This window comes from Phormidium tenue FACHB-1052, assembly GCF_014696675.1.
GTDB classification, from domain to species: Bacteria; Cyanobacteriota; Cyanobacteriia; order Phormidesmidales; family Phormidesmidaceae; genus Nodosilinea; species Nodosilinea tenuis_A.
The window spans coordinates 230,687-283,729 of record NZ_JACJQN010000004.1 but is presented as its reverse complement, the minus strand read 5'-3'; the positions used below and the strand labels follow the sequence as shown (position 1 = coordinate 283,729).

The 53,043-nt window shown below is 56.1% G+C and carries 41 protein-coding genes and 1 other RNA gene (1 of these 42 running past the window's edge); 11 read left to right on the top strand and 31 right to left on the bottom strand.

What is annotated here, in order from left to right:
- The first annotated feature begins 244 nt into the window (after positions 1-244).
- A complete protein-coding gene (locus H6G07_RS08660; RefSeq protein WP_073607764.1) occupies positions 245-634 on the top strand; it encodes a RidA family protein in 390 nt (129 codons plus the stop codon).
- Between the two features lie 51 nt (positions 635-685).
- Here H6G07_RS08660 and H6G07_RS08655 read toward each other — a convergent pair whose 3' ends face one another.
- The 10 genes from H6G07_RS08655 to H6G07_RS08610 form a co-directional block, all read right to left on the bottom strand.
- Positions 686-1,039 (bottom strand): hypothetical protein, encoded by a 354-nt coding sequence (locus H6G07_RS08655; RefSeq protein ID WP_073607765.1) that lies wholly within the window; start codon positions 1,037-1,039, stop codon positions 686-688.
- Complete coding sequence (locus H6G07_RS08650; protein WP_073607766.1) at positions 1,036-2,466, bottom strand: radical SAM protein; 1,431 nt, start codon at positions 2,464-2,466, stop codon at positions 1,036-1,038. The genes H6G07_RS08655 and H6G07_RS08650 overlap by 4 nt, the downstream gene beginning before the upstream one ends.
- Positions 2,467-2,476: 10 nt before the next feature.
- On the bottom strand, positions 2,477-3,259 hold the full coding sequence (locus tag H6G07_RS08645) for a prolipoprotein diacylglyceryl transferase (RefSeq protein WP_242026673.1): 783 nt from the start codon (positions 3,257-3,259) through the stop codon (positions 2,477-2,479).
- A 53-nt stretch (positions 3,260-3,312) separates the two neighbouring features.
- A complete protein-coding gene (locus H6G07_RS08640; RefSeq protein ID WP_073607768.1) occupies positions 3,313-4,515 on the bottom strand; it encodes an argininosuccinate synthase in 1,203 nt (400 codons plus the stop codon).
- A gap of 208 nt (positions 4,516-4,723) precedes the next feature.
- The gene (locus tag H6G07_RS08635; protein WP_073607769.1) at positions 4,724-4,969 is read right to left on the bottom strand and encodes an HNH endonuclease; all 246 of its coding nucleotides are present in this window, start codon (positions 4,967-4,969) and stop codon (positions 4,724-4,726) included.
- The gene (locus H6G07_RS08630; protein WP_073607770.1) at positions 4,966-5,298 is read right to left on the bottom strand and encodes a KGK domain-containing protein; all 333 of its coding nucleotides are present in this window, start codon (positions 5,296-5,298) and stop codon (positions 4,966-4,968) included. The genes H6G07_RS08635 and H6G07_RS08630 overlap by 4 nt, the downstream gene beginning before the upstream one ends.
- Before the next feature lie 22 nt (positions 5,299-5,320).
- Complete coding sequence (locus H6G07_RS08625) at positions 5,321-5,722, bottom strand: KGK domain-containing protein (RefSeq protein WP_073607771.1); 402 nt, start codon at positions 5,720-5,722, stop codon at positions 5,321-5,323.
- Positions 5,723-5,796: 74 nt separating this feature from the next.
- The gene (locus H6G07_RS08620; RefSeq protein WP_073607772.1) at positions 5,797-8,232 is read right to left on the bottom strand and encodes a dynamin family protein; all 2,436 of its coding nucleotides are present in this window, start codon (positions 8,230-8,232) and stop codon (positions 5,797-5,799) included.
- 289 nt (positions 8,233-8,521) lie between these two features.
- Positions 8,522-9,052 (bottom strand): REP-associated tyrosine transposase, encoded by a 531-nt coding sequence (locus H6G07_RS08615; protein ID WP_073607773.1) that lies wholly within the window; start codon positions 9,050-9,052, stop codon positions 8,522-8,524.
- Positions 9,053-9,254: 202 nt separating this feature from the next.
- Complete coding sequence (locus H6G07_RS08610) at positions 9,255-9,539, bottom strand: hypothetical protein (RefSeq protein WP_073607774.1); 285 nt, start codon at positions 9,537-9,539, stop codon at positions 9,255-9,257.
- 844 nt (positions 9,540-10,383) lie between these two features.
- On the opposite strand from H6G07_RS08610, the gene mazG reads away from it, so the two are divergent.
- A complete protein-coding gene (gene mazG / locus H6G07_RS08605) occupies positions 10,384-11,244 on the top strand; it encodes a nucleoside triphosphate pyrophosphohydrolase (protein WP_073607775.1) in 861 nt (286 codons plus the stop codon).
- Between the two features lie 231 nt (positions 11,245-11,475).
- On the opposite strand, the gene nblD is transcribed toward mazG, so the two are convergent.
- From nblD to H6G07_RS08590, 3 genes are all read right to left on the bottom strand, one after another.
- Complete coding sequence (gene nblD / locus H6G07_RS08600) at positions 11,476-11,694, bottom strand: NblD family protein (RefSeq protein WP_073607776.1); 219 nt, start codon at positions 11,692-11,694, stop codon at positions 11,476-11,478.
- 67 nt (positions 11,695-11,761) lie between these two features.
- Complete coding sequence (gene cofG / locus H6G07_RS08595) at positions 11,762-12,709, bottom strand: 7,8-didemethyl-8-hydroxy-5-deazariboflavin synthase subunit CofG (RefSeq protein ID WP_338420686.1); 948 nt, start codon at positions 12,707-12,709, stop codon at positions 11,762-11,764.
- A 102-nt stretch (positions 12,710-12,811) separates the two neighbouring features.
- A complete protein-coding gene (locus tag H6G07_RS08590) occupies positions 12,812-13,189 on the bottom strand; it encodes a rhodanese-like domain-containing protein (RefSeq protein WP_073607778.1) in 378 nt (125 codons plus the stop codon).
- Between the two features lie 371 nt (positions 13,190-13,560).
- Here H6G07_RS08590 and mutL point away from each other — a divergent pair, with 371 nt between their 5' ends.
- Positions 13,561-15,258, top strand: coding sequence for a DNA mismatch repair endonuclease MutL (gene mutL, locus H6G07_RS08585; protein ID WP_139296969.1), 1,698 nt, complete (start codon positions 13,561-13,563; stop codon positions 15,256-15,258).
- Between the two features lie 22 nt (positions 15,259-15,280).
- Here the strand turns inward: mutL and H6G07_RS08580 are convergent, their stop codons facing one another.
- The 13 genes from H6G07_RS08580 to rpsT form a co-directional block, all read right to left on the bottom strand.
- A complete protein-coding gene (locus tag H6G07_RS08580) occupies positions 15,281-16,483 on the bottom strand; it encodes a glutathione S-transferase family protein (protein ID WP_073607779.1) in 1,203 nt (400 codons plus the stop codon).
- A 123-nt stretch (positions 16,484-16,606) separates the two neighbouring features.
- The gene (locus H6G07_RS08575) at positions 16,607-17,251 is read right to left on the bottom strand and encodes a response regulator transcription factor (protein ID WP_073607780.1); all 645 of its coding nucleotides are present in this window, start codon (positions 17,249-17,251) and stop codon (positions 16,607-16,609) included.
- A gap of 396 nt (positions 17,252-17,647) precedes the next feature.
- Positions 17,648-18,397, bottom strand: coding sequence for a fasciclin domain-containing protein (locus H6G07_RS08570; protein WP_139296970.1), 750 nt, complete (start codon positions 18,395-18,397; stop codon positions 17,648-17,650).
- A gap of 562 nt (positions 18,398-18,959) precedes the next feature.
- The gene (gene ccmP / locus H6G07_RS08565) at positions 18,960-19,601 is read right to left on the bottom strand and encodes a beta-carboxysome protein CcmP (RefSeq protein WP_073607982.1); all 642 of its coding nucleotides are present in this window, start codon (positions 19,599-19,601) and stop codon (positions 18,960-18,962) included.
- A 92-nt stretch (positions 19,602-19,693) separates the two neighbouring features.
- Positions 19,694-19,933: a hypothetical protein gene (locus tag H6G07_RS08560; protein WP_073607781.1), complete on the bottom strand. Its 240-nt coding sequence runs from the start codon at positions 19,931-19,933 to the stop codon at positions 19,694-19,696.
- A gap of 404 nt (positions 19,934-20,337) precedes the next feature.
- The gene (locus H6G07_RS08555; RefSeq protein ID WP_073607782.1) at positions 20,338-21,372 is read right to left on the bottom strand and encodes a Gfo/Idh/MocA family protein; all 1,035 of its coding nucleotides are present in this window, start codon (positions 21,370-21,372) and stop codon (positions 20,338-20,340) included.
- Positions 21,347-22,075: a ribonuclease III gene (rnc, locus tag H6G07_RS08550; RefSeq protein WP_073607783.1), complete on the bottom strand. Its 729-nt coding sequence runs from the start codon at positions 22,073-22,075 to the stop codon at positions 21,347-21,349. Before rnc ends, H6G07_RS08555 begins: the two co-directional genes overlap by 26 nt.
- A 30-nt stretch (positions 22,076-22,105) precedes the next feature.
- An RNA gene (rnpB, locus tag H6G07_RS08545) (RNase P RNA component class A) lies at positions 22,106-22,482 on the bottom strand.
- A 173-nt stretch (positions 22,483-22,655) separates the two neighbouring features.
- A complete protein-coding gene (locus H6G07_RS08540; protein WP_073607784.1) occupies positions 22,656-26,636 on the bottom strand; it encodes a DNA-directed RNA polymerase subunit beta' in 3,981 nt (1,326 codons plus the stop codon).
- A 55-nt stretch (positions 26,637-26,691) separates the two neighbouring features.
- A complete protein-coding gene (locus H6G07_RS26665) occupies positions 26,692-28,566 on the bottom strand; it encodes a DNA-directed RNA polymerase subunit gamma (RefSeq protein WP_073607785.1) in 1,875 nt (624 codons plus the stop codon).
- A 102-nt stretch (positions 28,567-28,668) separates the two neighbouring features.
- Positions 28,669-31,977, bottom strand: a complete 3,309-nt coding sequence (gene rpoB, locus H6G07_RS08530; protein ID WP_073607786.1) for a DNA-directed RNA polymerase subunit beta — start codon at positions 31,975-31,977, stop codon at positions 28,669-28,671.
- Positions 31,978-32,083: 106 nt separating this feature from the next.
- Positions 32,084-32,926, bottom strand: coding sequence for a TatD family hydrolase (locus H6G07_RS08525; RefSeq protein ID WP_073607787.1), 843 nt, complete (start codon positions 32,924-32,926; stop codon positions 32,084-32,086).
- A 50-nt stretch (positions 32,927-32,976) separates the two neighbouring features.
- Positions 32,977-33,279, bottom strand: a complete 303-nt coding sequence (rpsT, locus tag H6G07_RS08520) for a 30S ribosomal protein S20 (protein WP_073607788.1) — start codon at positions 33,277-33,279, stop codon at positions 32,977-32,979.
- 227 nt (positions 33,280-33,506) lie between these two features.
- Between rpsT and hisD the strand changes: the two genes are divergently transcribed.
- Both hisD and pyrG read left to right on the top strand, forming a co-directional pair.
- A complete protein-coding gene (gene hisD, locus H6G07_RS08515; RefSeq protein WP_073607789.1) occupies positions 33,507-34,829 on the top strand; it encodes a histidinol dehydrogenase in 1,323 nt (440 codons plus the stop codon).
- 97 nt (positions 34,830-34,926) lie between these two features.
- Positions 34,927-36,573, top strand: a complete 1,647-nt coding sequence (gene pyrG, locus H6G07_RS08510) for a CTP synthase (protein WP_073607790.1) — start codon at positions 34,927-34,929, stop codon at positions 36,571-36,573.
- Positions 36,574-36,723: 150 nt separating this feature from the next.
- Here the strand turns inward: pyrG and H6G07_RS08505 are convergent, their stop codons facing one another.
- The 3 genes from H6G07_RS08505 to argS form a co-directional block, all read right to left on the bottom strand.
- The gene (locus H6G07_RS08505; RefSeq protein ID WP_073607791.1) at positions 36,724-37,908 is read right to left on the bottom strand and encodes an adenylate/guanylate cyclase domain-containing protein; all 1,185 of its coding nucleotides are present in this window, start codon (positions 37,906-37,908) and stop codon (positions 36,724-36,726) included.
- Between the two features lie 8 nt (positions 37,909-37,916).
- A complete protein-coding gene (locus H6G07_RS08500) occupies positions 37,917-41,165 on the bottom strand; it encodes an MHYT domain-containing protein (protein WP_190740702.1) in 3,249 nt (1,082 codons plus the stop codon).
- Between the two features lie 415 nt (positions 41,166-41,580).
- Entirely contained in the window at positions 41,581-43,338 is a 1,758-nt protein-coding gene (gene argS / locus H6G07_RS08495; RefSeq protein WP_073607793.1) for an arginine--tRNA ligase, read from the bottom strand.
- A gap of 54 nt (positions 43,339-43,392) precedes the next feature.
- Here argS and H6G07_RS08490 point away from each other — a divergent pair, with 54 nt between their 5' ends.
- Both H6G07_RS08490 and mnmH read left to right on the top strand, forming a co-directional pair.
- Entirely contained in the window at positions 43,393-43,845 is a 453-nt protein-coding gene (locus tag H6G07_RS08490; protein ID WP_073607794.1) for a cupin domain-containing protein, read from the top strand.
- 352 nt (positions 43,846-44,197) lie between these two features.
- On the top strand, positions 44,198-45,295 hold the full coding sequence (gene mnmH / locus H6G07_RS08485) for a tRNA 2-selenouridine(34) synthase MnmH (protein ID WP_073607795.1): 1,098 nt from the start codon (positions 44,198-44,200) through the stop codon (positions 45,293-45,295).
- A 138-nt stretch (positions 45,296-45,433) separates the two neighbouring features.
- Here mnmH and H6G07_RS08480 read toward each other — a convergent pair whose 3' ends face one another.
- Positions 45,434-45,769 carry a hypothetical protein gene (locus H6G07_RS08480; RefSeq protein WP_073607796.1) on the bottom strand — a complete coding sequence of 112 codons (336 nt, stop codon included), beginning with the start codon at positions 45,767-45,769 and terminating at the stop codon, positions 45,434-45,436.
- A gap of 293 nt (positions 45,770-46,062) precedes the next feature.
- Here H6G07_RS08480 and leuC point away from each other — a divergent pair, with 293 nt between their 5' ends.
- Both leuC and H6G07_RS26875 read left to right on the top strand, forming a co-directional pair.
- The gene (gene leuC / locus H6G07_RS08475) at positions 46,063-47,475 is read left to right on the top strand and encodes a 3-isopropylmalate dehydratase large subunit (protein WP_073607797.1); all 1,413 of its coding nucleotides are present in this window, start codon (positions 46,063-46,065) and stop codon (positions 47,473-47,475) included.
- 321 nt (positions 47,476-47,796) lie between these two features.
- Positions 47,797-48,486 carry a Crp/Fnr family transcriptional regulator gene (locus H6G07_RS26875; protein ID WP_084172993.1) on the top strand — a complete coding sequence of 230 codons (690 nt, stop codon included), beginning with the start codon at positions 47,797-47,799 and terminating at the stop codon, positions 48,484-48,486.
- 39 nt (positions 48,487-48,525) lie between these two features.
- On the opposite strand, the gene purN is transcribed toward H6G07_RS26875, so the two are convergent.
- Positions 48,526-49,170 (bottom strand): phosphoribosylglycinamide formyltransferase, encoded by a 645-nt coding sequence (gene purN, locus H6G07_RS08465; protein WP_139296984.1) that lies wholly within the window; start codon positions 49,168-49,170, stop codon positions 48,526-48,528.
- A 77-nt stretch (positions 49,171-49,247) separates the two neighbouring features.
- Between purN and H6G07_RS08460 the strand changes: the two genes are divergently transcribed.
- Positions 49,248-52,085 (top strand): zinc-dependent metalloprotease, encoded by a 2,838-nt coding sequence (locus H6G07_RS08460; protein ID WP_084172995.1) that lies wholly within the window; start codon positions 49,248-49,250, stop codon positions 52,083-52,085.
- 279 nt (positions 52,086-52,364) lie between these two features.
- A protein-coding gene (locus tag H6G07_RS08455; RefSeq protein WP_073607799.1) for a DUF3370 domain-containing protein crosses the window boundary here: on the top strand, positions 52,365-53,043 show its 5' portion. 959 nt of this gene lie beyond the right edge of the window; 679 of the gene's 1,638 nt are visible here — the first part of the coding sequence; the start codon lies at positions 52,365-52,367; its stop codon lies off the right edge, out of view.

Genomic DNA, 53,043 nt, shown 5'->3' with positions numbered 1-53,043 from the left:
CAACCGGGCGAACCTGGGTATGGAAGTGATGCACGAGCGCAATGCTCACAACTTCCCCCTCGATTTGGCTACGGCTGAGGCACCTGAAATCATTGGCTAGTTCTCATCGACTACCCCATTGATTGATTAGCAAAGGGCGCCCCCCGCATGGGGGGCGCCCTTTGCATAGGAAAGCGTGGAATCGCATACGCTGCGATCGCAGGTTGGTCTAAACTTTAGGGCTGTTGTTATTAAGAACTACCCCATGCTGGAGTTTATGACCCTGCCCAATAACCTACTGCCTCCGGTAGCCCCTTACTCCCATGCGGTGCGGGCGGGAGACTTTTTATTTATTACCGGGCAGCTAGCGGAAGATCCGGCTACAGGCGAAGTTGTCAAAGGCCCGATTGAAGACCAAACTCGGCGGGTAATGGATAATTTGGCCCTGGTGCTCGACCACGCGGGCAGCGGTTTTAACAAGGTGGTCATGGCCAGGGTATTTGTCACCGACTTTCGCTATTACGAAACGGTGAACGCCATCTATCAGTCTTACTTTGGCGATGCTCCCCAGCCCAGCCGCACGACTGTAGGGGTCACGGCTTTGGCAGGTTATGGAGATGTGGAGATTGATCTGATTGCCTATTGTGGGGAGTGAATTAGTGGGTGGATGGGGAGTGGTTCTCTGAAAAATCTCCATCCACAAGTTTCACACAAAGCCAAACATCGAGACAAAGCAAGCCCCGTTAACTAGGGCAGTCAGCACGGCGGTAATGATCACCCCCTTAGCCATGGCGATGTACCCTCGTCGCCGAAGAGTAATCACCAACGGAATTACGTAGAGCAGCTGCCAAAATAAGAACCCCGCCGCCCCGATTACCCAAGGAACGGCAAAGGCATAGTCACCAACGCCAGCTACGGCCACCAACAAACCTAAAAGGAATATCAGTGCCCCTGCTACAGCATGGCAGCCCAGCAGCAGCAGCATGCCTTTAACAATTTCCAGAATTTCGTTTTGAGGCGTGGGGTTGTTTTGGGGGGTGGGATCGGTGGGGTTGGTCATGGGGTTGAGGTAGCAGACTGAACTTCGGCTAGTTTAGCGGCTCCGGCACTGCCCTCCCGGTAAAACAGGTTGTAGGTGTCGAAGGGAATGATGCGGCCATCGGGGTGGACGATGTGAATGCACGATCGCTTCACCGATCGCACATCAAAGTTATAGGCATCGAGAAACTGCACAATCATAATGCGAAAAATATTTTCGTAGCTGATGCCGCTAGGCACGGGCACCTGGGGTAGGCAGCACAGCAATTGCTTCAGCGCATTGGCCGATGACTGTGGGGAATGGCTGGTGGAAAACAGCTCGAAGATTTTTTGTTTGAGCTGGGGGTCTTGCTCGTAGAGCACCGAGTTAGGCATCATTTCCACAAAAGTCGGAGTTGAGAACATGCCCGTCAGCGGAATCACCTGGCCTTTGACCTTGATGGCGTAGGCCATCGCCAGCGAGTCGGGGTGGCAAGGCACCGGCAGAATATCCTGAGGTTTGAAATGGGGGCTTTGGTCGAGAATAGCGCGGCGCACTTCGGTGAGGGTGTAGCGATCGCGCCCCGCCTCAAACCCCTCTAGTCTGCCTGCCGCCTGGATCGGCTGAAACGTCACGCCGCGCACACACCGCTGGGCTAGGGCATAGTCAATGATTTCGCCAATTTCGTGGTCGTTGAGCCCTTTCTTGAGGGTGACCACCAGGGTAGTCGAGAGGTTGAGGGCGTTGAGGCGATCGATCGCCTGCTGCCGGGTAGCGCGCAGGTCAGCCCCTCGCAGTTCGCGCAGGGCTTTTTCTTCAAAGCTGTCGAATTGGAGATAGATTTCGGTGCCGGTTTTGTACTCGGCGAGGCGATCGCAAAACGCCGCATCTTGAGCAATGCGCAACCCGTTGGTGTTGATCATCAAATGCTGAATCGGTCGGGCCTTGACCAGTTCTAGTACCTCAAAAAAGTCGGGATGCAGGGTGGGTTCGCCACCGCTGAGCTGCACCACCTGAGGCGCGCCCTCGTTGGCCACTACCGCATCCAGCATGCGCTTGATCTCGGCTAGGGAGCGGTGGCGGCGGAGCTGACTGGCGGCGTTGTGCTCCTCGGCACCCGAGTCGGCGTAGCAGATGGGGCAGCTCAGGTTGCAGCGATCGGTCAGCTCGATCAGCGTCAGGCAGCTGTGCTGCTCGTGGTCGGGGCAGAGGCCGCAGTCGTAGGGACAGCCGTAGCGAATCGGGGTGTTGAACTTGAGGGGCATATCCCCCGGTTTGATAAACGCCTGGGTTTGCCGGTAGTATTCTTCATCGTCGGCAATCAGCACCTCTTCGCGCCCGTGGGTGGGGCAGTGCTTGATCAGGTAAACGCCCCCCTCTTGGAACACAATTTTGGCCTCGACTTTGCCCAGGCAGCGAGAGCACAGGCTGTTGGTTAAGGCGTAGAAAAGATAGGGGCGGGTAGGCATGGGGACGTTGTTACGAAACTGTGACCTCTCGCCGCAAGAGCTGGCGTAACCCGTAGGCTATTCCCAACAGACAGGCGAGTTGAATAAAGCTTAGCCCCAAGAGCGGCTGAAAGTCGGGTTTAAGAAAATCAACAGCAAAGCGAAAGCCTAGGTAGCCGACCAGATAGAGCTGAAACAGCCTGCCGTTGGGGAGATCACGTTGCCGATACCGGGCCAGAATTAATCCCAAAACCATCAAGAACCCCACCTCGTAGAGCTGGGTAGGATGGCGGGGCAAACCGTCGCCAAAGTCGATGCCCCAGGGCAGATCGGTGACGGTGCCGTAGGTGCGATCGCTCAGCCCAGTCAAAAAGCACCCCACCCGCCCGAGCGCTGTCCCCACCAGCAGCGGAAACACAAAGGCATCGCCGGTCGATCGCGTCAGACCAATCCATTTTTTGGTCAGCTCCACGCCTATCAGCCCACCCAGCAGCGCCCCCACCACCGTTTTGCCCTGCAAGCCCAGCAGCAGCCACGATCGCCAATCGCTCCATAACAAATCCCCATGCTGGAGCAGCACCAAAATTTTGGCCCCCACCAGCGCCCCGATCAGCCCACCTATCACCACCGAGCTGCGCTGACTCAGGGGGATAGCGTCGCGACTGACGTTGCGGCGTAGCAGCCCCATGGCGACCCCGTAGGCCACCACCTCAAACACAAAATGGGGGTGGAGCTTAAACGCCCCCACCCCCAAATAAACCGGAAACACCATAGATTGACGCGAGTAGGTGGGGTGAAACGCAGTGTAACCCAACGGAGTCCACCTGTTAGGTGTCGCTGGCGCTCTACCCAACCTGCCCTTGGTCGCTAACCGCGCATCTTCTCAGACCAGACGCGGGTGGGCAGGCCCCACACATAGATAAAGCCCTCGGCGGCCTTGTGGTCAAAGGCATCGTCGGAGCTGTAGGTAGCTAGGGCATCGCTATAGAGGGCCAGGTTAGACTCGCGGCCCACCACTCGGTTGGTGCCCTTAAACAGCTTCACCCGCACGGTGCCGCTGACGCGTTCCTGGGTTTGCTGAATGAAGGCATCGAGCGCCAGCTTGAGGGGGCTGTACCAGAGGCCGTTGTAGACTAGGCGGCTGTAGGTTTCTTCAATGCCGCGCTTGTACTGGGTGACGTCGGCGGTGAGGGTCAGGCTCTCCAGGTCGCGGTGGGCGTCGATCAGCACCAGTAGGGCGGGGGCTTCGTAGATTTCGCGCGATTTGATGCCTACCAGGCGGTTTTCGATCATGTCGATGCGGCCTACGCCGTGGCGACCGGCGATCGCATTCAGCTGCGTAATCAGCTCTACCGGGCTTAGGGCTTCACCGTTGAGGCTGGTAGGCAAACCCTTGGTAAAGCCGATGTCGATATATTCCGGCTCGTTGGGGGTGTTTTCGATCGCCTCGGTCATCAAAAAGACTTCTTCTAGCGGCTCGGTCATGGGGTTTTCGAGCGGCCCGGCCTCGATGCTGCGGCCCAGCAGGTTGCGATCGATGCTGTAGGGGCTGGATTTCTTCACCGGAAATTCGAGGCCCATTTTTTCGCCGTAGGCAATGGTCTCTTCGCGGCCCATACCCCACTCGCGGGCGGGGGCTAGCACCTTGAGGTTGGGGTTGAGGGCGGCGATCGCCACATCAAAGCGCACTTGGTCATTGCCCTTGCCGGTGCAGCCGTGGGCGACGGCATCGGCCCCGTAGCGATCGGCGGCTTCGACCAAGGCTTTGGCGATTAGCGGGCGTGCCAGGGCGGTAGAGAGGGGGTAGCGGTTTTCGTAGAGGGCGTTGGCCTGAATGGCGGGGAAGGCGTAGTCGGTAATAAATTCTTCGGTCAGGTCAGCGATTAGGGATTCTTTGACCCCGGCATTTAGCGCCTTGAGGCGAATGGGCTCTAGCTCGTCGCCCTGGCCCAGATCTGCCGCCAGGGTAATCACCTCTTTAACGCCCCACTCATTCATCAGGTAGGGAATACAGACGGTGGTATCGACGCCACCGGAATAGGCTAAGACAACTTTCTCTGCGCGACCCATGGGCAATTCCCTACTTTCGTTAGACGATTCGTTGATGCAGCCGTCTTGAGCGGACGACTGGCTGAGCCAAAGATTGGGGTTCTAGATAGAACAGTAACGCTCTGGCCATGGCTATCTTATATGGAGTTGCCCGCTCTGCACTACGACGGTTTAGCAAGATCTGATGACATGTGTGTCAATCCCAACGATAGATGTGCTCTGGGGATAGTTACAGGGTGTAGTCTCGCCGAAAACGATTATCGATCTTGGCACTTTTCTTTTGATTACAGCCTTTGCAAAGGGTTTGTAAGTTGCTGATGTCGTTGACGCCACCTTTCGCAAGAGGGAGAATGTGATCAATTTGCAACTTGACTTCTGAACTCTTTTTGCCGCAAGACTTACATTGATGATTATCCCTATTCAAAACATATTCTCTAACTGATTTTGGTATAGGAATTCGCTTTATCCGAGTCATTTATTTTGCTCATCAAACTTACTAATCTTTGTTCTTAGCTCGTCTAAGGGATTGTCTTCAGGATTCTGTGGATTTCGTTCTTCTTCATCAGGCATGAAAACACACTCAATTCTCATCTTTCCTTTTTGCCAATCTCCTTTGCCTAAACGCATAACCTCTACCTCTACCCAGTCGAAAATTGAAGTTTTTGAACTTCGATGAATGAATCTCGCCTTGAGGTCGTCAATCCTAAAGGTTCTTGGCAAGCTAAAGCTACTTCTGAAATCATTTTCAGTGTTGTTTAGCAGAATTACTTCTTCGTCAGCTAATACAATCCTTTTATTTTCCACAGTTAAGCCTTGCCTACTATTTCTATACAACCTTTCTAAGCTCATCCAGTTCAGACTCGCGATCATTCTCCTGGTAACCAGCATCTTCAGCCTCTTGAGGAGCGTCTGGTATAAAATTTACTTGAATTCGAACCTCTAACTTTCCAAGCTTCCATCCAGGATGCTCAGAGCTTAGCAGTTTGCAAACTATTCCACTGCTGAGGAAGCTATTGTCTTTTAGATCTATTCCATGATTCTGAAGAAGGGAACTATAAACATTACTTGCAATACTTGAGCTTAAATGTTTCAATGCTTTCTCGATTTGGGCAAACCTGTAGATCTTGCCAGTAGACTCAAGCAAGATTTCATCAGAATGGCGCGCTCTCTTTTGTAGAAAGATCTCAAACACATCATCTTCTTCAATGCCAGAGTATTCAATGTCCATTTCTGCCTCGCTACAGTTCTCGGTATTTGATTAGAAACATTTCGTTTGCTTACAAAAAGCCTCTGTCTTTACAGCTAGTTCTTCGGAAGATAGCCTTGTTGTGAATCTGACAGAATAGCTTCCAGATCTCGTTGACTCATATTAGGCAGTTTGTCTCGATCTAATTGTATGCTCTCAAGAAAATCATTGATTCTATTAACGACAGAATTGTAAGTATCGATATCTGCCTCAAGCTCGCGTCTTCTCATTTGGTTAGCCTCTGCTTTCTTGACGGCTTCTTTTTCTAAGGTTTGTGAAAGATATTCGCGGGCGTGATCATATTGCTGCAAGATAGCAGTTCTCTGCTCGTCTGCTATTTTTAGTAAATGAATATTCAATGTTTGGTTAATAGTTTGACGGTATGTTCTGAGTACTGTTTCTCTCACCTTTTGCTCGAAATCCAGCTTGAGAAGTTGTCGAATGGCTGGCTCGGCATCAATCATTGTGTGATAGTCATAACCTTGGCAGGCTTGTTGAAGAGTTTGACAAAGCTGCCAAACTGAAGGAGAACCTTCTTTATAAAATTCAGGGCGTTCTCGAACATAGCGATCGCACTCTGTGTGCGCCTCATTAATGATTGCCTCACAAATCAACTTCTGAGCTTGATTTAGCCTTTCTTCGATTCCTGCATCGTTTCCAAGCAAGTGATAGATGTCGCGATAATAATCTGAATCTCTAATTTGGTTGATAAATCTTTGAAAGTATCTTTGAACAAGGTCTTGGGAGCTATTTACAAGTACTTCCTCTAAGCCATTTGCCAAATAGTAAAATGCCTCAGCCAATATACCCAATAAAGGAACAACTGAGTTTCTTCGATGACTGGCTTGAGCTTTCTGATAAACAGTTTCGACACTAAAGGTATGAATTAGCTCATCTAGCCGAGTCACCATTTGAGCTTTTAGCTTAAGGAAATCACGCTCAAATTCTTCGTTGTAGTTGCTTGCTGCTATTCCATTTATCTCATCCTTGATCGCAGCTTCAAATTGATCTCCAACATCTTTAAGCTCTGCTGCAAGCTGTCTAGTTTTCTGAGATTTTATTTCCTCTGCTGTTTGAGGTTGTTGAACTAAAATTTGGTGCTGATGAAGATAGAACTCTCGAAGTGCTGTACAAACAGGGTACAGATCATTGATAAGCGTACTTATCAGTTGGGGTTTCTTCTCATAAACCAGGTAATTTATGATCGACTCACGAAAGACCTCCAGCCCACTATCCTGAATCATTTTTTGGATGAGGGGCTGGCCGTGTTCACCGAGAACTCGAACATAGTTCTGGTTGGGTGACTCATAGCCTCTAATTTCTGCTTTAAAGGAGCTATCAAACAGATTTCCAGAATTCCCGCAGTAGTTGTTGAATTCAGTTACGAAGAGCGGTGTCTCTTCGTTGTTGCTTAATCCTTGAATCTCTTCAAGAAATAGACTGTCTAGACCAAACCTATCACTTGCGCTAGTTTCTTGAATCAAACGACCGTAAAACCCTAAAAGACCACTCGTTTGAAAAACTCTTGAACTATCCCTGAACTGTGTTTTTATACAGTTTTCTAAGCGCTTGCGGAGCTGTGGATTGTACCATGTTTTATCAACTCGATTAAATATATAAAATACTCTGTCTCGAATGCCAGGATTATTTTGTATTGTTTCCAAAAGTTCCGTTTCTTCAGCGGTAAGCTCGCCAGTTTCAGCGGTTTTTAAAACACAGACAATAGCAGATGTATCTGGATGCTGGATTTTCTTGTAAGTAAGCTCTGCGTCCTTACGCACCGGGGCGTCAATACCAGGGGTGTCAATTAGAATATTGCCATCTTTAAGCAATGGATCACAACAAAAGTATTCTATCCGCTTCAGGACAGCACTATTTGAACCTCGGCGAGCATAATTGGCTGCTTCCTGTAACGTGGAGAAATTAAACTTCTCCATGGAATATGTTGCGTTGTCTTGAGGATTGATAAATTCACGGTTCTTCTCGTAACCCTGAATCAGTAGTGACAAAGCATTTGCTTGCTTTGCCTTTTCTGAGCGATGCTCACCCCTTTCTTCGTCAATAATTTTTTGGCAACTCTGTCTCACAAGCTGACGAGCTGCATTGTCAAAGGTTGAACTTGTAACTTTGATTCCTAACCGACTACTGTTGACGGTTACCTGCTCTACAATTTCTGCTTCACTTAGAAAGGTCAAAACTACTTTTTCTTGACCTGGCTCAGCATAGGCAATTCTACACTCTGTTCCTGTGGCATGTCCTTCTGAACTGTAGAGTAGCTTTCTGCCTAAAAGCGCGTTGATTAGCATTGATTTTCCAGCGCTAAAAGCACCTGAAAAAACAATTTCAAAGGTGGGCGAAACAACTTTTCTTAAAGACTCCTGAATAACTGTGAGGTTGTGTTGATTCCGAAGACTAGGCTCTTTGGAAAACAAGCTGATCAGATTGCCAATATCCTGTTGCAATTCAGGGTATTGAAAAGAATTGTTTTCCATAGTTTGCCACCGATGCACTTACTGTTATTTTTTTAGGCTCACATAAGCATTCCCACATCAGGTTGTTGAACTCTTACATTTATCGTCTATATATCGCCAGTGCGCAGCAGTGAGGAACTGCCGGGTGGGCATAGGGTAGGTTTGACACGACGGGAGTTTGCAGGCAGAGCCACAGCGGGCTATGGTCTATTTTCGTCAAGCAAGTTGCCTCCAAAGGGGACGAGTACCTTCGCCTTTTAGCCAAGATCTCGGTCAAGTTCCAGGCACCCGTCCCCTGACCAAAGCTTCCCTATCCAGGAAACTCCACAAACCGCCGATACGCCTCTGCTGAGCCCATCTGCTTCAACACACTACCCATCTGCGGCAGAGTGCCCCGCCGCAACTCCACATAGTCGCAATAGCTCGAAAACTCCCACTCCTCCGGGCGCTGCACCAAACACGCCCTCACAGGGTTCAGGTGAATATAGCGAGTCAGTTGCAGCAGGTAGGCTTCGCTATCGACATGAATGGTATTGAATCGCCCCTGAAACAATGCCCCACAGCGTTTGTAGCGGAGGTTAATAGCGTTGGTGTACGACATCGTAAATCGCTGCATCGCCTTTGATAGTCCATCTTCGCGCAGATAAACCAGCACATGGTAGTGGTTAGGCATCAGGCAGTAGGCCACAACATGCACTGTTTCGTCTGCGACAAAGTGGCGGAACTGCTTGAGAAAATAGAGATAGTTTTCTCGCTCGAAAAAAATACTCTGGCGATTGTTGCCTCGGTTGTAGAGATGGTAGTGCTCTCCTGGCACCAGGTTGCGCTGCGATCGAGGCATAGCCCTACGGTTTGAATGTCATAACTGTAGAGTTCCCCGCATCAGGGGTCAGGTGCCTTCATCTAAGGGTCTTGGCATCAGGGGTCTTGGCATCAGGGGTCTTTGGCATCAGGGGTCTTTGGCACCAGGGGTCAGGTGCCTTTGATGCTGCGACAGGTAACATCACGGCTTGAAAGGCACCTGACCCCTTAAGTGGCTTGCGTTAACCCACTTGCCGATCGCGCCTCAGCAAGCTAAACACCTCCCCTTGCTCTGGGGTAATCAAAATCCCCGATCGCGGTATCGCAATCAACTGGCTCCAGGTAGCCTGGTCTGCATAGTTCAGCACATGCAGTTGGTTGATGGTGGCTCGCACCCCTTCCGGCGAGCCAATCACCAAATGGCGTAAACGCTCGCGCCCCGGCTGCGCCTCAGGATTCGCCAGCAGCAGCGGATTGGTCGCCTCCCGGTTCTGGGCAGACGACACCAAATATGGCAAACACAACATAGTTGAGGGATTCCTTTTTTGAGGGTAGGTAAGGAATCCCAAAAACTTGGCCGCCCCAGACATGTTGCAGTTCGAGACGGCCAGGTAAAATCACCTTAGCCTCCGAGACAGCTACTCCTGTCGACGAGGTTAGCCGCTGGTTGGTGCTCCAACACCTTCCAGTGGCGCTTGACCAAATTTTTGGGAAGCAAAGCTGCACGCACACAGCCTTAGCTCAGTAAAGTACCCTATTCAAACCTCTAAATCAAGTCAAAATCGCTACCTGCTCAGATAGTTGCCGCTCATATTGTCGTTGTGCAGCGTCTCTCACTGTTACCTAAGTTACCGCCCGCGCCTCTGTTATTGCCGACACCTTGAATGCTGTACCGCAATGCTTTAGTGTTGCGGCTGCATGCTTTAGTGTGAGGCCGCAATGCTTTAGTGCGATCGCTCAACATCTCATTGTGGGGCGGCAACTTGTTAGATTGTGACGCGACAATGCTGCTGCGCTCGCGCAATTGTTTAAGTTGTCAATACACAATGCTTCTGTCATAGAGCAACTTCGAGTAGTCGCCTGCTGCACCCTTACCCGTTCAATACGCCATGCTTCTGTCATAGAGCGACTTCGAATAGTCGGTCGTTACACTCTGATCTGCTTAAGGCACAATGCTTCTGTCATGACAGCACATCAGTCAGTCACGCGCTGCATCACGACTGTTGCGCCAAAACTCGCTTCAACCCACGGCAACATTCATCCAGACCTAGGGGCATACGCAAGAGCGCAGGTGCACAGAAGTAGTAGCTGATATACCCGCCGCTGCAATTTGCTGCCATGCTATGAGGGTTGTCGTCAACGCGGTTTGCTATGGTTTCTGCGCCCTCCTCATCCGGCAATCCCCAGGGCATCTCTGCTACCCCTCGCGTCGCCATTCTCGCCGCTTTGGAACGCCTGATCGACGTGATCGCCCAACTGCGCCATCCCGAAACCGGCTGCCCGTGGGATTTGGCCCAAACCCCCACCAGCCTGATTCCCTACGTGATCGAAGAAGCCTACGAGGTGGTCGATGCCATTCAGGTGGGCGAAAAGGGGGCGATCGCAGAAGAACTTGGCGACCTGCTGCTTCAGGTGGTGCTTCAGGCCCAGGTGGCCAGCGACAACGGCGACTTTGACCTGGGCACCGTCGCCACCGGCATTGCCGACAAGCTAGTGCGCCGCCACCCTCACATTTTTGGAGATGCCTCAGGTGAGACTCCCGAAGAAGTCAGCCAAAACTGGGATCGCATCAAGGCCGAAGAAAAGGGCATTGCCCACGAACCCGACAAGCTCACCCCCAAACTGACCAAATATAGCCGCACCCTGCCGCCGCTGATGGCCGCCAGCAAAATCTCCGCCAAAGCCGCCAAAGCCGGGTTTGAATGGGACGACATTGATAGCGTGTGGGATAAATTTCACGAAGAGCTAAACGAGTTTCACGAGGCCTTAGCGAATGAACCTAAGGAAAATCAGCAGGCGGAGCTGGGCGATCTGTTGTTTACCTTAGTGAATCTGGCCCGCTGGTACGACCTCGACCCTGCCGAGGCATTGCAAGGCACCAACCGCCGGTTTATCAAACGCTTTGAGCTGGTGGAGGCGGTGGCAGAGAAGCCCCTGGCTGACTATTCAATTCAAGAGCTAGAAGCGTTGTGGCAGCGGGCGAAGGCGCGTTTGGCTAGGCCCGAAGGTTAGTGGTGGGCAGTGCCCACCCTACCAGAGCTGCCGTAGTGCCGCTCCATCTCCATACAGACCGATGGAGTTGCTGATCAGCGGTATGATTTAGCCCCCCTAACCCCCCAATTCTGGGGGGAACCGGACAACTTCAAAGTCCCCCAAAGTTGGGGGATTTAAGGGGCCGATGCAGCGACTTACTGCTTTGCAGATTCATGCCTTGATTCAGCAACGCTCAGACCGATCGCGGCTCTATCGTGGCGCGTCAGGTTTGTAGTAATCGTTGGCGTTTGGCGTCTGGCTGCCGCCGTCTTTATTAATGCAGCCAGCCTTATCGACGTAGCGGCAGACCCGGGCGTACAGCCGGGCTCGGTTGCCCGGTGGGCCAGCCGAGAAGAGTACGCGATCGCCCCCCACCATACCCACCATAATTTTGACGCCGCACACAGGACAGGTTTGGGGAGCAGCCATGGGGGAACCTCAATTGAACCTGTGAGGATTTTACCTTGTGGGGGGTGGGGAGTGAGGGGTGATGTGCTTAGAGATAGCTGAGTGAATTGCGCCAGGATTGCACTAGGGATCTCATCGGTTCAGGCAGCCAGCTATCGTATTGAGCATAGACGGGTAGACGGGGCTGGAGTTGCCAGCCAGAGGGGGCGATCGCATCCTCCAGAGATTCTGGCGTGGGGTGCTCATAATCAGGGTTTACCTCATCCACCGGGCTAATGCCGCCCAGATCCCTCGCGCCTGCGGTCAAGCAATCTAGCAGTCCTTGGTGACTGACCAAGTTGGGCGGAATTTGAATCGCGACCTCCGGGGGCAAACATTCCCTCGCCAGATGCACGGCTCTCACCAGCGCGGCTTCATCGAGCGACATCCCCGGCTGAAGCTGCTGTTGCCCAGGGCTGTGGGGCTGCAAAATGACCTCTTGAATGTGGCCGTAGCGAGTTTGAAGGGTGGCGATCGCCCCCAGCGAATCTACCCAGTCAGCCTCACTCTCCCCTAGCCCCAGCAGCAGCCCAGTGGTGAAGGGAATCCCTAGCTCTCCAGCCCAGGCTAGCTGTTGCAGCCGCGCTTCAGGCCGTTTGCTAGGGGCATGGCGGTGAACGGTATCAAGCAACTTCGGCGTGACTTGCTCAACCATGAGGCCCATCGACACATTCACCTGCCGCAGATGCGCCATTTCATCGCGGCTTAGAGGGCCAGCGTTGGTGTGGGGCAGCAGCCCAGCCTCTAGGGCCAGGGCACAAATTTGATAGATGTGGCAAAACCAATCGTCGCGGCGGGGGCTGCTGGGGGCTACCTCACCGCTGAGCACCAATACCTCGCACACCCCCTGACGACGCAGCGTGGGCAACTGTTGAGCCACATGCTCTAGACTCAGCCAGGGTGAGTGACCAGGGTCAACCCGAAAGTTGCAGTAAGTGCAGCGGTTAAAGCATTCGTAGGTGGGCACCAAGGTGTAGGCTCGGCTATAAGTCACCACCCGATGCGACCCATTCTGCGTCAATAAACCGCTGCGCGCATCAACTGCCCTAGCCTGATCCATACCAACGCTATCGCTTTAACCTTGCCAGTTTAGGTGAGTTTAGGCCACTTCGACCGTCACTACTTCCACCGGAAAGCCTGCCGCTTTCCAGGCGGCGACCCCGCCTCGCACGATGGCAACCTTAGAGAAGCCCGCTTCTCGTAGCTGCTCGGCTACAGCGGCGGCTTCGTCATCGGTATTGCTATAGATATAGAGATCGCGGCTGACCTCAAAGCAGCTAGCAGCTGTGGCTAGCAGTGAGTCAGCGGGCATCGAAATTGCGCCAGTGATGTGGCTCTCGTTAAAATCGGCGCGATCGCGGACATCAATAATCGTTAGCGCCGGTTCTCCCCAGTCCAACCGCTCCTTGAGATCGTAGACACGAGACTCAGGCCGCAAAGGCGAAGGCTTAGGCAAGAAGCCAAAAAAGCGTTTCATGGTGAGGAGGATCCTGGGAGAAGGCGTTCTCCTGCAATGTAACAAACCTTAATGGGGGGCGCAAACTTTTATTGAAAATAGTGGACAACTTAACCTATTCTCTTGCCCATATCAATTGAGATTTTCAATGAGCTTCCTTGACCCAGGCCTTCAAACCTGAGTCGAATAGTCCTAACAAAGTCCTCCAAATCGCTAAAAGCTTTGGCATACCGTAGGGTGGACACTGTCCACCAGCATTGAGTCAGCCCCATTCAACCCTGGGCCTAGAACCCTCACTAGATCCTTTGTTCCAGTGCCCACCCTGCGCAGTAGCATGGGATCAGTTGCCTTGGAGCCCCCTCCCTATCCCTGCCGACCACGTTTCTAATCCAGTGCCCCGTCGCATCCAGTTGCTGCCTAGAGATGTCATCCACAGCATCGCCGCCGGAGAGGTCATCGACTCTTTGGCGGCGGTTGTGCGCGAGCTGATTGAAAACGCGCTTGACGCTCAGGCTACGCATATTACCCTCGCCCTCTGGCCTGACCAGGGCCGGGTGCAGGTGGCCGACAACGGCACTGCTATGGCGCTGGAGAATTTACACCAGGCCGCCATCCCCCATAGCACCAGCAAGATCCATACCCAGGCTGATCTGTGGCAAGTGAGTAGTTTAGGCTTTCGCGGCGAAGCTCTGCACAGCCTGGCCCAGGTTGCTCAGTTAGAGATTTGCAGTCGCGCTCCCGGTGCAGAGTCGGGCTGGCGCGTCACCTACTCTGCCCAAGGGGAACCCTTAGAGACAGTCCCAGCCGCCCTCGCCCAGGGCACTGTGGTGACGGTCACCGATCTTTTTGAGGCCTGGCCCGCTCGTCGGGAGCGATTGCCAACGGCAACTCGCCAGCTTAGCCAGGTGCAGCGCGTTATCTACCACTGTGCCCTGGCCCATCCTACAGTGACTTGGGCCGTGCATCTGGGCGATCGCCCCTGGCTGGCCTTCACCCCCAGCCCTACCGCTAAAGGGCTCGTTCCTCAACTGCTGCGGGCCGTCAGCGAAAGCGATTTGCAGGAGGCCTGGCAGGCTGTCCCCTGGGCCGAAGGTGAAGGGAACAGCCTAGAGAATCTTCCTCTAAAAGCGGGAATCTATGGCCTGATTGGTCTGCCCGATCGCTGCCATCGCCCCCGGCCCGACTGGGTTAAAGTTGCAGTTAATGGGCGGATTGTCGCAGTCCCCGAGCTAGAGCAGGCTGTTGTGAATGCCTTTCGCCACACCCTACCTCGCCACCGTTATCCCCTAGCGTTTGCGCACCTCACCGTCCCCCCCAGCGACATCGACTGGAACCGCCGCCCCGACAAATTGACCCTCTACCTGCACCGGCTCGAAGACTGGACGGCACTCTGTCAAAGCCACGTAGCCACACTTTTAGGGCAGCAGGCCGAAACTCTGACCGATGCCAGCCAGCAGCATCGCGTTATCCAACTGCTCAAGACAGCGGAACCCAGCAGCGCCTATGGTGTTGCTGAATTGTCCGATGGGTTGCCCTATCGCGAGCGTCCGGGGAGTTTACGGGCGATCGCTCAAGTCCACAACCGCTACATTTTGGCCGAACAGACCGACGGCCTTTGCCTAATCGAGCAGCACATCGCCCACGAGCGCGTTCTCTACGAGCGTCTGCAAGCCCAGTGGCAGCTAGTGCCGTTAACCACGCCAGTTGTGCTGGAGGGGCTAACGGAAAAGCAGCTAGAACAGCTCCAAAGACTGGGTCTGAACCCTGAGGAATTTGGGCCAAATCGCTGGGCGATGCGAGCTGCGCCAGCCCCGTTGCGCGATCGCGACGACCTCCCCGACGCTCTGCTAGAACTCAGCCTTGGCGGGAATTTGGACACGGCTCAGGTGGCGATCGCCTGCCGCACCGCCATTCGCAACGGCACGCCGCTCGATCTCGCTACCCTGCAAACCCTGCTCGACGACTGGCAGCAGACCCGCAACCCCCGCACCTGCCCCCACGGTAGACCCATTTGCCTGACGCTGAGCGAGACTAGCCTGGCCCGCTTCTTCCGCCGCAGCTGGGTAATCGGCAAAAGCCACGGCATTTAGGGCAAGGTCAGGCACGGCGGGGTCAGGCCGCGAAATTTTTTGGGTCTTGATCGCGGCGGTGGCGAGTTGGTAGCGGTTCGGGCTGAGCCTCCCCAACTAATGCGGCAGTGGCCTCTAGGGCTTCGCGCAGGCGCTTAGCGGCATAGATCGACATATCGCGGGGAACATTGATGCGATCGCGCAGATATCGTAGGCCCAGCTCAGCCCCAGCCGGAGGCTTGCAGGACTCCCCCGTCATCAAATACGTCAACGCACAGCGCAGGGCCAGATCAATCACATCCTTCGCGGCAGGATTGACCTTAATAATGTTGCCTCGATGCTTCACCACGCGAGTTAGGGCCTCAACGCGGGAGGTTTCTGGCTCTGGGTAGGCTACATCGGGCAGGCCAAACCAGGGGCCAAGATCAACCTGGGCCTGGTTGCGCCGGGTCTGAGGCAAATCATTCTCGTAGCAGCCCCCCATCTGCGGCGGCAGATCATGCACGTGGGTGTGAAAGTCGCTCTGGGTACCGCGATAGGTTGAGCGGCTCTCCAACCCATCAAACCAGTCCTTGAGGCGAGGGTTCTCCTCCCGCAGCGAGTAGCCCTTGTAGTAATAGAGGCTGGCATTCATGCGCTCCACATAGGGCACAAACACTACGTCGCCGGTGCTAAATTCTGGCAAAAAGAAGGGGCCAGGAGTAGCAGCCAATGCCTGCTCTACCCGTTGCACCACTCCCCCAAACTGTTCGCCAGCTCGCTGGTCTGCTGCTGGCGATCGCGCTGGCTGACACAGCCACATACACCAGGCCCGAAACAGCAGCCGCTCTAGCTGCCGCAGTGGCACCACCGCTGGATCTTTCATTCCCCATTGCAGCGGCCCAAACGCCTGCTCCAGCGCCAGCAAAATATCATCGCTTTCGGTAATCATCCGCCCGTCTAACTCCAGAGCAGGCAGCATTCCCGACGGTACCTTGCGCTTGTACCAGGTTTCCTTCTCGCCATAGCAAAACATGGTGACCTTTTCGATGCGGTAGGGCACCTGCTTTTCTTCAAGCCACAGCCACACTTTTTGGCAATAGGGGCACCAGGCGTGATTGTCTCTGTAAAGAGTGACCCGCACTGCCGACTCAGGCTGGCCAAACAGGCGTAGCCGAGACTGGGCATTGGTAGGGCCATTCACGTAGTCAACAGAAAAATCGGCCATTTCTTCCAGGGCCGACCAGCTAAGGGGAGCAGTTGTCATAAATCAGGGCATGCGATTAGTTCACTACCCTGATTGTGCCAGGTTCAAAGGAGGGTTTAGGGTTCATGGTTTAAGGTTCAAAGCAAATTCCTTCAACCTCACACCCTGTACCTAAAACCCTTGCTAGGCCTTATTGTTTTCGATGGCCCAGCGGGCTAGCTCTGTGCGGTTGTTTAGGCCAGTCTTGCCCAGCATGTTGCTGACGTGGCTTTCAATGGTGCGCTGGCTGACCTGAAGCTCGTTGGCAATCTCGCGGTTAGCCATGCCTCGGGCGACAAATTGCACTACCCGCAGCTCGGTAGGTGTCAACTCCACATCGAAGGGAACTTGAATCGCTGGGCTGCCGCCACCCTTAATTTGCTGTTTGATCAGCCGAGAAGCCTGTTTGAGGGAAGACTCTACCTGGGCAACTAGCTCCTCAGGCTCGAAGGGCTTGACCATATAGACGTCGGCCCCGGTGTTCAGCCCCTTCACGCGATCCTGACTTTGGCCCTTGGCGGAGAGAAACAAAATCGGAATCCACTCGGTGGAGGGATTGCCTCGCACATGGCGCACAAAGGCGTGGCCATCCATCTCAGGCATCATCACGTCGCAGATGATCATGTCTGGGGTGGTATTTTCCAGCATGTCCAGGGCTTCTCGTCCGTTGCCCGCTGTCTTCACCTCATAGCCACGGAACTCAAGATAGTCCTTGACTAACAAGATCAGGTTTGGGTCATCGTCAATTAGCAGAAGCTGCTTTTGATCGCCTGGGGTTGAATCCTTCATGCTTTGACAGTCACTGCGATTAGCTCATCGTTAAAACTAAGTATGCCCCCAAAAGCCCGGTGCACTTACATTGAATAACGCAGCACCGCGAGCTCTGAGCCTCACCCCCCTAATTGTGGTTAAAGGGCTAGTGCTTATTGCTGATGATACTTCAACAAACTGATATCAGCGTGCGTTGGCCTGGGGCCGGTTCTAGAACCATCGCCTTCCAAGGACCACCGTTGCAGCTCAGGGTTATGGTGAATTTCAGCAATTGCACCTATGGCAAGCGGTCGCCCTAACATTAGGACGACCGCTTGCCGTTGACTAAGCCTCTGTGTTGCAATGCAGCAAACACTGGCTATTGCCACACTGCAACATTTCAACGTGTGCCACAGAAGGCTGCCTCTTGGTCAATTACGGCAACAGCACCGTGTCAATGACGTGGATGACGCCATTGCTGGCCTCAATATCAGCCGTAACCACATTTGCTTCGTTGATGGTGACAGACTCTTCACCCACGGTGACTGTCACGGGAGCACCGGTTAGAGTATCCACCTCGCCAGAGGCCAAGTCTGTGGAGCGAACTTCGCCGTCTACCACGTGATAAGTCAGAAGCTGCGCCAGCTGATCACGGTTTTCGGGCAGTAGCAGCTCATCTAAAGTTCCCTCGGGCAGGGCTTCAAAAGCTTCGTCAGTGGGGGCAAACACGGTGATAGATAGTTCGCTATTGCTCAGGGCTTCAGTGAGACCAGCGGCTTCAATAGCAGCGGTCAGAATTTCAAAGTTTTCGTCACCAGCGGCAATCTCAGCAATGGACTGCTCAGTGCTAGCGGTAGGCTGCTCAGCGTCAGTGGGTTCTTCAGCGGTAGGCTCAGCACCAGTAGGCTCTTCAGCGGTAGGTTGCTCAGCACCAGTGGGCTCTTCAGCAGTAGGCTGCTCAGCACCAGTGGGTCCTTCAGCGGTAGGCTGCTCAGCATCAGCGGGTTTTTCCGCAGCGCTGGGTTGCTCAGTGTCAGTGGGTTCCTCCAGATCTACAGCGGCAGGCTGCTCAGCCTGAGGCTTGTAGGTATCAGAGATAGCCTGCTGAGGAAACGCAGTGATAGCAGCAGGAGCGGCACCAAAAAGCACTAGACCTAAGGCAATGCGAAGAGTGTTCGGAGTCATGGAAAGTTACGTCCTAACAAGTGTTACAAGTGTCTGGCTGACAGCGTTACATAGCTTAACCAGACCTGACGAGTTGTAACACGCTACCAGGAGGCAACTATCCCTCCTCCGATAGAGTTGTTTCGTTCCCCAAAAAGAACAAAAAAATTGGCAATTTCCCGCTTGCTAACCCTCAACGTCTGTTTAGGCTGGCCAACAAAACAGTATTAGGATTGCTAATTTATACATTGGAATGCAGGATATACGCAACGTGCGACCGATGGATCAGAACAATGTCGGCACTGCTTTTTCCTAGTTTAAAAAATTGGGTGAATAACAACAACTGAGTAGAACGCGGGGATGATGCGATCGCGATCGGTCAATTTCTCTCAAGCTCCCATATCGACAGGGAGAAGAATTAAGTGGCTCTATGGCGATGTAGTGGATTTGGCCGAGACACATTGTCGGGCAAATAGCCAAAGACGCGTCGAGATGGTGACCTCTCCAAAGGCATTAACTCAAACAGCAACCAATGATTTTGGCCTATCCCAGCCTGGATTAGCTCTATCCAAATCTATGAGATTTATTCGTGACGCTGGCTACTGCTTTGGACTCGCCCAGGCACAGCCTCCATAGCGGCCATGACGGCTCTTTGGGCAGCTAGAATATCGCGTTCTTCACCACCTAGGTAGAGACGACCAAAGCTACCTACCGAGCTAATCTGGAGAATGTTGATCATGGCCGCTTTTTCGGCCTCGTTGGCGGCTAGAGAGGCGTAGGCCGCAGGTTCTACCTCAAACACGTAGAGCGTTTGACCTGCCACAATCATATTGCCCCGGCGGCTGCGGTTAATCAGCTGAACGTGGTGAGGGTCAAGGTTGCGAATCACCTGGCTAGAGATAATTCGGGGTTTAAGCCGCTCTCGGTAGGTGAGCCCTAGGGCATCAAGCATAGCCCCGCCGGCGGCATGCACTTCGCCCTGGTTGCTAGCGTGGATCTCAAGCAGGCCGTAGAGGCGTTCTACGATCAGGGTGCCAGGACGCACCACGGCTGCTTTGAGACCAATGTCGAGAATGCGGTTGATTTCAATGCCGGGAGAGATTTCTATCCACAGCGAGGCATCGCCGGGCAGCGGCAAGAACCCCAGCGAAACCGTACCCATGTAGGCTGCATGCTGGGGTTGAAGATTGTCAATATAAACGTAGCTACGAAGATCGACGCCCAAGGCCCGGTGTTCCAATTTCTTTCCTTGGTAGTATACCGGGCTGGGGAGACAAGTCAGGCTCTTGCCCGGGCATAAGCTGCCTTGGGCGCAAACTAAAACTTAGAGCCAAAGCCGACGGAGGTTGTACCCATGGCATCGTAAACGGTGAGACCTAGGGGTAGATTTACCTCTCCAGATTCGTCTACCAGGTCATTGAGTATAGGTAAGTTTAAAGACTCAGCTAGATCAGTGATACCACTGCTTTCTTGGCGACCTACTCGCTGGTCCAATTCACTAGCTACGCGGTTGAGGCTGTCTTGATCACGCTGTTCGACAGCAAGGGCGTCAGCCATAGTTTGAGGTGTTGTTTCTAGGTCTTGGGGGGATGCCAAAGCTTGTCCTGGAAGAGTGCAAAGGCCTAGAACGGCTGCTGCTGTAAGCCAGTATGAGTAGTACATAGGTTTGGTGTGTGAGGGTTTATTAAAGGCTGACGAGCAGGAACTCAAACCCTTGGCCCTGACCAGAAAGGCAACGAGTTTGTTTATGTATAGCCCGCCGAACTAGATTGTCAAAGCAAACTTATTCTGAGTTCATAAAGCTGCGATGTTATGAAGCAGCTGAAACAAATCTCTCAAAACACGGAAGGAGTAGGCATCAGCCTACGGGGGTAGCTTGCCCATCCAGCAGCAAAAAACACCGCATCTCCACTAAATGAAATAGTTCTTGGGGTGAGAGTAAGGGTTGAGTTTTGGAATTTTTAGAGGTGGACTTGCTGACCGGTTTCAGCGGCCCGGGCGATCGCTTCCATCACCTTAACTAAGTCGGTGGCCATCGACCCTGCTGATATGGGCGAGGGGACATCGTTAGCGATGCAGTTTAGAAAATGGGTGCACATCTGTTGCAGCGGCTCTAGGGGAGCGATCGCCACCGATTCAACCGCGAGACTACTGGGTACAAAAGAGGACTCCTGGGGCTGAAAGTGCCCAGAGTGTAGGGTAAGGGGCTGAGCTTGGGGGCTTTCGTCAAAGACCAGGGTGCCGCGATCGCCTACCAAAGCCAGCCGCCGCTGTCGGTCGGGGTTGGCCCAGCTCACGTGCACCATCACCTCTAGCGGGGCGTTGCCAACCGGGTTGGGGTAGATCAGCCGTAGCCAACCCGTATCTCGCAATTTGGTCGCCGCCTCGGTTTGCAGCCACACTGACCCCCAAGCGGCAACGGCTAAGGGGCCTTGCCCCAGCCAGTAATTCAAGATGGAAACGTCGTGGATGGCTAGATCCCAGAACACATCGGCATCGGAGCGTACTGGCCCTAGATTAGTGCGGGCGGCATAGCCATAGCGCAGGGGCCCAATTTGACGGCACAACTCGTGACCCCGCTGCACAGCCGGGTGAAACAGGTAGGTGTGATCGACTATGAGCTGCCGCTGCTGGGTAGTGGCTAGCTGGCAAAGCGCAGCGCTGCTATCGCTGTCTAGGGTGAGGGGCTTTTCGCTCAGCACGTGCAAGCCGGCTTTTAGGGCTGCCTGAATCATGGGGTAGTGGGTGCTGGCTGGAGTAGCAATTACCACGGCCTCTAGGCCTGGATGGGCCATGGCCTGGGGCCAGTCGTCGTGGCAGGCTACGGTGTCGCCTAGGGCGAAGCGATCGCGCAACTCGTCTAACCGCTGTCGGTCAGGATCGACGATTGCCACCACTCGCGCTGCGGGCAGAGCCAAAAAGTTTCGCAATAGGTGGCTGCCCCAGCGGCCCAGACCAAAGATAGCGAGGTTAAGGGGCCGAGGAGGAGGACTCATGGGTAAGGGTTTGGCGAAGGCGATCGTAGGCGGCGGCGGCGGCGGCCTGCTCAGCCTGTTTTTTGGTGGGGCCGTAACCGCTTCCCCAACAGGTTTCCCGAAACCATACGGTGGATGCATAGCGCTGGGGGTCGCCATCCACCGGCTGCTGTTCTACGGTGCGGTATTGGGGTAGGGTTTTGCTGTGAGCCTGGGTGAGTTCTTGCAGGGCTACCTTGTAGTTTTGTCGGGTTGGGTCTTGGCGCACAACAGCCGTCAGCCGCAGCAGCGAGTTGTCTAGCCAGGCGCGCACTGGCCCTAGGGCATGGGTTTCTAAATAGAGCACGGCCACTACCGCCTCTAGGGCGTCGGCTAGGTGGGTGGGGCCAACCGTCATCCCACGGGCAATGGTGAGATAGGGGGCTAGATCTAGCTCTTGGGCTAGCTGAGCGAGGGTGCGATCGCTAATCAGCACCGATCGCACCGCCGACAGTTCCCCCACCGAAGCGCTGGGAAAATTTTCTTGCAGACATTCTGTCGCCGCCAGTCGCAGCACTGCATCGCCCAGCAGCTCAAGCTGTTCGTAGTTATCGGCTGCGTCTACTGACTTGTGGGTCAAAGCCTGGTTGAGTCGCACCCAGTTGAGCGTGCCAGCGGCGGGTAGCGCAGACTTTTGCACCCACTGCTCCAACTGGCGCTGCCGAGATGGGGGGAGATCGGTCACAGTCAACAAATCATCAGTAGGGAGATGGAGGGAGGGAGGTAGACATAAGCCGGGTTCTGTTCCCCTGTTGCCAGGGGGGCGGTTATCTATCTGGGACGCCTGTTGCCAAACGCCTCTTGCGGTACGTAACAGCGGGGCTGGAAAAAGACCAACCTTGCCCCTCGACCTTGCACCCGACCGGGGTTTACCGAGCCAGCACCTCTCGATGCTGCTGGTGCGCTCTTACCGCACCCTTGCACCCTTACCTGTGCTCCTGAAAAAAATCCCGAAGCCATCGGCGGTATGTTTCTGTGGCACTCTCCTCACGGTTGCCCGCACTGGGCGTTACCCAGCAAGTCTGGTCTTTCGGGAGCCCGGACTTTCCTCAGACTGGCGATCGCCAATCCGCAACCACCTGCGCTACCTCCCTCCCGTTAATAGTTTAAGCCCCAGGGTAGACACGCTGCGCTAAAACGAGCAGGGTTTGAGGAAGCTGAGAAAACTGGCAGTGGATGGAGGCGATCGCTATTTGCCTACAACCCAACCCATACAAAACACCCCGGCTAACCTAAGCTAGCCGGGGTGTTTAAGGTTAATCGTTCTAGAGGGCTTCGGTTTGGTCGTCAATCAAGAGATCGTCATCGACATCAATGCCGTTTCCCAATCCAGGGAAGTCACCGTTGCCGCGCGGCGTGCCATCTTCCAACGACATGCCGCCGATCATCTCATCGTCGTTGAGCATGCTGAGGTTGCCCTCAAGGTCATAGCTCCGAGCGGTGAAATCGTCCAGCACCACGTCCTGAAGCACTAGGTCGTCGTCTAAAATAGCCGACTCATAGGCTTGGTCAAGCTCTGGTGCTGGGGACTCCTCATAGGCGTTATAGCCCGTCCCAGCCGGAATCAAACGACCGATGATGACGTTCTCCTTCAGACCGCGCAGCCAGTCCGATTTGCCTTCGATCGCCGCCTCCGTCAGCACCCGGGTGGTTTCCTGGAAGCTAGCGGCAGAGATGAAGCTATCGGTGTTCAGCGACGCTTTCGTGATCCCCAGCAGCACCGGCGTGTATTCCGCCGGAGCACCACCCGTGATCGCCATCGCCTCGTTCACTTGCTCCACCTGGTAAATTTCCACTAGCTCACCGGGCAGCATAGTGGTATCACCGCCGTCGTCAATGCGGCACTTCGACGACATCTGCCGCACGATCACCTCAGTGTGCTTGTCAGAAATGTCGATGCCCTGGGACTGGTACACCGACTGCACCTCGTTCACCAAGAACGACTGCACCTCCTGTAAGGCCCCCAGCGCTGCATCATGGATGCCCATACCCAAGCTGAGGTTGTACTTAAAGAACACCTCGAGAATCTGGTGGGGGTTGGCGGGGCCGTCGGTGAGGTGCTCAGCGGTGTTCACCCGCTGGCCATCGGAGACAATCACATTCTGGCCGGGGCTAATCGGATATTCCGTCACCACGCCATCGTCTTCGATGATTTTGACCTCCACAGTCTCGTCATCGCTATACACCACCTGGGCATTGCCGGGGCGCTCAGACAGCACACAGGCCTCCTTAGGTTTGCGAGCCTCCAGCAGCTCCTCAATCCGGGGTAGACCCTGGATGATGTCGCCAGTTTTAGCCCGCTCAAACACCAGTAGCACCAGGTTGTCACCCCGCTGCACCAGGTCACCGTCTTCAATGTGCAGCACGGCCCCGGTAGATACCCGGTAGGGACGAGCCAGCCGCAGAGCAATTTGGCCACCGTCAATGGCGGTTACTTGGCCAGACTCTATGTGGGTCAGGCCCGGAGCCAGTTCAGTATCGGCTACTACCAGATCACCCACCTTCACCGTCGGTTCCTTGCCCTGAAGATCGACCTGCATGCGGTCAGACTCGCGCACGACCAGCACCCGGCGAACAGCCTCTTGCCCTTCGCGAATACCGCGCACCTCACCCGCCTCTTTACAGCGAATCTCGGTGCGGGCGACTACGGCCCCTGGCTCAATCTGCTGGCCATCTTCCACTAGCAGTCGGGTGACGGTGCTGCCCTGGGTTTGGTCAGCTACCACATCACGGCGAATCACCTGGGTTTCGAGCACCACCATCTGCAGCCGCATTAGGTCGGCATCCTGGTCGTCGGGTACCAGCTCAATATCGGCCACCACGTGGGGTGACTCGTCTTCGATGTCGAGCACCAGCTGAGTGCGCAGCAGCTCAACTCCAACCACTGACTTCACCCGTTCCCCATCTTTAAAGGGAATTCGCTGGATGGCGCGCAGTTTGATCGAACCGGTGGCATCGGCGGCACTGTCCTGGCTGGGTACCGCAGGCTCGTTGGGCACCACGTATTCTTCCACCGGGCGCAGCAGCAGGGCGGGGCCATCGGGGGTTTCGACGTACTCAACGTAGCGCAGGGCATCGGCTACCAGACCCGGCATCACCTCTTCCCCAGCGTTGACCAAAGTGCCATCGCGATCCATTACATCCTCGGGGGCATCCACCATGTGAATGTCGCCGGGTTTGACCAAGATTTCGCGCAGAATGTCATTCTTTTGGGTAACTTCGACCACACCGCTGTTTTGGCAAAAGATGTCTTTAACGACCTCGGTGCCTGCTTCCAGGTACTGGCCGTCTTCTACCATCAGCAGAGAAATGTCTTTGTTGACCTCGTGGGCCTCCTCAGGAATCCACAGCAGGGTACCACCCTGAACGACTTCGTAGCCCTGCTTGCCCTTACCTTTTTTGGCCACATCGACCCCGGCAAACTTCACGATACCGCCAGTTTGGGTGTGGAAGCGATCGTCTTCGAGTTCAGCAATCACCTGGCCGCTGGTGACCTTGGCCCCCGGCGTGGCGATCAGAGAGAACCGCTGACCGTGGGCGGTCTCAATGAAGTAGTGCTCCCGACCCTGACCCTGCTCCTTACGGACGTGGGCTTGGTCAAGCATGACGGAGGCGGTGATGATTTCGACCTCGCGAGTGCCTTTTTCATCGTCGGCTTCGGGCAAACGCACTAAACCACCCCGTTCGGTGGTGAGTTTGGTTTCGGCTAGGGTGTCATCGGCATTGACGTAGTCACCGTTGCGCACCACCGGCTCGGCACTGGGAGGCAGGTTGTAGACGTCACCGGCTAGCACCCACAGCAGGCCGCCCCGCTGGGCTAAGCGGGTGGTGTTGCCCTGACGGTCAGTTTTTTCTTCCTGCACTAGGCCGGCAAATTTCACTTCCCCAGCTAGGTCAGAGGTCACGTCTTTGGTAGCCTTCTCGGTCACCTTGCGCGTGCGCCCCGCTGAGGGAAGCTCAGCCAGGAGCTGATCCTTTTGTACGGTCTCACCGTCATCGACAAACAGAATCGTGCCCTGGGGCAGCGATTCAGATTTATTCTTGCCGCTGCCCTCGATCACCACGTCGGCGTTCGACTCGATCATCAACGCATCTTCGCCGTAGCGGGTGCGGAAGGCCCGGGTCTTCAGGTTTTTAGGCAGCTTCACAGTGCCATCCTTGCTGGCCCGGATGCGGGGCGCTACTTCGCCAGTAAAGGTACCGCCAGTGTGGAAGGTACGCATGGTCATCTGGGTGCCAGGTTCACCGATGGACTGGGCGGCAATGATGCCCACAGCTTCGCCCAGGTCAACCATTTCAGAGTGGGCCAAGCTCCAGCCGTAGCAAAGGCGGCACACGGAGCGGGTGGCTTCGCAGGTGAGGGGCGATCGCACCACTACGCCTTCAACCCCAGCCTCAGCCAGCATTTCCGCTGTCTCTGGAGACACGGGATGGTCTTTCTCCAACAGCACCTCGCCGGTTTTGGGATGTGGCACATCTTCGGCGACAACCCGGCCCAGCAAACGATTCTCTAAAGGAATCAGGATCCGCTCACCGTCAGTCATGCTGCGCAGGGGAATGCCGCGGGTCGTCCCACAGTCGTGTTCCCGGATGATCACATCCTGGGAAACGTCCACTAGACGGCGGGTGAGATAGCCCGAGTCAGCGGTTCGCAGCGCCGTGTCAACCAGACCCTTGCGGGCCCCGTAGGAGGAGATCACGTACTCGGTAACGGTCAGGCCCTCGCGAAAGTTGGTTTTAATGGGCAGGTCAATAATTTCCCCTTGGGGATTTGCCATCAGACCGCGCATACCCACTAGCTGGCGTACCTGGGAGATGTTCCCCCGGGCCCCCGAGAAGGCCATCATGTACACCGAGTTGAGGGGGTTGTTTTCCTTAAAGTTCTTCACCACCTGGTCTTTCAGCTCTTCGCTGGTGTCGTTCCAGGTGTCGATCACCTTAGTGAGACGCTCTACTTCGGTGATTTCACCCCGAGTGTAGCGCTCTTCGGTAATGCGAATGTCTTCTTCAGCCGCAGCCAGCATGGCCTTCTTCTCTTGAGGCACCTGGAGGTCTTCCACGCTAATGGAAACTCCAGCCCGGGTAGCGTACTTAAAGCCCAAGTCTTTGATGCGATCGGCCATCTGCGACGTGCGGGCGGTGCCGTAGTGGGTAAACGACCAGGAAATCAGCTTTTTGAGCTGCTTCTTATCGATAATCCGGTTCCGAAAGGTCAGAGAGGTTTGAGGTGCCCCTTGCTCAGCCATAGTTTCGCCCTTGTGTAGTGATGTTCGTGCTGTGTCGAGTGTTGTGGAGTGGTCCCTAGCCTGCGATCGCGTCGAGCACCGCCTTGTTGTAGATAATGCGGCCCGCCGTGGTCTTGATGTACTGGGAGATCAACCTACCTTCGCTGTCTAGCCGCACCCGGCGATCGGGGTAAATTTCGGTGATGCTGCCATCCTCAGACTCCATCCGCTCTGGGGACATGTTCTTAGGCTGGTCAGACTCCACTTCGCCGTCAAACCGCAGCCAGACCTTAGAGTGAAGATCGACCACGCCCTGCTCAAAGGCCATAATGGCGTCTTCCATACTGCCAAAGTAGTGGCCCTCGCCCTTGACGGCGTCAGGGTTTTCCGCTGTCAGATAGTAGCAGCCCAGCACCATATCCTGTGACGGGGTAATAATGGGCTGACCCGTAGCAGGCGACAGCACGTTGTTCGAAGCCAGCATCAGCAGTCGTGCCTCCGACTGGGCCTCAAGGGACAATGGCACGTGAACTGCCATCTGGTCACCGTCAAAGTCAGCGTTAAAGGCCGGACACACCAGCGGGTGCAGCTGAATCGCTCGCCCTTCCACTAGGATGGGTTCAAAGGCCTGAATCCCCAAACGGTGCAGGGTTGGAGCCCGGTTGAGCATGACCGGGTGGCTCTCAATCACCTCTTCCAGCACGTCCCACACGCTAGGGTCGTTGTGCTGAATCAGCTTCTTCGCCGCCTTGATGTTGTTGACCAGCCCCTGGCGAATCAGCCTGTGGATCACAAAGGGCTGAAACAGTTCGATCGCCATCTCTCGAGGCAAACCGCACTGGTGAATTTGCAGCTTAGGCCCGACCACAATTACAGAACGGCCAGAGTAATCAACCCGCTTACCCAAAAGGTTCTGGCGGAAGCGCCCCTGCTTACCTTCGATAATGTCGGAGAGCGACTTCAGCGGGCGATTGTTAGCCCCCACTACGGTTCGACCCCGGCGACCGTTGTCAATCAGCGCATCCACTGCCTCTTGCAACATCCGCTTTTCATTACGGACGATAATTTCAGGAGCCAGAATCTCCTGAAGGCGAGCCAGTCGGTTGTTGCGGTTAATCACCCGACGGTACAGGTCGTTCAGGTCAGAGGTCGCAAAACGGCCACCGTCCAGTTGCACCATAGGCCGTAGATCCGGTGGGATCACCGGAATTACATCCAGCACCATCCACTCGGTCTTAGAACCCGTGGCGATGAAGTTGTCGATCACCCGCAGGCGCTTGATCAACTTAGCCCGCTTCTGGCCCTTAGAATTGGCGATGTCTTCCCGCAGCTTCTCTGCCGTGGCTTCTAGCTCCAGATCCTCTAGCAGCCGCTGGAGAGCTTCAGCACCAATGCCGACCTCTACCCCAGCTAGCTCAGTCTCTTCGTCGTAGAGCTGGTCTTCAATTTCAATCCACTGATCTTCAGTCAGCAGCTGCTTATAGCTAAGATTCTCGGCATTACCCGCATCCAGCACCACATAGGCGTTGAAGTAGACAATCTGCTCTACGTCCCGCAGGGGCATGTCGAGCAAAATGGCGATGTAGCTAGGAATGCCCTTCAGGTACCACACGTGGGCCACCGGAGCGGCCAGCTTGATATAGCCCATGCGGTGACGACGCACCCGCGATTCAGTCACCTCTACACCGCAGCGCTCACACACAATGCCGCGATGGCGCACCCGCTTGTACTTGCCACAGTGGCATTCCCAGTCCTTGGCGGGGCCAAAGATGCGCTCACAGAACAGCCCGTCCATTTCGGGCTTAAGCGTGCGGTAGTTGATGGTTTCAGGCTTGGTTACCTCACCCACAATTTGCCCATTGGGCAGGGTGCGTTCCCCCCACTGGCGAATGCGTTCTGGGGAGGCGAGTCCGATTTTGACGTAGTCAAACCGTTGTTCTAGCTTGGCCATGCTGGGTATTTTCCTTGTAAGCGCGCTCGGTCTGATCAATGCAGGTTAGGCCGACCTCCGGAACTGGGTCAGATACAATCCCGGGGTCGGATCAGGGATAGGCTAGTCTTCTACTTCCTCTAGCTCTTCATCCCGGGCGATGGACTCATAGGTGGGGCGAGAAGGGGTACGGCGACTGTTGACGTCGGCCATGAGATCCACCTCGGTATCGCGGCTGGTGCCGTCTTCGCGGGTTTCTACCTTATGCACCGCAATGTCTAAGCAGAGAGACTGTAGCTCTCGCATCAGTACCTTAAAGGACTCAGGAGTACCAGGACGTGGAATCGACTTGCCCTTGACGATCGCATTGAGCGCCTCATTGCGCCCCTGCATATCGTCGGACTTGACCGTCAGCAACTCCTGGAGGGTGTAGGCTGCCCCAAAGGCTTCCAGAGCCCAAACTTCCATTTCTCCAAAGCGCTGACCACCCTGCTGGGCCTTACCACCCAGAGGCTGCTGAGTCACCAGAGAGTAGGGGCCTGTAGAACGGGCGTGGATCTTGTCGTCGACTAGGTGCACCAGCTTCAGCATGTAGGCTCTACCGACGGTAATTGCCTTGTCAAAAGCTTCACCGGTACGACCGTCCCGCAGCACAATTTTGCCGGGGTCGTCAGGATTGAAGATCCAGTCTTTGCCGCTGGTTTCTCGCGCTTCCATCAGCTTGCCGTGGGTAGAGTTTCGAGAGGCCTCCTCTCCGTACATCTCGTCAAAGGGAATCACCTTGAAGCGACAATCAAGGTTGTCGGCAGCCCAGCCCAGCAGGCACTCAAACACCTGCCCCACATTCATGCGGGAAGGTACCCCAAGCGGGTTGAGAGCAATGTCAATGGGAGTGCCATCGGGCAGGTAGGGCATATCTTCAATGGGCAAAATGCGGGAAATAATTCCCTTGTTGCCGTGGCGACCAGCCATCTTGTCGCCCACCTGAATCTTGCGCTTCTGGGCCACATAGACCCGCACCACCATGTTGGCACCGGGGGGAAGCTCATCGCCCTGCTCTCGGGTAAACACCCGCACATCGACGACCCGGCCTTTCTCCCCGTTGGGCACCCGCAGGGAGTTATCGCGCACATCTCGAGCTTTTTCACCAAAGATGGCCCGTAACAGCTTTTCCTCGGGGGGCTGGTCAGACTCGCCCTTAGGCGTGACCTTGCCCACCAGGATGTCGCCCGACTCTACCCAGGCTCCGATGCGAATGATCCCAGTTTCGTCAAGCTGACGTAGGGCATCTTCGCCAACGTTGGGAATTTCCCGAGTAATTTCCTCGGGGCCAAGCTTGGTCTGGCGGGCCTCGATCTCAAACTTCTCCACGTGAATGGAGGTGTAGACATCGTCGTATACCAGACGCTCGCTGAGCAGGATAGCGTCCTCGTAGTTGTAGCCCTCCCAGGGCATGTATGCGACCAGAACATTTTGCCCCAGGGCCAGCTCACCGCCTTCAGTAGCAGAGCCATCCGCTAGCACCTGACCCGACTGCACTTTTTCTCCAGGGAATACGATGGGGCGCTGATTGAGACAGGTGTCTTGGTTGGAGCGCTGGTACTTCTGCAGCTCATACTCGTGGACGTTGCCTTCAGGATCGCGAACTTTGATCAGATCGGCATCCAGGTAGACAATTTCCCCGTCGGTGCGGCTGATGATCACCATGCCCGAGTCACGGGCGGCCTGGGCTTCTAGACCAGTACCCACCAAGGGGCGCTCAGGCTGAAGCAGAGGCACGGCTTGACGCTGCATGTTAGAACCCATCAGCGCCCGGTTGGCGTCGTCGTGCTCCAGAAATGGGATCAGCGAGGTAGCCACAGAGATAATCTGCACCGGCGACACCGCAACGTAGTCCACCTCCGTGGAGTCGGTGGTGGTGAAATCTTGGCGATAGCGCACCGGAATTGTGCTGCCAATGATGTAGCCGTTTTCGTCGGTGGCAATGTCACCAGGGGCGACCCGCAGATCGTCTTCCTCATCGGCGGTCATGTAGATGGGCTCAACGTCCTTGAAGACCCGCCCGTTCTCAGCCTTGAAGAAGGGGGTTTCAATGAATCCGAACTCATTGACGCGGGCGTGGGTAGCTAGAGAGCCAATCAGGCCCGCGTTGGGACCTTCCGGAGTCTCAATGGGGCAGATACGCCCGTAGTGAGAGGGGTGAATATCTCGCACGGCAAAACCAGCTCGCTCCCGGGTGAGACCGCCTGGGCCGAGAGCGCTAATGCGTCGCTTGTGGGTCAACTCCGCCAGAGGGTTGGTTTGGTCCATGAACTGGGAGAGCTGGCTAGAGCCAAAGAACTCTTTGATAGCGGCTACCAGAGGCTTGGGGTTGACCAGAGATGCTGGGGTGAGTGAGTCTGAGTCAGAAACGGTCATGCGTTCCCGAATGATGCGCTCTAGGCGGTTAAGACCTACCCGCACCTGGTTTTGCAGCAGCTCACCCACGGAGCGCACCCGGCGGTTGCCGAGGTGGTCGATGTCGTCGATAGAACCAATATCAAATTCGAGGTTGATCAGGTAGTCAATCGCCGACAGAATGTCGGTGGGAGTCAGCACCCGAGTGGCGTCGGGCACGTTGAGGCGCAGCTTGCGGTTGAGCTTATAACGACCCACCCGACCCAAGTCGTAGCGCTTAGGATCAGAGAATCGCGAGTGTAGCAGCTGCTCACCGCCCGCCACGGTGGGCGGTTCGCCGGGACGCAGCTTGCGATACAGCTCTAGCAGAGCCTCTTCTTCGCTGAACTGGCCCTCTTTCTCAATGGTTTTTTGGAAGTAGTCGGGGTGACGCAGAGAGTCGAAGATCTCGTTGTCGGTTAGCCCCAACGCTTTGAGCAGCACCTGAGCCGATAGCTTGCGGGTTTTGTCAATGCGAACCCAAACCAGGTCGTTTTTGTCGGTCTCAAACTTGAGCCAGGCCCCCCGGTTGGGGATCAGGTTGGCGTTGTAGGTGCGGCGACCGTTTTTGTCGGTCTCAGCCTTGTAGTAGACCCCAGGGCTACGCACAATCTGGTTAACGATGACTCGCTCGGCACCGTTGATGATGAAGGTGCCGCGATCGGTCATTAAAGGCAGATCGCCAATGAAGACTTCCTGCTCCTTGATCTCCCCGGTCTCTTTGTTGATTAGCCGGGTAGGCACATACATCTGCACGGCGTAGGTAGCATCCCGCCGCTTGGCTTCATCAACGTCATACTTGGGGCTTTTGAGCTTGTACTGTTTGCCGAGGAAGTGCAGCTCAAGTTTGCCGGTATAGTCGGTAATAGGAGAAAAGCTTTCCAGCTCTTCGATCAACCCTTCTTCTAGGAACCAGCGAAAGCTAGACCGCTGGATTTCTACCAGGTCGGGCAGGACAAAGTTGGGGGGAGCTTGGTAAACGGTGGTTTCAGTCATGGGTCTCCTAGTGCAGGTTGGCCAGGTGCAGTTGGCCAAGATCAACGACGCGTCTTGAACAGCAGACAACAGCGAACGGATCGCCTCGCCTGATTAAGCTAACGGCCTAACCGCCCGCTGGGGTCGGAAGACAAAATGTATCGGCATCAGCAGAGGGAAATACAAGGGACTTGGGTAGGTTAAACAACGTCACAGCGTTATGAGTAGTGGTCTGGGCTAAAGCCTCGAATTCAACCTGGCGTAGCTCGGCTAGGTGAGTCGCCACATGATAGACAAAGGCTGGCTGGTTGCGTCGCTCCTTGCGGTGGGGCTCAGGGGTGAGAAAGGGGCAGTCGGTTTCGACTAATAGTCGATCGCTGGGTACCATCTGGGCTGAAGCCTTTACCTGATGGGCATTCTTAAAGGTAACGATGCCACTAAAGCTGACATAGAAGCCTAAGTCTAAAAACATTTGGGTCTCGTCTGGGGTGCCCGCCCAGCAGTGCATTACACCAGTCACAGGCCCAATGGTGAGCTGAAACTCTCGAATTACTTCGGCAGTGGCCGAGGCTGCATCTCGACAGTGAACGATAACCGGTAGACCTTGGCGATGGGCAATGGTCAACTGTTGCCAAAAGGCTTCGCGCTGTATGGCTTCATTGTCGGCCTTGTAAAAATCGAGGCCGGTTTCACCAATGGCGACGACTCGACCGTCAGAGGCCGCTAGCTGAGCGATCTGATCTGCCGTAGCAATGCTCCACTTATCCATATCGAGGGGATGGAGTCCCACAGCCAGAAACAGCTCTGGGATGCGATCGGCAATGCGCTGCATTGCCAAAAAATCTCCCGGCTCTACGCAGGAATGCACCAAAGCCGAAACCCCGGCCTGTCGCCAGGCCTGGGTTAGTTCGTCGAGATCCCCAGCGAACGTTTCAAAGTTGAGATGTACGTGGGTATCAACCAGAGGCATAGGGAATGCAGCGACAAAACGGTAGGCAGCGTAGGTCAACCCAAAGGTACCTAAGACGCAGCCCCTGCCGCTTCCTGAGCCTTGAGTGCCCGCGCTATGCGTGACTTCTTACGTGCCCCTGTGTTGGGGTGAAGTACACCACGCTTAACGGCCTTGTCGATCTTGCTGTAGGCCGCAGCCATAGTCGATTCGACCTGCTTGAGGGAGTCGGGGCTAGGGTCAGCCTGATGAGCCTCGATCGCAGCGAGGTAGGTTTTGGTTAAAGTTTTAACCGCCGATTTATAGGATCGGTTATGGAGCCGATTGCGCTCGGCAACTTCAATTCGTTTCAGTGCAGACTTAATGTTTGCCACAGTTCGCCCTAGCTTAACAAGATTATATTGACTGGATAAAACATGTTAGCACCTAACAGTGCTATCGGTGTAATTTAATGCACTGGTTTTCTGCCAAATTAGTCTTTAGATCGACTAGGATGTTAGAACGCTGGCGTTGACTGCCTTTCAGGGATATTCTACCTCTTCCCTTTGAGGGCCAACCCAGCCAACTGCACCTTGCTAGCTTATCGGGATTCCTAGCTGTAATGCTCCGCATCACTCATCAGCTAACTGAGGCAAGAACAGAGCTGCAACGCATCTGTGCCCGCACCCACGACGACCAGGTCGTTCACAAGGAAGCAACAGTTCGAGAGATTTTGCATGCGGTTCGTCGCCAGGGAGACCAGGCGCTGTTGCAGTACACAGCGGATTTTGACGGTGTTATCCTGGCAGCCGAGGGTTTGCGCTTTTCGGGAGCGGAACTGGATACGGCCTATCAACAGGTCAGCAAGGGCCTGCTGGATGCGATTCGTCTGGCCTGTAAAAATGTAGAGTCATTTCATCGTCAGCGAGTGCCCCAAAGCTGGGTGCGGTTTGAGGACAATGGGGTAGTACTCGGTAAGCGCTATACCCCTGTCGATCGAGCCGGGCTCTACGTGCCTGGTGGGCGCGCTTCCTATCCGAGCACCGTGATTATGAATGCCATTCCGGCTCGGGTGGCTGGGGTACCCAAAATAGTTATGGTGACTCCGCCCAGTAAGACTGGCACGGTCAACCCAGCTGTGTTGGTTGCGGCCCAGGAGGCTGGGATCACGGAGATCTATCGGGTTGGAGGAGCTCAGGCGATCGCAGCTCTAGCCTATGGTACCGAAACGATTCCGGCGGTGGATGTGATTACCGGCCCCGGCAATATCTATGTGACGCTGGCTAAAAAGCTGGTGTTTGGGACGGTGGGCATCGATTCCCTAGCAGGGCCTTCGGAAGTGTTGGTCATTGCTGACCATACCGCCAACCCAGCCCATGTGGCAGCCGATCTGCTGGCGCAGGCTGAACATGACCCGATCGCGGCAGCGATTTTGATTACTACCAGTGCCGCTCTAGCTGAAGCGGTGGCAGCTGAGGTCGATCGACAGCTCCTGGGCCATCCGCGCCAGACGTTGACGGAAAAGGCGATCGCAAACTATGGTCTGGCAGTTGTTGTCGATAGCCTGGAGCTAGCCGCCGACCTTTCCAATGGCTTTGCGCCCGAGCACCTTCAGCTGGAGGTCGCCGAACCCTGGGATTTGCTGGAGCATGTTCGCCACGCTGGAGCAATCTTTTTGGGGCACTCGACCCCGGAAGCGGTGGGTGATTATTTGGCTGGACCCAACCACACCTTGCCCACCTCTGGGGCTGCCCGCTACGCTTCACCCCTGTCCACTGAAACGTTCATGAAGCACTCTAGCCTGATGCAGTATTCGCCAGAGGCACTTCGGGGAGTGGCAGAGGCGATCGCTGTACTGACTGAAACTGAAGGGCTGCCCTCCCACGGCGACTCAGTGCAGCGGCGAGTGCAGCCTGATAGCAGCGACGGTGCCCCTAGCCTATAACAACGCACCCGAACCCAATGGTTAAAGATAGGCGGGGTGCCTGGTGCCTGTGGCACAATTAACGGGTTCACGCTTCTGGGGTCTGGGTTGAGCTGCTATGACGAAGTTTGTATTTGTAACCGGCGGCGTGGTGTCGAGCATCGGCAAAGGCATTGTGGCATCAAGCCTGGGGCGGTTGCTCAAGTCGCGCGACTATTCTGTTTCCATTCTGAAGCTCGATCCCTATATCAATGTTGACCCCGGCACCATGAGTCCCTTTCAGCATGGGGAGGTATTTGTTACCGAAGACGGGGCTGAGACCGATCTCGACCTGGGCCACTACGAACGCTTTACCGACACCGCCATGTCGAGACTGAACAGCGTCACCACCGGGTCGATTTACCAGGCGGTGATCAACCGAGAGCGGCGGGGTGACTACCAGGGGGGCACGGTGCAGGTAATTCCCCACATCACCAATGAGATTAAAGAGCGGATTCACCGGGTGGCGCGCAATACCAACCCCGATGTGGTGATTACTGAGATCGGCGGCACCGTGGGCGACATTGAGTCACTGCCTTTTTTAGAGGCGATTCGCCAGTTTCGTAAAGACGTGGGGCGTCAAGATGTGCTCTACATGCACGTCACCCTGGTGCCCTGGATCGCCTCGGCGGGAGAGCTTAAGACCAAGCCCACCCAGCACTCGGTGAAGGAGCTGCGTTCCATCGGCATCCAGCCTGATATTTTGGTGTGCCGCTGCGAGTGCGCCTTGCCCCAGCCGATGAAGGAAAAAATCGCTGAGTTCTGTGACGTGCCCGCCGAGGCGGTGATCACCTGTCAAGATGCCAGCAGCATCTATGAGGTGCCCCTCAAGTTAGAGCACGAGGGGTTGGCCCATCAGGCTATCAAGATTCTTGCCCTCGATCAGCGTCAGCCCCACCTGGGTCAGTGGGAAACCCTAGTAGAAGGGCTCTACAGCTCCAGTCGTCCAGTCGATATTGCCATTGTCGGTAAGTACGTCAGCCTCAACGATGCCTATTTGTCGGTGGTGGAGGCCCTGCGCCACGCGGCGATCGCCCATCGGGCTGCCCTCAACGTCCGCTGGATCAACTCCGAAGACATTGAAGTTAACGGCCCCGATGCTCACTTGAGCGGCATTAACGGCATTTTGGTGCCGGGGGGGTTTGGCTCTCGAGGTATTGACGGCAAGGTGCAGGCTATTCGGTATGCCCGAGAGCGAGGTATTCCCTTTTTGGGGCTGTGCCTGGGCATGCAGTGCTCGGTGGTGGAGTGGGCCTGCAATGTTGCTCACCTAGAAGGGGCCGATAGCTCAGAATTCTCCCCGGAGACTCCTAACCCGGTGATTAGCCTGCTGCCTGAGCAACAGGACGTGGTTGACTTGGGCGGCACCATGCGCCTGGGGCTATATCCCTGCCGTCTTGCCCCCGACACCTTGGCCAGCCGTCTCTATGGCGAGGAGGTGGTCTACGAGCGCCATCGCCACCGCTACGAGTTTAACAACGCCTACCGCAACCTATTTCTAGAATCGGGGTATCAGGTCAGCGGCACTTCCCCTGACGGTCGTCTAGTGGAAATTATTGAGCTGCCTAGCCATCCATTCTTTATTGCTAGCCAGTTTCACCCTGAGTTTCAGTCACGCCCCAGTGCCCCTCACCCGCTGTTTTTAGGCTTGGTTGATGCTGCCCTAGGAACTACGGTGTCACATACCCCAGTGCCGCTGGAAGTTGGGGCAACTGTAGAGGGTTAAATCGGTTCGCTGTCCTTGGGCGATCAGCCCAGCGCTAGTCAGGGCTGTTGACCAGCGCAACAGCGTCGGGTCTTTGTGCCGGTTCTGTCGCGATGGTGAAGAGCGGCGCTGGGTGGTTAGGGGCACCCAGCGTGCAGAACCGGGCAGCCTTTAGCCGCAGCAGAGTGCTGAACTGGTGGGATACTCTAGGGTGACCAGCGGGGGGCAGCAAGAGCTGTCTTGGTCTTGTTTGATCAGCCAGTAGGTAGTCATGCTATCGCCACTCTTGAGGCAAATGGGGCCTCGGGGCTCTAGGGTGAAGTGGTCTTTAAGGTGGGCATAGGTCAGCTCTGACACCTGAATTTTGCCTGCTTCGCCCGTGGTTTCCATAAAACTGGCAATATTGACGGTGTCGCCCCAGAGGTCATAGATAAACTTGCGAATGCCGATCACTCCGGCCACTACGCTGCCCGAGTTGATGCCAATGCGTAGCTCAAAAGGCCGACCATCGGGCCGACGAAAGTCGCGGATGGTCGTCTGCATATCGAGAGCCATGCGAGCGATCGCCTGGGCATGGTCAGGGCGCGGTGTAGGTACCCCCGCCGCCACCATGTAGGCATCGCCGATGGTTTTGATTTTTTCGAGCTTGTAGAGGGAGGCCAGCTCGTCAAACCGAGAAAACATGCGGTTGAGCAACTGCACCAGCTCGCAGGGGGTGAGTTTGGCGGCCACAGTGCTAAAGTCCACAATGTCGGCAAACAGAATAGTGACACCGTCGAAGTGATCGGCGATCGCCTGCTCCCGTTCCTTCAATCGCTGGGCAATTTGAAAGGGCAGCACATTGGTCAGCAGCTCTTCGGAGCGCTGGCGCTGGCGACGCAGTTCTGCTTCGGCTAGCTGGCGCTCTTTAATTTCGGCCTGGAGCTGCTGATTTTGAGCTTCAAGCATTAGCTGCTGCCGCCGCAGGGCTAGCTGGTGCTTGACCCGCAGCAGTACCTCATAGGCCATAAACGGCTTGACGATATAATCTGCCGCCCCCAGTTGAAAGGCCTGCTCTTTTTCAGCTTCCGCATCACGAGCCGTGAGAAAAATCACCGGAATGCTTTGGGTGGTGGGGTTGGCTTTGAGTTGGCGACACACGGCAAAGCCATCCATGGTGGGCATGGTGATGTCGAGCAAAATCAGATCGGGCGGGGCGAGGGCAATGGCGTTGAGTGCCAAAGCCCCGCTGATGGCCTTGCGACAGCGATAGCCTTCGATTTCAAGAATGGTGGACAACACCCGCAGATTGTCGGGGATATCGTCTACTAGCAGAATATCTACATCCTGGTTAGTGTGGGGTTCGGCGGTAATCATAGGTGGATCTACAGGGAAACGGGTGCGGTAGGAACAGCCGTCAGGTCGATAATGACATCGAGGCGAAAATCGTTTACTAGGCGGTCTAGCCGCTGGGCCAGAACCTTCTGCTCGGCGGGAAGTTGAGCAATTAGCTGGCGAACCTGACGATCGTTGGCGGCTTGAGCTGCCTGGTGAATTTGAGCCAGCCAGTCGGGGGCTAGAGTCTTGAAATCGGCTTGGCTAAGGGGGCGTTGGTCTCTGCTTGAGCTGTGTCCGTCAACACCATGGAGGCTAACGGTATCTGTTTTATCGTCGGCATGCCCGACTTCGGCGTATTGGTAGATGAGGTTAAGGCTGCAACCAATCTGTTCTAGTAGCTGATTGCGCTGGAGGGGCTTGGGCAACACAGCATTACAACCCGCTGCGATGCAGTCTGACTGCTGCTCTTCAAACACGCTAGCGGTAACGGCAACAATGACCGTAGCGCTCCCGCCGGGTAGCTGGCGCAGCTGGCGAGCTACGCCATAGCCGTCGAGTACGGGCATCCGCATATCGAGGCAGATGAGGTGGGGTTGCCAGGTTGTCCACAACGCGATCGCTTCTTCCCCCTGGCTGGCTTCGCGGACTTCAAACCCAACCCCTTCTAACCAGTGGCGCATGAGGCGGCGGCTTTCGGCCACGTCGTCTGCGACCAAGATGCGGTAGTGAGGCTGATGGGGGGCTAGATGCACAACTGACCGTTCTGCCTTAGTGGGTTCGAGCAGGGCTGTGGTCACCGCCCCGACGGGGAGACTCAGGGTAAAGGTAGAGCCCTTACTGGGCAGGCTGGTGACCGCTATGGTGCCCCCCATGAGTTGGGCAAAGTTGCTGCTCAGCGATAGGCCCAGCCCTGTACCCTCGGCGGAGCGTCGCCCCGATTGAGTTTGCTCAAAGGGCTGAAACAGGTAAGAAAGCTCGTCGGCGTCGATGCCGACGCCGGTATCTTGCACCGTAATTTCGAGCCAGTGGGTTTTGCTGTCACCGCTGTCGAGCATCAGGGCACTACCCCGCAGGCGCGATCGCACGGTGACGCGGCCCTGGGCCGTAAATTTGATGGCGTTGCTGATTAGGTTGATCAAAATTTGTCGCAGCTTACCCTCGTCGGCCCACAGCCGATGGGCCAGCGGCGGCGGCTGAACCACCTCAAGGCGAATGCCCTTGGCCTCAGCCTTGAGCTGCAACATATCGTCTACGGACTGAAGGAGATAGTGCAGATCGAAGGCCGCTTCGTCGAGGCTAATTTTGTTGGCCTCAATTTTGGCTAGGGACAGCACATTGTTGATTAACCCCAGCAGGTGATTGCCGCTGCGATTCACGATGGCAATTAAGTCGCGGTGGTCGTCGCTGAGGCTGTCGTCGTCATGCAGGATTTGGGTGAAGCCCAAAATGGCATTGAGGGGCGTGCGCAGTTCATGGCTCATGCTGGCCAAGAAATCGCCCTTAGCCTGGCTGGCGGCATCGGCGGCGCGCTTGGCAATTTCTAGGGCCTGGGCCTGCTGCTGGGTTTTGCGCAGCAGGTTGGCCTGTTGTACGGCGGTACCCAACTGTGCTCCTACCTGAAGCACCATTTTCACCTCGTGGCGAGTCCAGGTGCGAACCTGGTGGTGGGCATAAACCCCGAGTAGCCCCCAGAGCTGGCTGCCCGCAAAAATCGGCACGATGACGTAGGCGCGGATCTGCCAACGCTCTAAAAACTCTAGATAGCAGCTGTCGAATCCTTCGTCGTAGATATCGTTAACGCGGTGGTAGGTGCGGTCTTGGCGGTAGGTTTCGGCTTGGGTTTCTTGGAGGTAGGTGTCTTCTAACAGCAGATAGCCCTCGTCAAAGCCGCTGTTTTGCATCTCACGAGCACCACAGTCATCGCGATCGAGCAGCGATTGCCCCGTGGCCGGATCGGCCACAGTCGAGGGGGCCATGGGGTCAGCGAGGGCTTCGGCCACAACAGAGCCACTCCAGTTGTCATTAAAACGATAGATCCAGGCGCGATCGCAGCCGATCGCCTGCTGAAGTTCTTGGGTAGTGGCGGCAAAAATCGTCTCTAAATCGAGAGTTTGGCGCATGCGTTGCACAATGCGAATGACCGCCTTTTCGCGGTTGGCCACCGCTCGCACGGCGTCTTCGGCCTGCTTTTGAATCGTGATGTCGCTACAGGTGCAGACCACCCGTTCGATGTTGCCGACCTCGTTGAGCTGGGGGTCAACATTGACCAGCAGCCATCGCGGTGGGTCGGCGATCGCGGCCCTTACCCCCATAATCACGTCCCCGATCGGGGTCTTATGGGCAATGGCCTGCTGCACCGGCAGGTCATTGGGCGTAAAGGGGGTGCCATCTTCGCGGCAAATTATCCCCGCCTGACCAAACACCAGAGGCGCACCATCGGCTGTGGGCAGCAGCAAAAACTGCTGGGCTGCCCGATTGCTAATTAAAATCTCGGCCTTGGGGTTGAGCAGCAGTGCCCCTACCCCCATCTCGCGAATCAGGATACGAAAGCGGAGTTCACTTTGGGATAGCGCCTCCGTTTGCAGGCGCTGCCGAGTGAGGCGCTGGTTAATTCTCAGGGTGACGAGAATGCTCAGCAAAATCAGCCCCGCCCCCAACCCGACCGCTAGCGCCAGCCAGCGCCCCTCTAAATCTGGCCAAACTCCAGCGACTTCTATGGGGGTGGAGCTGACTAAAAACACTGTCCCCGCCATGCCGATGTAGTGTAGGCCGCCAATTCCCAAGCCCAAAACTAGTACTGCCAGGGGGGCGAGCCAGCGATCGCCCGGTTTAGATCGGCGACGCGCCTGGAGGCTTAAGCCCAGGGCAGCCGTCGAAGCCAGAATGGCAACGGCTACCGACAGCCCCACTAGGGGCCACCGAAAGCTCATGTGGGCGGGCATCTCCATCGCGGCCATGCCCGTGTAATGCATCCAGGCGATCGCTAGCCCCATCACAATGCCCGCCGCGCTCAGACTCGACCAGCTAAAGCCGATGCGGCTGACCAACCCTAGGGCCACCCCCGCCGCCAGCACCGCATACACTAACGAGAGCCCAGTAATGAGCAGATCGTAGTTGACCGACAGCGGTAGCTCAAAGGCCAGCATGGCCACAAAGTGGGTAGCCCAAATGCCGGTGCCCATGGCTAGGGCACCGCCCGTCAGCCAAGGCCACTGCCGCCATCCTGTTGCGGCCAAAATTTGCTGCCCTAGACTCAGCGTGGTGTATGAGGCCAGAATGGCAATTCCGAAAGACAAGCAGACTAAACCAGCGTTGTAATGACCAACAACCGTATAGGCCATCGTGGTAGTTTCAACCGAAGACTAAACATAGAATTGCCTAGATGCACATCTATCTTTCCCGAACTCCCTGTACCCTCACCACTCTTTTGTGTCGAAGAGCACAATTCTTTCGGAATAACAAAATTTTGATAAACCGAGCCTTAGCTAAGTTAATAAACGCACCACAACACCCTAATTTTAAGGCTTGCTATGCCTTTCGCCGAGGGAAACAGTAGTTGGTTATGGAGAACTAAATTATCGTTTTGACCTAAAGATATACATTCAGCATTTATGCTGAATCTCCGTAATTTCGCCCCCATCTTGAGGAAAACATGTTTTAGGATGTTTGCCCCCTCCCTTTAGGAAGATGCCATCAATCCTAGTTCCAAAACTACATGCGCTCTAGCACCCGAATGCCCAATAGTGAAAGGCCCAGGTTCAGAGTTTTGGCCGTTAGATCACAGAGCAGCAGGCGCGAGGTGCGCTGGGGTTCTGCGGCCTGAAGCACAGAACAGCGATCGTAGAATTGGTTGAACTTTTGGCTCAGCTCAAATAGGTACTGACAGAGGCGACTGGGGTATAAATCCTGCGCTACCTCTTCCAGCACCTCGTCGAGCTGGAGCAGGTGGCGGGCAAGGGCAAACTCGCTGTCGTCTTCTAGGTGGATGCGGGCTTCGGCGGGCAGGTGGTCGAAGTCGATGTCGCCCTTGCGGCTAATGCCCTGCACGCGCACGTAGGCGTAGAGCATGTAGGGGGCAGTGTTGCCTGCCAGCGCCAGCATTTTGTCAAAGCTAAAGATGTAGTTGCTGGTGCGGTTTTGGCTCAGATCGGCGTACTTGACCGCACCCAGGCCCACCGCTTCGGCCACGTCTTGAATAAATTCCTCCGTTTCCTGCCGCTCTTCGGCTTGAATGCGAGACTCCAGGTCGGTGCGGGCGCGGCTGACCGCTTCATCCAGCAGATCCTTCAGCTTCACCGTATCGCCGGAGCGAGTTTTAAACTTTTTACCGTCCTCACCTTGCACTACGCCAAAGGGCACGTGGGTCAGCTCGACGCCGTCGGGAATCCACCCTGCTTTGGCCGCGACTTGAAAGACCTGGGCAAAGTGGCTGCCCTGTCCCGCATCTACTACGTAGAGCACCCGCTCCGCCCCATCCTGCTGGGTGCGGTAGCGGATGGCAGCTAAGTCAGTGGTGGCATAGTTGTAACCGCCGTCGGTTTTTTGGATGATCAGCGGCAGTGGGTCGCCGTCTTTGTTGGTAAACCCGTCGGCAAAAACTACTTTGGCCCCTTGATCTTCCACCAGCAGCCCAAGGGATGCCAAGTCCTTCACTACGTCGGCTAGCAGGGGATTGTAGAAGGATTCGCCGCGCTCTTGGATTTGGATGTCGAGGCGATCGTAGAGCTTTTGGAACTCGTGGCGAGACTGGTTGCAAAGGGTTTGCCAGGCTTTGGTGGCGATCGCATCCCCCGCCTGCAACCCTACTACCGCCTCACGGGAACGGGTTCTGAAGTTGTCGTCGTCATCAAAACGTTTTTTAGCCTGCTTGTAGAAAGCTACCAGGTCGCCAATATCGACCTTGGAGTCAGCTTCTAGTGCCTCGGGACAGGCTTCCTTGAGATGGGTAATCAGCATGCCGAACTGGGTGCCCCAATCGCCCACGTGGTTGAGTCGCAGTACGTCGTTGCCCATGAACTCCTGCACCCGGGCAATGGAGTCGCCGATGATGGTCGATCGCAGATGCCCCACGTGCATTTCTTTGGCAATGTTGGGGCTAGAGAAATCGACAATTACTTTTTGGGGAGTCTTCACAGGCTCTACTCCTAGGCGAGGGTCGGCCTGCATCGCCCGCAGCTGGTCTTCTAAATAGGCCGTTTTGAAGCGTAGGTTGATAAAGCCGGGGCCAGCAATTTCGGGCGGTTCGCAGAGGTCGCTGATGTCGAGCTGCTCGACGATTTGGGCGGCGATCGCCCTAGGATTTCCCTTGAGTGGCTTGGCGAGCGACATGGCCAAGTTGGCCTGGTAGTCGCCAAACTTAGGGTTACTGGTGGCCACCAGCATGGGGTCGGTACCCGCTAGGTCTGCACCAAAGGCGGCGACCAAAGCCTGGTCAAACCGGGCGGTAAGTTGTGCAAGTGTAGACTTCATGGTGTGTTCTAACCCCGTTGCGCTCCAAAATAATCCCTAAATATTGATTGGCCTATGCACCGTCACCCCTTGATGACTGCCGCTGCGATCGCGGCCCTGCCCGAATCCACCTTTGTCCATCCCCTCAATCCTAGAGCAATCCGCCATGGCAGGTCGCTGGGCGATGCCGTCGGGTTTGAGCACATTGGCGTTCACCTGGTGCGGGTCGAGCCCGGCCACGATTCAACCCAATACCACGTCCACCAGGCCGAGGAGGAATTTATCTACATTCTCTCGGGGCGAGGGCTGGCGGAAATTGGTGACGAGACCGTGGAGGTCGGCCCCGGCGATTTTATGGGCTTTGCCGCTGGCGGGCTGGCCCATAGCTTGAGCAACCCCTTTACGGAAGACCTAGTGTACCTGGTCGGCGGCATGCGGCTGGAGTTTGACATTTGCGATTATCCCAAGGTCAACACTCGCCTGTACCGGCGAGGCGACCAGCGCGACTACGTGAATTTGTCAGAATGAATGACTCACGCAGCTTGAGAACTAGATCTCTCACTGGGCCAAGGGCTCTACCCATGCTGTCGTCGCGGTGGATGCCCCTGCGTTAAAGCCTAATGAAACTGGACTGCGATCGCCCGATCGTATTTAACCCAATATCCCGTTTACTGGAGCGGCCCTAAAAGCGGTGAAAGACCAGCTCGCCAGCCTCACCTGTGCCTACGTAGCAGCTCACTGGTAGACCTGGGGCAAGGGACGGAATTGGGTGCTGGGCGATCGCGCTGAGGGCTATATCATCGTCTCCGCTCCGGCTAACGCTCCTATTCAAACCGCTACACTAAAACCTTAGCAACCCTGAAATTGTGTCCATTTACCTATGCCAAAGCCTCTAGATATCGATGATTTTCTGCAAGGCTCTGGCCCAATTCTTGACGTGCGCAGCCCAGGGGAATTTCACCAGGGGCACATTCCTGGCGCGATTAGCTTTCCCTTATTCACCGATGCAGAGCGCGCCCAAGTAGGTACTTGTTATAAGCAGGTGGGGCGAGAGTCAGCGGTAGAGCTGGGCTTTGACATTGCTGGCCCTAAGTGCGGCGAGTTTGTGCGTGCCGCCAAGGCCTTGGCCCCCGAGCGCCACCTGCGAATTCACTGCTGGCGCGGTGGCATGCGCAGCGGCGGCATGGGCTGGATTTTGGAACTGGCGGGGTTCAGTGTCCACCTCCTTGATGGTGGCTACAAAGCTTACCGTCGTTGGGTGCGGCAGACCTTAGCAACGCCCAAACCGATTGTGGTTTTGGGCGGGATGACGGGCAGCGGCAAGACGCTGATTCTTCAAGAGCTGGCCGCTTTGGGAGAGTCAGTATTAGATCTAGAAGGCTTGGCCAACCACCGGGGCAGCAGCTTTGGGGCGCTGCTGCTGCCGCCCCAGCCCTCGACTGAGCACTACGAGAATTTATTGGCAAACCAATGGGCGCAGTTCGGAAACGATGGTCAAGGACTGGCCCCAGAGGGCCAACGCCCCATCTGGCTAGAGGCCGAAAGCCGCCGGGTAGGAACCTGCCGGATTCCCGACGAGCTGTTTGTGCAGATGGATGCGGCTCCGGCGGTGGAGGTGGTGCGATCGCTCGATGAGCGCCTTGACCTGCTGGTAGAGATCTATGGCGAAGCATCCACGGAGAGTTTGGTGGCGGCGACGGAGCGAATTCGGAAGCGACTGGGGGGCGATCGCACCCAGGCAGCCATAAATCACATCCAGTCGGGGAACCTGCGCGCCGCCTGCGCCATCATTCTGGACTACTACGATCGCGCCTACCGCCACGACCTAGAGCGACGCCCTAGGAATATTCCCCAGATTGACATTAGCGGTCTTTCTCCTGCTGCCAGCGCCCATTACCTGCATTTAATTGAAAAGATTTCCCACGTTGACGCCTTAGTAGATGCTCCGTTAGAAGTCTCCGAGGAATTGAGACCATAACCACTGGCGCTGAACCATTGCATCTATCTCACTAAAAACGCCAGCACCATGGCAGAGTTGCCAGTGCTGGCGTTGGTATGAGTTGCTATTGGGCGGTGAGCCATCCCAACCGAGGGTTAATGTTGGCTTAACGTCGTTCTAGGAATTAGGCTCGGTGGTTACGTTATCAGCGCCATCTACCGTGAGGGCAACTTTCTTTGCCTGCTCCAGCACGCCTTCAGCATCGGGGTTGTACTTCAGCACCACGGTGGAGCCGGTTTGAGCCACCCAGAGGCCAACCGTGTCAGAGATATTGGCTTGGTCGAGGGCCAGAGCTACACGCTTGGCCAAACCGCTCTCGTCGAACTCACCATCAATGCCCACCTTGGCGGGCTCGATAGAGGCTTTAGTCGCCGCTTGCTTCACGTCAATCTTAGGGGCGGCCTTAGCTTTTTCTTCTTCTTTCTTGCCGAACAGTTTGCCTAGAAAACCCATGACATATCTCCTGAATGAATCGGACCGGTTTCGCTCTGTACAGACTAACTTTGGCTAAAGCTCTTCATGCCTTTGCCAAAGGCTGTAGCCGCACTGAGCTGAAACGTACCAGAAAATCGTAAAGAATCGGTAAAGATCTGGCAAGAGCCGCCGGATACAGTTGCCAACTCAGTCTTCAGGAATATTTCGCTGAAGTCTGGGGCAGAGGCTTTGGGCTAAGATAGAAAGCTGGCAACGCATTCGCCATCGTTTTCATCACTACTGCTTTACCGTATATCGCCCGCAGGTCTGCCATGAGTAAGGGTACGCTGTTCGACAAGGTTTGGGATTTACACACCGTAGGTACCCTGCCCTCTGGGCAGACTCAGCTGTTTATTGGGCTGCACCTGGTGCATGAGGTCACCAGCCCCCAGGCCTTTGCCATGGTGCGCGAGCGCGAGCTCACGGTGATGTATCCTGAGCGCACCGTCGCCACTGTTGACCACATCGTGCCCACCGAAAGCCAGGCCCGCCCCTTCGCTGACCCCCTGGCCGAGGCGATGATGCAGGCTCTCGATCAAAACTGTCAAGAACACGGCATTCGCTTTTACAACATTGGCTCGGGTAGTCAGGGCATTGTGCATGTGATTGCCCCCGAGCAAGGGCTGACCCAGCCCGGCATGACCATTGCCTGTGGCGACAGCCATACCTCGACCCACGGAGCCTTTGGGGCGATCGCCTTCGGTATTGGCACCAGTCAGGTGCGCGACGTGCTGGCGTCCCAAACTCTGGCCCTTGGCAAGCTCAAGGTGCGCCGGGTGGAGGTCAATGGCGACCTGCTGCCTGGGGTGTACGCCAAAGACGTGGTGCTGCACATCATTCGCAAGCTCGGGGTGAAGGGCGGAGTGGGCTATGCCTACGAATTTGCTGGCAGTGCGATCGAGGCCATGTCGATGGAAGAGCGCATGACCCTCTGCAACATGGCAATCGAAGGGGGGGCGCGCTGCGGCTACGTCAACCCCGACCAAATCACCTACGACTACCTCCACGGGCGCGACTTTGCACCCCAAGGGGCCGCCTGGGATGAGGCCGTGACCTGGTGGAATACCCTACGCAGCGACCCCAACGCCGAGTACGACGACGTGGTTGTGTTCGACGCCGCCGACATTGCCCCCACCGTGACCTGGGGCATTACCCCTGGCCAGGGCATTGCGATCACCGAATTGCTGCCGCTACCCGACAGCCTGCCCGACGAAGAGCAGGTGCTGGCCCAAGACGCCTTTGCCTATATGGATTTCACCCCCGGCCAAAGCCTGAAGGGCACCGCCATTGACGTGTGCTTTATCGGCAGCTGCACCAACGGGCGGATCAGCGATCTAAGGGAAGCGGCCAAGGTGGTGCAGGGTCGAACCGTGGCCGAGGGGATAAAAGCCTTTGTGGTGCCTGGCTCTGAGCGAGTGAAGCAGCAGGCCGAGGCCGAAGGGCTAGACCAGGTGTTTACCGCTGCGGGCTTTGAGTGGCGCGAGGCAGGCTGCTCGATGTGCCTGGCCATGAACCCCGACAAGCTCCAGGGTCGGCAGATCAGTGCTTCATCCTCTAACCGCAACTTTAAAGGACGCCAGGGCTCGGCCTCGGGCCGCACCCTGCTGATGAGTCCGGCGATGGTGGCAGCGGCAGCCCTGGCCGGACAGGTGACCGATGTGCGCGACTATTTGTCCCCCGCCTGACAGCCCGCCTACCTGATGTAGATAACCGTCAGCACTCCCTACTCATCTATAACCTTGGGACAAAGGTATTGCACATAGCCAAAAATCTGGCGATTAGTGCGGTAAATCACAAACGTTAACGAACTATTTGCCTGGGCTTAACCTTGACTGGGGGGTTCCTTAATTTCAGCCGTCGAAGATGGGTCTGGGCAGGCTGCTAGCATTAGCCAGAATCCAGTCATTCAGGATGCCTGGTTTTTGGGATGTTGCGATCGCCCCCAAGGGCCGTCCTAACCCCCTCTTCTCGCTGGCAGCCTACCCGGGCGAACTCTAGGTACCCCCGTGTCTGCAATCGCAACCTCTGCTGCCCCCAATCCCACCATTGATTTCCGCAGTCATCAAACCTTTATTCAGATCCTAGAGCAGCTCTACCGCGAGCGGGCTCTCGTGCCCTTTGTGGCAGGGCGGCCCATTCCTCTACGCAGTAATGAGGTGCTGATTATCTGTCGGGGGATTGTGCAACTGTTCACCATTCAGCACGACGGCAGTGAAACGCTACTGGGCCTGGCTGGGCCATCGATGCCCGTCGGCCTCCCCTTGACCACCGTTGATCCTTACTGGGCCACCGCCCTCACCGATGTCGATGTGCTGTCGTTGCCCATGGCCGAAATTGAAGGTTCGTCGGTGCTAATGGCGGGCATGTTTCGCAATTTAACTTTGAGAATGCAGCAGGCCGAAGCCTGGCTGGCGCTTTCAGGCAAGCGCCTGGTGGCCGATCGCCTCAAGCACTTTTTGCTGATGCTGGCCAAAGATTTTGGCCATGTCGAACCCAGTGGCATTCGCATTCCCATGCGGCTGACGCACCACCAGTTGGCTACCGCCATCGGCACCACCCGCGTCACCGTGACTCGCCTGCTGAAAGACTTTAAGGCCGAAGGCTGGCTGACCATCGACCAACGCCAGATCGTGCTTCAACTTGACCCTCGGTTTCCGGCCAATCAACTCTTAAACCCGATGGTGCAGCGCTGCTAGGAAAACGCCCGGCGAATTTGCCCCAACGGCTAGGCGGGATTAGGGGCGATCGCATTCCAGGGCCGCCAGGGCGATCGCCGCTGGGTAGATACGGTGCTCTTGCTGCTGAATGCGAGCCTGAAGCGTCGCGGGGGTATCGCCGGGCTGCACTGGCACCACCGCCTGCATAATCATCGGGCCGCTGTCTACCGCAAGCTCGACCTGGTGTACGGTGCAGCCTGACACCTTTACCCCTGCCGCCAGTGCCTGCTCGACCGCTCGCAGCCCCGGAAAACTGGGCAGCAGACTGGGGTGAATGTTCAGCACCCGCTGGGGAAACGCGTCAATTAATACCGATGTCACACAGCGCATCCAGCCCGCCATAATCACCCAGTCAACCCCGTGGACACGGAGCGTTTCCACAATATCGTGGTCTAAGGCCTCACGGCTGGGGTACTGGCGGTGGTTCAACAGCACGGTGGGCAGATCAAGGCGGGCCGATCGCTCGGCTACCATAGCCTTGGGGTTGTTGTACACCACTACTTGTATCTGAGCGTGCAGATCACCCCGACTGATAGCTTGGGCGATCGCTTCTAGGTTGCTGCCGTTGCCCGAGGCCATCACTCCTAGTTTGAGGGGCCGCTCAAACTGGGGCCAGGGGTTGGGCAGCGGTGGCGAAATCAGGTTGGGAGCAGTCTCTGGCATAGCATCGAGAATTGGGGAAATGAGGTCTATCATATGACAACATAAAAAACCCCTACCCTAGGGGCGAAGGAGCGCAGTTGGTAAAGCAGAGCATACGGCTAGGCCTGGTTTTTTTCTTGGGCCTGGCGATCGCGTTGACCCTCTCCTTCAGCCTCAGCAGTCAGGGGGCAACACCCCAGATTTCTCCAGCGGTGGAACCGGCTCCTGGCGTTTTTTCGGCCCAGGTCAGCGAGCCCTCCCCCGATGAGTCAGCTCCTAATGACGGGGCAGAACCCGTTAGCCCCAAGTCCTTTGAAGAGACAGTCAAGGGGCTGGCCGTCTCCCAAGGGTTGTTTACGGTTTACCACGATCTTGAGCTCAATCGAGCCTTTTTAGGGCTAAAGCCTGCCCAGCTCAACCAAAACCTGCTGTTTATTGCCACCCTAGAATCAGGGGTTGGCGAGGCCGGGCTGTTTCGAGGCTGGCCCGTCAACGATCTTATGGTTCAGTTTCGCCAGATTCCTGACAACCGCTTGCAGGTGGCGGTTCCCAACACGTTGTTTCGCAATTCGCAGCCCCAGGCTCAGCAGCTGCTGCGAGAATCCTTTAGCGATTCGGTGGTGACGACGCTACCCATTCAGGCCATTGATGACGAAACGGGTGAACTGCTCATCGACCTCAAAGACTGGCTGATCACTCGTGACCCTGCTAACTTGGTAAGCCAGTTTCCCTCAGTGCTGGGCAGCTACGCCCTCAACGCCGACGCCTCTTACCTGGGGCCGGTCAGAGCTTTCCCCGATAATGTCGAGCTGGAGACCGTACTGGGCTTCTCGGGCGGGGCCAGCTCTGACTCACCCTTCTTTTTTGGGCTCGAGGGCATCCCCGACAGCCGAGGGTTTAACCTACGGGTACGCTACAGTCTCTCAGTCATTCCCAATCACCCTACCTTTCAGCCCCGGCAGGCCGACGAGCGGGTGGGGTATTTTCTCACGACCTACCAATCGCTAGGTCGCCCCGGCATTGCCGACCCCTTCGTACGCAACATTCACCGCTGGCATTTAGAAAAACAAGACCCCACCGCCGCCCTCTCGCCCCCCAAAACGCCGCTGGTCTTCTGGATTGAGAACACGACGCCTGAGGAATACCGCGCGGCCATTCGCGACGGCATCGAGTGGTGGAACGCTGCCTTTGAGCAAGCTGGCTTTACCCAAGCGATCGAGGTGCGCCAAATGCCCGCCAACGCCGACTGGGACCCAGCCGATGTGCGTTACAACGTAATCCGCTGGTCAGACTCGCTCTACTCTGAATACGCAGGGTTTGGGCCTGTGCGAGTCAACCCCCTGACTGGTGAAATTCTGGATGCCGACATTCTGCTCGATGCTAGCGTTGTGCGCGACCTCACCCTGCAGTACGACACGCTGGCCGATCGAGGAGCGCTTGCTAGGGATGAAATGGCGTTGTGCGGCCATCCTCTGGGCGATCGCCTGATAGCCCGGCTCACCGCCCAAGCCGCTGAAGGCTCTGCCTCACCCCAACTCGGCACCCTAGATCACTGCGCTAGCCTACGAGCCTCCCGTGCCAATGCCTTTGGCTCTCTGGCCATCGCCACCCTAGCGCCACCGTTTTCAACCCGTGACGCCAAGGCGGCTTACCTAGAGCAATTTTTGCGAGAGCTAACTGCCCACGAGGTGGGTCACGTGCTGGGGCTACGACACAACTTTTTGGGCAGCACTCTGCTGTCTCCCGCCGACCTCAATAACCCGGCCATCATCCAGGCCCAGGGCATGACCGGCTCCATCATGGACTACACGCTCCCTAACCTGGCCCCCGTTGGTCAGCCCCAAGGCGACTACTTCCCGACTCGGCTCGGCCCCTACGATCGCTGGGCTATTGAGTATGGCTATCGCCCAGTCACCAGCCGCGCCACCGCCCAGCGCGAGCTTCAGTCCATTGCCGATCGTGCGGCAGATCCGGCCCTGGCCTACGCCACCGAAGAAGACGCCTACACCATGGTCGACCCTAAGGCCAACCCCTGGGATATGAGCAGTGACCCTCTGGGCTATGCCGAGGGCCAAATGGCGATCGCCCAGTCCATTTGGGATCGCCTTGACTGGTTTTCGGTCAACCCCGGCGAGGGCTATGGCCAACTGCGGCAGTGGGTAGATCTGGTGTTTTTCCACTACGACCTACAGGCAATGATTATCTCTAACTACATTGGGGGGCAGCGCTTTACCCGCACCGACCCCTGGAGTTCTGGCGGGCGGGCTCCCTTCGAGTCCATAGGGGCAGCGGAGCAGCGGCGCGCCCTGGCTGTGCTCAACCAGCAGGTATTTGCCCCCGATGCCATCGCCTTATCCCCAGAACTGGTCAACCGCCTAGCTTCCGATCTCTGGTCGCCCTGGGGGGAAGATCTGTCTAGCGATCGCCTCGACTACCCGATCTACGATCGCATCGTGTCGACTCAGGCATTCACCCTTAGCAATCTGCTGGAGGGCGATCGGCTGCTGCGCCTGCGCGACAGCGAACTCAAATATCAAGGGCCAGATTCCTTTACCCTAGCTGAGCTGTTTGACACGTTGAGCCAGGCGGTTTGGGCCGAAGTGCTGAGTCCACCCACTGAGGCAGCGCCCATTTCTAGCCTGCGACAGGGGCTGCAGCGCCATCACCTCAACACCCTCACCAGCCTAGTGCTGCGCAACCACCGCTCCGGTGAAGGTGTCACTGACCTTTTGGGCTTTGTTGCCCAAGAGGCCACCTTTGGTGCCCCCGAAGAAGCCCGAGTGCTGGCCCGCTATCAGCTAAGGCAGCTTCAAGGGGCGATCGCCCGTCACCTCAACCGCCACGCCCAGCGGCTTGATCTGGCGACCCTGGCCTACCTCGAAGATGTCAGCGATCGCATCGTCAAGGTGCTAGATGCTCCCCTGCGGGGGCAATAGGCCCAAGCCCGATCGATGAAGATTCAATGATTTTCCTGAAAACGTGGCGAAATACCCCACCCCCCAAGGTGCTATTGTGGATCGGGCAATATAGCCATTGTCATCGCCGCCTCTAGATCGCTGTTTTTCGCCTAGATTTTCGGCAACCCCAGGGCTGGCTACACTGCTCTCCACCCTCACCAATGTTGACCATTGTCAGGGTCGTCGTCTACTGCTTCAGGCCTGTTTTACCTGGGCACACTGAATTCACTAGTATTTTGGTCGTTCCACGGGTTATCCATGCTGAGTGCGTTAGTCGCTTTCACCCTTTCCCCGCTGTTTGCTCAACTACCGCCGGGTGAAACCACCCCAGCCCCAGAGGCCAAAACCGTCGTCATTCCCCGCGACGGTAGCTATGCCGAGGTGATTCGTTACCAGGAAGTGCGCCCCCTCCCCGGCGGCCTGGACGAAACTCCTGTGTTCAACAGCAACAGCCCCGAAGTCGTGCAGCAGAACGGCATTCTGCTGTCCACCTTTCCTAAGGACGGCATGGCATCCCCCGATGCCCATCTCAACTATGCCTTTAATGGCCGCTTCGATCTCTTTGCCCACCACATTGCCCGAGGGGCAAACGCTGACGATCGCCGCACTCTGTTTATGGGCGTTTTGGTATATAACCCCGGCAGCGAACCGATCGACATCACCATCCATCAGGGAGTCAGCTACCTCAGCCAAGAGGCTCCCTTTATCGACCTGCCCGACGCTCGCCTCAGCTCGAACGGCAATGTCTACGCTGGCCCCGGCAGCCGCACCACCACCGACATTTTGCGCGGAGCCAACCAGTCCCACTGGCCCAATCGCATCACCGTGCCCCCTGGCCATGTGCAACTGCTGATGAACACCCCCATCCCGCTGCGATCGCTCACCGTACCGGTCAACGGCAGTCATCCCCAGGGAGCTGTGATTCCCAAGCCTCCCA

Bases quoted from the DNA above. Each gene is read 5' to 3' on its own strand.
- H6G07_RS08660 (WP_073607764.1), top strand. From the start codon at position 245: ATGCTGGAGTTTATGACCCTGCCCAATAACCTACTGCCTCCGGTAGCC.
- H6G07_RS08655 (WP_073607765.1), bottom strand. From the start codon at position 1,039: ATGACCAACCCCACCGATCCCACCCCCCAAAACAACCCCACGCCTCAA.
- H6G07_RS08650 (WP_073607766.1), bottom strand. From the start codon at position 2,466: ATGCCTACCCGCCCCTATCTTTTCTACGCCTTAACCAACAGCCTGTGC.
- H6G07_RS08640 (WP_073607768.1), bottom strand. From the start codon at position 4,515: ATGGGTCGCGCAGAGAAAGTTGTCTTAGCCTATTCCGGTGGCGTCGAT.
- H6G07_RS08635 (WP_073607769.1), bottom strand. From the start codon at position 4,969: ATGACTCGGATAAAGCGAATTCCTATACCAAAATCAGTTAGAGAATAT.
- H6G07_RS08625 (WP_073607771.1), bottom strand. From the start codon at position 5,722: ATGGACATTGAATACTCTGGCATTGAAGAAGATGATGTGTTTGAGATC.
- H6G07_RS08620 (WP_073607772.1), bottom strand. From the start codon at position 8,232: ATGGAAAACAATTCTTTTCAATACCCTGAATTGCAACAGGATATTGGC.
- H6G07_RS08615 (WP_073607773.1), bottom strand. From the start codon at position 9,052: ATGCCTCGATCGCAGCGCAACCTGGTGCCAGGAGAGCACTACCATCTC.
- H6G07_RS08610 (WP_073607774.1), bottom strand. From the start codon at position 9,539: ATGTTGTGTTTGCCATATTTGGTGTCGTCTGCCCAGAACCGGGAGGCG.
- mazG (WP_073607775.1), top strand. From the start codon at position 10,384: ATGGTTTCTGCGCCCTCCTCATCCGGCAATCCCCAGGGCATCTCTGCT.
- nblD (WP_073607776.1), bottom strand. From the start codon at position 11,694: ATGGCTGCTCCCCAAACCTGTCCTGTGTGCGGCGTCAAAATTATGGTG.
- H6G07_RS08590 (WP_073607778.1), bottom strand. From the start codon at position 13,189: ATGAAACGCTTTTTTGGCTTCTTGCCTAAGCCTTCGCCTTTGCGGCCT.
- H6G07_RS08580 (WP_073607779.1), bottom strand. From the start codon at position 16,483: ATGACAACTGCTCCCCTTAGCTGGTCGGCCCTGGAAGAAATGGCCGAT.
- H6G07_RS08575 (WP_073607780.1), bottom strand. From the start codon at position 17,251: ATGAAGGATTCAACCCCAGGCGATCAAAAGCAGCTTCTGCTAATTGAC.
- H6G07_RS08570 (WP_139296970.1), bottom strand. From the start codon at position 18,397: ATGACTCCGAACACTCTTCGCATTGCCTTAGGTCTAGTGCTTTTTGGT.
- H6G07_RS08560 (WP_073607781.1), bottom strand. From the start codon at position 19,933: ATGGCTGACGCCCTTGCTGTCGAACAGCGTGATCAAGACAGCCTCAAC.
- H6G07_RS08555 (WP_073607782.1), bottom strand. From the start codon at position 21,372: ATGAGTCCTCCTCCTCGGCCCCTTAACCTCGCTATCTTTGGTCTGGGC.
- H6G07_RS08540 (WP_073607784.1), bottom strand. From the start codon at position 26,636: ATGGCTGAGCAAGGGGCACCTCAAACCTCTCTGACCTTTCGGAACCGG.
- H6G07_RS26665 (WP_073607785.1), bottom strand. From the start codon at position 28,566: ATGGCCAAGCTAGAACAACGGTTTGACTACGTCAAAATCGGACTCGCC.
- rpoB (WP_073607786.1), bottom strand. From the start codon at position 31,977: ATGACTGAAACCACCGTTTACCAAGCTCCCCCCAACTTTGTCCTGCCC.
- H6G07_RS08525 (WP_073607787.1), bottom strand. From the start codon at position 32,926: ATGCCTCTGGTTGATACCCACGTACATCTCAACTTTGAAACGTTCGCT.
- hisD (WP_073607789.1), top strand. From the start codon at position 33,507: ATGCTCCGCATCACTCATCAGCTAACTGAGGCAAGAACAGAGCTGCAA.
- pyrG (WP_073607790.1), top strand. From the start codon at position 34,927: ATGACGAAGTTTGTATTTGTAACCGGCGGCGTGGTGTCGAGCATCGGC.
- H6G07_RS08505 (WP_073607791.1), bottom strand. From the start codon at position 37,908: ATGATTACCGCCGAACCCCACACTAACCAGGATGTAGATATTCTGCTA.
- argS (WP_073607793.1), bottom strand. From the start codon at position 43,338: ATGAAGTCTACACTTGCACAACTTACCGCCCGGTTTGACCAGGCTTTG.
- H6G07_RS08490 (WP_073607794.1), top strand. From the start codon at position 43,393: ATGCACCGTCACCCCTTGATGACTGCCGCTGCGATCGCGGCCCTGCCC.
- mnmH (WP_073607795.1), top strand. From the start codon at position 44,198: ATGCCAAAGCCTCTAGATATCGATGATTTTCTGCAAGGCTCTGGCCCA.
- H6G07_RS08480 (WP_073607796.1), bottom strand. From the start codon at position 45,769: ATGGGTTTTCTAGGCAAACTGTTCGGCAAGAAAGAAGAAGAAAAAGCT.
- leuC (WP_073607797.1), top strand. From the start codon at position 46,063: ATGAGTAAGGGTACGCTGTTCGACAAGGTTTGGGATTTACACACCGTA.
- purN (WP_139296984.1), bottom strand. From the start codon at position 49,170: ATGCCAGAGACTGCTCCCAACCTGATTTCGCCACCGCTGCCCAACCCC.